General features: G+C 72.7%; 44 protein-coding genes, 2 tRNA genes and 2 pseudogenes (2 of these 48 cut by a window edge). 28 read left to right on the forward strand and 20 right to left on the reverse strand.

Going from position 1 to position 56893, the window contains the following annotated elements; genetic code table 11:
• Window positions 1-1313, reverse strand: partial view of a thiamine pyrophosphate-binding protein gene (locus ACIGWZ_RS06990; RefSeq protein WP_400061615.1) — the 5' portion only. The gene continues 355 nt to the left of window position 1, outside the view; the window shows 1313 of its 1668 coding nt (coding positions 1-1313); its start codon is at window positions 1311-1313; the stop codon falls past the left edge of the window.
• A 95-nt stretch (window positions 1314-1408) separates the two neighbouring features.
• Complete coding sequence (locus ACIGWZ_RS06995) at window positions 1409-2896, reverse strand: sodium:solute symporter (protein ID WP_400061617.1); 1488 nt, start codon at window positions 2894-2896, stop codon at window positions 1409-1411.
• A gap of 185 nt (window positions 2897-3081) precedes the next feature.
• Between ACIGWZ_RS06995 and ACIGWZ_RS07000 the strand changes: the two genes are divergently transcribed.
• The 4 genes from ACIGWZ_RS07000 (at window position 3082) to ACIGWZ_RS07015 (ending at window position 12743) form a co-directional block, all read left to right on the forward strand.
• Window positions 3082-4821, forward strand: coding sequence for a helix-turn-helix domain-containing protein (locus ACIGWZ_RS07000; protein ID WP_400061619.1), 1740 nt, complete (start codon window positions 3082-3084; stop codon window positions 4819-4821).
• 183 nt (window positions 4822-5004) lie between these two features.
• On the forward strand, window positions 5005-5388 hold the full coding sequence (locus ACIGWZ_RS07005; RefSeq protein WP_400061621.1) for a hypothetical protein: 384 nt from the start codon (window positions 5005-5007) through the stop codon (window positions 5386-5388).
• Window positions 5389-5458: 70 nt separating this feature from the next.
• Window positions 5459-10573 (forward strand): toxin glutamine deamidase domain-containing protein, encoded by a 5115-nt coding sequence (locus tag ACIGWZ_RS07010; protein ID WP_400061623.1) that lies wholly within the window; start codon window positions 5459-5461, stop codon window positions 10571-10573.
• Between the two features lie 4 nt (window positions 10574-10577).
• A complete protein-coding gene (locus tag ACIGWZ_RS07015) occupies window positions 10578-12743 on the forward strand; it encodes an SUKH-4 family immunity protein (RefSeq protein ID WP_400061625.1) in 2166 nt (721 codons plus the stop codon).
• Window positions 12744-12903: 160 nt separating this feature from the next.
• On the opposite strand, the gene speB is transcribed toward ACIGWZ_RS07015, so the two are convergent.
• Window positions 12904-13890 (reverse strand): agmatinase, encoded by a 987-nt coding sequence (gene speB / locus ACIGWZ_RS07020; RefSeq protein ID WP_400061626.1) that lies wholly within the window; start codon window positions 13888-13890, stop codon window positions 12904-12906.
• A gap of 161 nt (window positions 13891-14051) precedes the next feature.
• Here speB and ACIGWZ_RS07025 point away from each other — a divergent pair, with 161 nt between their 5' ends.
• Window positions 14052-14849, forward strand: coding sequence for a phosphatase (locus ACIGWZ_RS07025; protein WP_400061628.1), 798 nt, complete (start codon window positions 14052-14054; stop codon window positions 14847-14849).
• 127 nt (window positions 14850-14976) lie between these two features.
• Here ACIGWZ_RS07025 and ACIGWZ_RS07030 read toward each other — a convergent pair whose 3' ends face one another.
• The 3 genes from ACIGWZ_RS07030 to ACIGWZ_RS07040 all read right to left on the reverse strand — a co-directional run bounded on the left by ACIGWZ_RS07030 (window position 14977) and on the right by ACIGWZ_RS07040 (window position 17780).
• Entirely contained in the window at window positions 14977-15867 is an 891-nt protein-coding gene (locus tag ACIGWZ_RS07030) for an acyl-CoA thioesterase (RefSeq protein ID WP_400061630.1), read from the reverse strand.
• A 20-nt stretch (window positions 15868-15887) separates the two neighbouring features.
• Window positions 15888-17045, reverse strand: coding sequence for an acyl-CoA dehydrogenase family protein (locus ACIGWZ_RS07035; protein WP_400061632.1), 1158 nt, complete (start codon window positions 17043-17045; stop codon window positions 15888-15890).
• Between the two features lie 111 nt (window positions 17046-17156).
• Entirely contained in the window at window positions 17157-17780 is a 624-nt protein-coding gene (locus ACIGWZ_RS07040; RefSeq protein WP_400061633.1) for a TetR/AcrR family transcriptional regulator, read from the reverse strand.
• 158 nt (window positions 17781-17938) lie between these two features.
• Between ACIGWZ_RS07040 and ACIGWZ_RS07045 the strand changes: the two genes are divergently transcribed.
• Genes ACIGWZ_RS07045 through ACIGWZ_RS07060 form a run of 4 tightly spaced genes read left to right on the forward strand, consistent with a single transcriptional unit; the run spans window position 17939 to window position 23706 of the window.
• Window positions 17939-19570: a carboxyl transferase domain-containing protein gene (locus tag ACIGWZ_RS07045; RefSeq protein WP_400061635.1), complete on the forward strand. Its 1632-nt coding sequence runs from the start codon at window positions 17939-17941 to the stop codon at window positions 19568-19570.
• Window positions 19571-19587: 17 nt separating this feature from the next.
• Window positions 19588-21573 (forward strand): acetyl/propionyl/methylcrotonyl-CoA carboxylase subunit alpha, encoded by a 1986-nt coding sequence (locus ACIGWZ_RS07050; RefSeq protein ID WP_400061637.1) that lies wholly within the window; start codon window positions 19588-19590, stop codon window positions 21571-21573.
• The gene (locus tag ACIGWZ_RS07055; protein WP_400061639.1) at window positions 21570-22541 is read left to right on the forward strand and encodes a hydroxymethylglutaryl-CoA lyase; all 972 of its coding nucleotides are present in this window, start codon (window positions 21570-21572) and stop codon (window positions 22539-22541) included. The genes ACIGWZ_RS07050 and ACIGWZ_RS07055 overlap by 4 nt, the downstream gene beginning before the upstream one ends.
• 4 nt (window positions 22542-22545) lie before the next feature.
• Window positions 22546-23706 carry an acyl-CoA dehydrogenase family protein gene (locus tag ACIGWZ_RS07060; protein WP_400061641.1) on the forward strand — a complete coding sequence of 387 codons (1161 nt, stop codon included), beginning with the start codon at window positions 22546-22548 and terminating at the stop codon, window positions 23704-23706.
• Window positions 23707-23793: 87 nt separating this feature from the next.
• Here the strand turns inward: ACIGWZ_RS07060 and ACIGWZ_RS07065 are convergent, their stop codons facing one another.
• Window positions 23794-25386, reverse strand: a complete 1593-nt coding sequence (locus tag ACIGWZ_RS07065; RefSeq protein ID WP_400061643.1) for a beta-N-acetylhexosaminidase — start codon at window positions 25384-25386, stop codon at window positions 23794-23796.
• A gap of 217 nt (window positions 25387-25603) precedes the next feature.
• Between ACIGWZ_RS07065 and ACIGWZ_RS07070 the strand changes: the two genes are divergently transcribed.
• Both ACIGWZ_RS07070 and glmS read left to right on the forward strand, forming a co-directional pair.
• A complete protein-coding gene (locus ACIGWZ_RS07070; RefSeq protein ID WP_400061645.1) occupies window positions 25604-25879 on the forward strand; it encodes a hypothetical protein in 276 nt (91 codons plus the stop codon).
• Window positions 25880-25979: 100 nt separating this feature from the next.
• Window positions 25980-27806: a glutamine--fructose-6-phosphate transaminase (isomerizing) gene (glmS, locus tag ACIGWZ_RS07075; RefSeq protein ID WP_400061647.1), complete on the forward strand. Its 1827-nt coding sequence runs from the start codon at window positions 25980-25982 to the stop codon at window positions 27804-27806.
• Window positions 27807-28116: 310 nt separating this feature from the next.
• Here glmS and ACIGWZ_RS07080 read toward each other — a convergent pair whose 3' ends face one another.
• Window positions 28117-28638: a universal stress protein gene (locus tag ACIGWZ_RS07080; RefSeq protein WP_400061649.1), complete on the reverse strand. Its 522-nt coding sequence runs from the start codon at window positions 28636-28638 to the stop codon at window positions 28117-28119.
• Between the two features lie 398 nt (window positions 28639-29036).
• Here ACIGWZ_RS07080 and ACIGWZ_RS07085 point away from each other — a divergent pair, with 398 nt between their 5' ends.
• From ACIGWZ_RS07085 to ACIGWZ_RS07100, 4 genes are all read left to right on the forward strand, one after another.
• Window positions 29037-29309: a hypothetical protein gene (locus ACIGWZ_RS07085; protein WP_400061650.1), complete on the forward strand. Its 273-nt coding sequence runs from the start codon at window positions 29037-29039 to the stop codon at window positions 29307-29309.
• A 349-nt stretch (window positions 29310-29658) separates the two neighbouring features.
• Window positions 29659-30942, forward strand: a complete 1284-nt coding sequence (locus ACIGWZ_RS07090; RefSeq protein ID WP_400061652.1) for a GlxA family transcriptional regulator — start codon at window positions 29659-29661, stop codon at window positions 30940-30942.
• Window positions 30943-30947: 5 nt separating this feature from the next.
• Window positions 30948-31568 carry an oligoribonuclease gene (gene orn, locus ACIGWZ_RS07095; protein ID WP_400061654.1) on the forward strand — a complete coding sequence of 207 codons (621 nt, stop codon included), beginning with the start codon at window positions 30948-30950 and terminating at the stop codon, window positions 31566-31568.
• A 106-nt stretch (window positions 31569-31674) separates the two neighbouring features.
• Window positions 31675-31750: transfer RNA gene (locus tag ACIGWZ_RS07100), tRNA-His, on the forward strand.
• A gap of 63 nt (window positions 31751-31813) precedes the next feature.
• On the opposite strand, the gene ACIGWZ_RS07105 is transcribed toward ACIGWZ_RS07100, so the two are convergent.
• On the reverse strand, window positions 31814-32467 hold the full coding sequence (locus ACIGWZ_RS07105; RefSeq protein WP_400061655.1) for an NAD(P)-dependent oxidoreductase: 654 nt from the start codon (window positions 32465-32467) through the stop codon (window positions 31814-31816).
• A gap of 135 nt (window positions 32468-32602) precedes the next feature.
• On the opposite strand from ACIGWZ_RS07105, the gene ACIGWZ_RS07110 reads away from it, so the two are divergent.
• Entirely contained in the window at window positions 32603-33535 is a 933-nt protein-coding gene (locus tag ACIGWZ_RS07110) for a helix-turn-helix domain-containing protein (RefSeq protein WP_400061657.1), read from the forward strand.
• A gap of 20 nt (window positions 33536-33555) precedes the next feature.
• Here ACIGWZ_RS07110 and ACIGWZ_RS07115 read toward each other — a convergent pair.
• The 4 genes and pseudogenes from ACIGWZ_RS07115 to ACIGWZ_RS07130 all read right to left on the reverse strand — a co-directional run bounded on the left by ACIGWZ_RS07115 (window position 33556) and on the right by ACIGWZ_RS07130 (window position 37562).
• Window positions 33556-34013, reverse strand: a pseudogene (locus ACIGWZ_RS07115) (HAD-IA family hydrolase).
• 201 nt (window positions 34014-34214) lie between these two features.
• Window positions 34215-35176 (reverse strand): annotated as a pseudogene (locus ACIGWZ_RS07120) (chitinase); the annotation flags it as partial.
• 290 nt (window positions 35177-35466) lie between these two features.
• Window positions 35467-36873, reverse strand: coding sequence for a sensor histidine kinase (locus ACIGWZ_RS07125; RefSeq protein WP_400061659.1), 1407 nt, complete (start codon window positions 36871-36873; stop codon window positions 35467-35469).
• A complete protein-coding gene (locus tag ACIGWZ_RS07130) occupies window positions 36870-37562 on the reverse strand; it encodes a response regulator transcription factor (protein ID WP_400061660.1) in 693 nt (230 codons plus the stop codon). Before ACIGWZ_RS07130 ends, ACIGWZ_RS07125 begins: the two co-directional genes overlap by 4 nt.
• 117 nt (window positions 37563-37679) lie before the next feature.
• Between ACIGWZ_RS07130 and ACIGWZ_RS07135 the strand changes: the two genes are divergently transcribed.
• On the forward strand, window positions 37680-38252 hold the full coding sequence (locus ACIGWZ_RS07135) for a hypothetical protein (protein ID WP_400061662.1): 573 nt from the start codon (window positions 37680-37682) through the stop codon (window positions 38250-38252).
• 27 nt (window positions 38253-38279) lie between these two features.
• On the opposite strand, the gene ACIGWZ_RS07140 is transcribed toward ACIGWZ_RS07135, so the two are convergent.
• Window positions 38280-39164, reverse strand: a complete 885-nt coding sequence (locus ACIGWZ_RS07140) for an NAD(P)-dependent oxidoreductase (RefSeq protein ID WP_400061664.1) — start codon at window positions 39162-39164, stop codon at window positions 38280-38282.
• A gap of 49 nt (window positions 39165-39213) precedes the next feature.
• Between ACIGWZ_RS07140 and ACIGWZ_RS07145 the strand changes: the two genes are divergently transcribed.
• On the forward strand, window positions 39214-39621 hold the full coding sequence (locus ACIGWZ_RS07145; RefSeq protein ID WP_400061666.1) for a MerR family transcriptional regulator: 408 nt from the start codon (window positions 39214-39216) through the stop codon (window positions 39619-39621).
• 63 nt (window positions 39622-39684) lie between these two features.
• On the opposite strand, the gene ACIGWZ_RS07150 is transcribed toward ACIGWZ_RS07145, so the two are convergent.
• The gene (locus tag ACIGWZ_RS07150; RefSeq protein ID WP_400061668.1) at window positions 39685-40545 is read right to left on the reverse strand and encodes a spermidine synthase; all 861 of its coding nucleotides are present in this window, start codon (window positions 40543-40545) and stop codon (window positions 39685-39687) included.
• 152 nt (window positions 40546-40697) lie between these two features.
• Window positions 40698-41048: a chaplin gene (locus ACIGWZ_RS07155; RefSeq protein WP_400061670.1), complete on the reverse strand. Its 351-nt coding sequence runs from the start codon at window positions 41046-41048 to the stop codon at window positions 40698-40700.
• Between the two features lie 268 nt (window positions 41049-41316).
• Between ACIGWZ_RS07155 and ACIGWZ_RS07160 the strand changes: the two genes are divergently transcribed.
• Together ACIGWZ_RS07160 and ACIGWZ_RS07165 are read left to right on the forward strand one after the other, a co-directional pair.
• Window positions 41317-42420: a hypothetical protein gene (locus tag ACIGWZ_RS07160; RefSeq protein ID WP_400061672.1), complete on the forward strand. Its 1104-nt coding sequence runs from the start codon at window positions 41317-41319 to the stop codon at window positions 42418-42420.
• A gap of 63 nt (window positions 42421-42483) precedes the next feature.
• A complete protein-coding gene (locus tag ACIGWZ_RS07165; RefSeq protein WP_400062022.1) occupies window positions 42484-43800 on the forward strand; it encodes a glycosyltransferase in 1317 nt (438 codons plus the stop codon).
• 37 nt (window positions 43801-43837) lie between these two features.
• On the opposite strand, the gene ACIGWZ_RS07170 is transcribed toward ACIGWZ_RS07165, so the two are convergent.
• Entirely contained in the window at window positions 43838-44269 is a 432-nt protein-coding gene (locus ACIGWZ_RS07170) for a hypothetical protein (RefSeq protein WP_400061674.1), read from the reverse strand.
• Window positions 44270-44515: 246 nt separating this feature from the next.
• Between ACIGWZ_RS07170 and ACIGWZ_RS07175 the strand changes: the two genes are divergently transcribed.
• On the forward strand, window positions 44516-45925 hold the full coding sequence (locus tag ACIGWZ_RS07175; protein ID WP_400061676.1) for a tetratricopeptide repeat protein: 1410 nt from the start codon (window positions 44516-44518) through the stop codon (window positions 45923-45925).
• Window positions 45926-45994: 69 nt separating this feature from the next.
• Here the strand turns inward: ACIGWZ_RS07175 and ACIGWZ_RS07180 are convergent, their stop codons facing one another.
• Window positions 45995-46588 (reverse strand): histidine phosphatase family protein, encoded by a 594-nt coding sequence (locus ACIGWZ_RS07180; protein WP_400061678.1) that lies wholly within the window; start codon window positions 46586-46588, stop codon window positions 45995-45997.
• A 270-nt stretch (window positions 46589-46858) separates the two neighbouring features.
• On the opposite strand from ACIGWZ_RS07180, the gene ACIGWZ_RS07185 reads away from it, so the two are divergent.
• From ACIGWZ_RS07185 to ACIGWZ_RS07210, 6 genes are all read left to right on the forward strand, one after another.
• Window positions 46859-48124, forward strand: a complete 1266-nt coding sequence (locus tag ACIGWZ_RS07185; protein WP_400061680.1) for a hypothetical protein — start codon at window positions 46859-46861, stop codon at window positions 48122-48124.
• On the forward strand, window positions 48115-49668 hold the full coding sequence (locus ACIGWZ_RS07190) for a hypothetical protein (protein WP_400061682.1): 1554 nt from the start codon (window positions 48115-48117) through the stop codon (window positions 49666-49668). Before ACIGWZ_RS07185 ends, ACIGWZ_RS07190 begins: the two co-directional genes overlap by 10 nt.
• Window positions 49665-51044, forward strand: a complete 1380-nt coding sequence (locus ACIGWZ_RS07195; protein ID WP_400061684.1) for an AAA domain-containing protein — start codon at window positions 49665-49667, stop codon at window positions 51042-51044. The genes ACIGWZ_RS07190 and ACIGWZ_RS07195 overlap by 4 nt, the downstream gene beginning before the upstream one ends.
• Window positions 51045-51152: 108 nt before the next feature.
• Window positions 51153-51536 (forward strand): hypothetical protein, encoded by a 384-nt coding sequence (locus ACIGWZ_RS07200; RefSeq protein WP_400061686.1) that lies wholly within the window; start codon window positions 51153-51155, stop codon window positions 51534-51536.
• Between the two features lie 178 nt (window positions 51537-51714).
• On the forward strand, window positions 51715-52332 hold the full coding sequence (locus ACIGWZ_RS07205) for a bifunctional DNA primase/polymerase (RefSeq protein WP_400061688.1): 618 nt from the start codon (window positions 51715-51717) through the stop codon (window positions 52330-52332).
• A gap of 56 nt (window positions 52333-52388) precedes the next feature.
• Window positions 52389-52462: transfer RNA gene (locus tag ACIGWZ_RS07210), tRNA-Lys, on the forward strand.
• A gap of 68 nt (window positions 52463-52530) precedes the next feature.
• Here ACIGWZ_RS07210 and ACIGWZ_RS07215 read toward each other — a convergent pair.
• Entirely contained in the window at window positions 52531-53775 is a 1245-nt protein-coding gene (locus tag ACIGWZ_RS07215) for a M6 family metalloprotease domain-containing protein (RefSeq protein ID WP_400061690.1), read from the reverse strand.
• A gap of 362 nt (window positions 53776-54137) precedes the next feature.
• Here ACIGWZ_RS07215 and ACIGWZ_RS07220 point away from each other — a divergent pair, with 362 nt between their 5' ends.
• Window positions 54138-55940 (forward strand): putative bifunctional diguanylate cyclase/phosphodiesterase, encoded by a 1803-nt coding sequence (locus tag ACIGWZ_RS07220; RefSeq protein ID WP_400061692.1) that lies wholly within the window; start codon window positions 54138-54140, stop codon window positions 55938-55940.
• 24 nt (window positions 55941-55964) lie between these two features.
• Here the strand turns inward: ACIGWZ_RS07220 and ACIGWZ_RS07225 are convergent, their stop codons facing one another.
• Window positions 55965-56893, reverse strand: partial view of an LLM class flavin-dependent oxidoreductase gene (locus ACIGWZ_RS07225; RefSeq protein WP_400061694.1) — the 3' portion only. 187 nt of this gene lie beyond the right edge of the window; 929 of the gene's 1116 nt are visible here — the last part of the coding sequence; its start codon lies beyond the right edge, outside the window; the stop codon is at window positions 55965-55967.

The following is a 56893-nucleotide window of genomic DNA, read 5'->3' on the forward strand; positions in this document are numbered from 1 at the left end:
GCGGCGGCCACGCCGAGCGCCGCCGGGAAACCGTAGCCCAGGCCGCCGGCGCCCTGGGCGGAGTGCAGCGCGTTCGTCCGCCGGGGGTCGAAGGCGGACCAGGCCCAGTAGGCCAGGATCGTCATGTCCCAGCAGCTGACCGCGTCGTCGGGGAGCGCCTCCCGTACGGCGGCGAGGATCCGCTGCTCGAGGTCGAGGTGCTGGCCGTCGATGCGCTCCCGGACGCGGGCCAGGAGGCCGGCGACCGCGGCTTCGGGGGCCGCGCCCTCGGGTGTCCGCCGCGGCGGCCGCGCCGCCACCGCCGCCGCCAGCGCCCCCAGCGCGAGCCGGGCGTCCGCGTGGATGCCCAGCGCGGCGTGGTTGGACTCCAGCTTGCCGAGGTCCGCCTCGATCTGGACGACCCGGCCGCGCGGCCGGAAGGTGTGGTAGTTCGAGGAGAGTTCGCCGAGCCCGGAGCCGACGACCAGGAGGGTGTCGGCGTCCTCCAGGAAGTCCGTGGTGTGCCGGTCCTCCAGCCAGGACCGCAGGGAGAGCGGGTGCTCCCAGGGGAAGGCGCCCTTGCCGCCGAAGGTGGTGGCCACCGGCGCCCGGAGCCGTTCGGCGAGCGCCCGCAGCTCCGCCTCGGCCCCGGCGCGGACGACCCCGCCGCCGGCCAGGACGACCGGCCGCTCGGCCCGCGTCAGCCGGTCGGCGGCCGCCTCGATCAGCTCGGGACGCGGCGTCAGCTCCCGTGGCCGGACCGGGAGTGCGGTCACCGGCGGTACGTCGACGGCGGCCAGCAGCACGTCCTGCGGGATCTCCAGCCACACCGGCCCGTGCGGGGCGCTCAGCGCCGACTCCCAGGCGGCGGCCACCGCGGACGGGATCTGCGAGGCGGTACGGGCCGTGTGGACGGACTTGACCACACCCCGGAACGAGGCGCTCTGGTCGGTGAGTTCATGCAGATAGCCGTGGCGGCCGCCGCCGATCCCGGCCAGCGGAACCTGGCTGCCGATGGCCAGTACGGCGGCCGAGGCGGCGGCCGCCTCCTGAAGCGCGGCCAGCGTCATCAGCGCACCGGGGCCGGTGGAGACCAGCAGCGGCGCGACCCCGTGCGTGGTCCGGGCGTACGCGTCGGCGGCGAACCCCGCGTTGTTCTCCACCCGCAGCCCGACATAGCGCAGCGGGGAGCGGCGCAGCGCGTCGAAGATGCCGAGCGCGTGCTGCCCCGGCAGCCCGAAGACGGTGCGGGCGCCGAGGGCCGCCAGGGACTCGACGACCAGATCGCCTCCGCTGCGCTGCGGCTGCCCCGGCGACGATTCGGTGGTGCTCATCGGTGGGTGACTCTCCCTCTCGTTGTGCTGGTTCGCGGCCCGGCGGCCGCTCGTCCTCGGTGCGCCGCACGGGTGCGGCGGTGCGGCCGTCGCGCTCAGCCGCCGGAAGGGGCCGATGCGCCGGACAGGCCCGGTGCCGCGGCCGTCGGACCGGCCAGCCGGGCGCGCCAGGCGGCCAGTACCGCCGCGTCCGTGGGCTTGGTGCCCAGGCTGACCAGCACATACGCCACGAGCGAGGCGATCAGCCCGTAGGAGATCGGCTCGTTGGCGAGCACGCCGAGCCAGCCCATCAGGCCGATGACGGTCAGACCTCCGACCGCGACCGAGGCGAGCGCGCCGGCGGCGGTGCCCCGCTTCCACAGCAGCCCGCCCAGGATCGGCACCAGCAGGCCGCCGACCAGCAGGTTGTAGGCGACGGTGAGCGCCTCGACGACGTTGTTGAGCGCGATCGCGATGGCGATGACCGCGAGGCCCATCAGCAGGATGAAGACCCGGTTGCCGCGGACCTCGTCGTGCGGCGCGGACGCCTCGTCGGACGAGGCCCCCCGCTTGGCGGCGCCCTTGATCCGGGCCCAGATGTCGTTGTTGGCGACCGTCGCGCAGGCGATCAGCGCGCCCGAGGACGTGGACATCACCGCGGACAGCGCCGCCGCCAGCACCAGCCCCCGTACGCCCATGGGCAGCGCGTCCTTGACGATCGTCGCGAACGCGTCGTCCGGGCTGCCCAGTCGGGGGTAGAGGACCTTGGCCGCGGTGCCGATGACGGCGCCGGCGAGCGCGTACACCAGACAGTACGTACCGGCCGCGGTGCCGCCGAGGCGCGCCACCTTGTCGTTGCGTGCGGTGAACACCCGCTGCCAGATGTCCTGCCCGATCAGCATGCCGAAGGAGTAGATCAGGACGTAGGTGAAGACCGTCTGGCCGCCGATGCCCAGCGGCGCGAAGTACGTGTGCGGCAGCTGCGCCTTCATCTCCGCGAAGCCGCCCGCCTTGATCACCGCGATGGGCAGCAGGAGCAGCAGCACGCCGATCGTCTTGACGACGAACTGGACCATGTCGGTGAGGGTGATCGACCACATGCCGCCGAGGGTCGAGTACGCCACCACGATCGCCCCGCCCAGGATGATCGACACCGTGCGGTCGAGGCCGAAGAGGACGTCGAAGATGGTCGCGTAGGCGATGGTCGAGGTCACGGCCAGCATCAGGGTGTACGCCCACATGACGACGCCGGAGATGAGGCCGGCGGCGCCGCCGTAGCGCAGGTCGAGCATCTCGGAGACGGTGTAGACCTTCAGCCGCGCGATCCGGGCCGAGAAGAAGATGCTGAGCGCCAGCAGCCCGAGGCCGATGGTGAAGACCATCCAGGCGCCGGACAGTCCGTACTGGTAGCCGAGCCCGACGCCGCCGATGGTGGAGGCGCCGCCCAGCACGATGGCGGCCATCGTTCCCGAGTACATCGCGGGGCCGAGGCGGCGGCCGGCGACCAGGAAGTCGCTCTTGGTTTTTGCGCGCCGCATCCCCCACCAGCCCATGGCGAGCATTCCGGCCAGGTAGAGCACGATCACCGCGTAGTCGACAGCCATGGGCCATCCCTTCCAGCTGCGCCGAGGGGGAGAGGGGGGTGTGGCGTGGGGGGGTGACGGGCGCCCGGCGAGCGGGGGAAGCCGGCCGGGCGCCGCACCTTCGGGGTTGACCCTAGGAGGCGGGAAAGCGACGCTGAAGTGTACGTTTTCGACTGCCGCAGCCCTTCGATGTGGATGGTCCGTACATGCCGCACCCACCGCACCCGATACCCGCGCCCTCCACCCCGCCGGTCCCGCTGGCGGATCTCCTCGCCCGCACGGATCTGGGGCTGCGCCAGATCGCCGGCCCCCGTGAGGGCGTCGCGATCCACTGGGTGCACACCTCCGAGATGGCCGACCCGGTGCCGTACCTCCTGGGCGGCGAGATGCTGCTGACGGCGGGGGTGCATCTGGCCGAGGTGGCCGGGGGCGCGGGCGAGGACCCGGCCACCGCGCTGGAGGCGTACCTCGACGGCTATGCCGCCCGCACGGTGGCGGCCGGAGCCGCCGCGCTCGGCTTCGGGATCGCGCCGGTGCACGATGCGGTCCCGCGCGCCCTGGTGGCGGCCTGCGACCGGCACGGGCTGCCGCTCGTCGAGGTCCCGGCGGGCACGCCGTTCACCGCCGTCGAAAGCGCCGTGTGGCAGGCCGTGACGGAGGCCAGGCATCGCGAGCTGACCCGGCTCAGCGAGGCCCAGCGCGCGCTCGCTGCGGCCGCCGCGCGCCCCGACGCGGCGCCCGCCGTGCTGCGCGCGCTGGCCCGCCACGTCCACGGCTGGACCGCGCTGCTGGCGCCGGACGGCACGGTGCACGGCACCGCCGGACCCGCGCCCACCCCGGCCGTACGGGCCGCGGCGGACCGGCTCGCACAGGTCGTCTGCGGAGCGGCGGGAGCGGGGGCGGTCGGCGGGGCGGGCGCCGGCGGCCGTACGGGCGGCGGGCCCGGAGCCCGCACCGGCTCCGCCGCCACCGGCCCGTCCTCGGCCACCGACACGCTGCCCGGTACCCACCTGTCCGCGTACGCCCTGACCGGCCGCGCCACGGACCGTTCCGCACGTTCCCGGCTCGGCTCGAACAGGGCAGACCCCCTTCCGCTCGCGCTGGTGGTCACCGCGGATCCGCACGACCCGCCCGCGCACACCATCGCCGGGGTCGCCGCCGTCCTCCTGTCGCTGATCACCGGTCCCGCCGCCGGCCCCGACCCGGTCGCGGCCGGGCACTCCGCGGCCCTGGTCCATCTGCTCCTCGGCGCCCGTCCGGCCGAGGTCGCCCCGCTCCTCGACCACCCCCGGTGGACCGTCGTCCACGCCCGGCGCCGCCGCGACACCACGGAGCCGGCGACCGCGCTGGCCGCGGCGCTGGGCGCCTCCCTCGCGGCGCCGGACACGCCGGGAGCGGAAGGTTCGCGGGGCGCGGAGGCGACGGGCCCCGCCGCGCTACGGGCCCTGGTCCCCGAGGGCCGCGAGATCACCGCGCACCCCGGCTGGACGCTCGGCGTCAGCGCACCCGTCCCCGTCGAGGAACTCCCGGCCGCCGACCGGCACGCCGCCACCGCCCTGCGCCGCGCCCTCGCCCAGCGCGCCGCCCTCGTACGCCACCGCGACCCCGGCCCGCACAGCGTCACCTCGCTGATCGCCCCCGATGACGCCCGGCGGCACGCCGAGGCCCTGCTCGCCCCGCTGGCCGACGCCCCCTCCCTCCTCACCACCCTCCACCACTGGATTTCCCTGCACGGCAGTTGGGACCGCACCGCGAGCACCCTGGGCATCCACCGCAACACCGTTCGCCAGCGCATCGCCAGGATCGCCACCCTCCTCGACACCGACCTGGCCGACGCCGACGTCCGGATGGAACTGTGGTTCGCGCTGCGCTGTCTGGACCGGGACGAGGAGCCGGAGGACGGTCACGACAGAGGCGGTCACGGCCCGGCGCAAAACGGCGGCTGACACCCCGGAACCACGGATCCGGCCGGCCGGCCGTAGGCATCGCCCTACGGATGGATCGGCCCTCCGCACAGCGGTAACAGCGTTGTGACAGACCGCCACTTGAGTAAACCGGGTCCTTGAGCGCTAAAATTTACCCAACATTTTGCGCTATGTGTCGACGCACACGGGGAACGGGGAGGCGCAGTGGCCGGAAGCGGACTGCAGGCCGACATACCGTCACTGAAGGCCGGGGGAAAGGACTTCACAGGCGTCGGAGAGCGGTATCAATCCGCGGTCGGGAAGCTGAAGAACGCCCTGACCGGTCTGGAGGGCCAGGACACCCCGCCGTGGGGTGATGACGAGATCGGCGAGAAGTTCGGTGTGGTGTACGAGGGTCTGCGCGACGGCATGTACGAGTCCATGGGGCATCTGGCCGCCAAGCTCCAGGAGATCGGCGGCGCCCTGAACACCATGGCCGAGAACCACCAGGCCGACGAGGACTTCAACGACTCCCTGATGAAGCAGCACGTCGCCAACGCCGAGGCGAACAGCCAGCAGATCATCGCCCTCAAGTCGCCCCACGTCTGAGCGACGACCCGCCTTTCCTTTCCGCGCCACCCGCCCTTCTCGTCGCGTCGCAATCCGGGGGATTTCCGCCATGTCACTCATGCTGCCGGACTGGCTCGAATGGGTCCTCGAGATGCTCGGCTACGACTGGCCGACCGGCGACGAGGACAAGATGATGGAGTCCGCCCAGCACTGGCGGGACTTCGCCGCCACCGTCGAACAGCTGCAGGCGGACGGCGTCCAGGCCGCGGGCAACGTCCTCTCCGCCAACTCCGGCGACAGCATCGACGGCTTCAGCAAGACCTGGGACAAGTTCGCCGACGGCTCGGGCTACTTCAACGATGCCCGTACGGCCGCCGAGTTGATCGCCGTTGCGATGGACGTGGGCGCGGGGATCATCATCGGGATGAAAGTCGCGGTGATCGCCCAATTGGCGATCCTCGCGGCAGAGATCATCGCGGCCCAGGCTGCGGCCCCGTTCACCTTCGGACTCTCCGAGGTCGGCGCGGCGGCCGCCACCCAGGCCACCCGTCTGATCGTGCGCCGGATCCTCAAGGAGGCCCGCGAGGCGCTGGTCGAGGCGATCACGGAGACGCTCAAGGAGCCGGCCGTCTCCGCTCTGGAGGCGATGATCTCCGACGCCATCGCGCAGGGCATGAACATGAACTTCGGGGCCCAGCAGGGCTTCGACGTCAACCGCAGCCTCAAGACCGGCGCCGACGCGGGCGTGGACGCGCTCAAGAACTCCGGCCAGACGTTCGCCGAGTCGCTGCGCGACGGCGCGGGCGCCAGGGCGGGGAACCATGCCCGCAACGGGCTTGACCATGCCGCGGGGCGGGGCGGGGGCGAGGACGGCGGCGGAGACGGCGGCGGCTCGAACGAGAGCAGCGGGTCCAACGAGAGCAGTGGGTCCGGGAGCGGCAGCGGGTCCGGGAGCGGCAGCGGGTCGGGGTCGGGCAGCGGTGAGTCCGGGGCCGGGTCGGGGAGCGGTTCCGGGAGCGATTCCGCGGGCGGCGGTTCCGGCTCCGGAACGGGAACCGGCAGCGGGTCCGGGTCCGGGTCCGGCGCCAACGGCGGTGGCTCGGGGAGCGGTTCCGACGGCGGCGGCTCGGGGTCCGGCAGCGGGTCCGGGGAGTCGAGCGGCGGCTCCGGCGGCGCAGGCACCGGATCGGGCGGCGGCCCCTCGCACACGCCACGCCCGCTGAGCGACACCGGCGCGGGCGGCGGCTCCGGCGGCAGCCCCTCGGCCGGATCCGGTTCCCCCTCCGACGGCGGTTCCACCTCGGACGGCGGCGCCGACTCCGGCCCGGACGGCGACCGCAACGGCCCCCGGGCGCAGCCTCTGCCGCCCCCGGACCAGCGGACCGCCTTCGACGAGGGCTACACGGGCGGCAACAGCCACAACCCGTACGGCGACTCGGGCTCGACGCCGGACTCCGGCCCCGGCTCGTCCCCGGACCCGGGCACAACCCCGGGCTCCGGCTCCACTCCGGACTCGGGCTCCACCCCGGACCCGGGCACAACCCCGGGCTCCGGCTCCACCCCGGACCCGGGCACAACCCCGGACCCGGGCACAACCCCGGGCTCCGGCTCCACCCCGGACCCGGGCTCCACTCCGGACTCGGGCTCGCCCCACGCGGGTGGCCCCACCCCGGACCAGGTCAGCACCCACCCGACGCCGGACACCACGCCGGACGCGGCACGCCCCGACCCCGACCAGGCCACCACCCACCCCACACCCGACACAGCACGCCCCGACCCCGACCAGGCCACCACCCACCCCACACCCGACACCACACCCGACACAGCACGCCCCGACCCCGACCAGGCCACCACCCAGCCGTCCCCGGGTCCGTCCGCGCACCCGGACTCGGCGCCGTCGCCCGCCGCGGGCCCGTCCCCGGCGCCCGACTCCGGCCCCGCCCCGGACCATGCGTCGCCGGACCAGTCGTCCCCGAGCCGGCACACCGCCCCGCCGCCCGACGGCCCGTCCCACGAGGCCGGGGGCCAGCCGCAGCAGTCGTCACCCGGCCCGATAGCCGGCAACCCGCCCAGCAACACGGACAGTTCGTCCTACGGTGACGGCAACGGCTCGCAGCACGGCGACAACACCGGCGCAGGTGGCGGCCGGCCCGCCACACCGCATATGAGCATGCCGTCGCAGGGCGCCCCCGCACCGCACACGTCCGCGGGCCCGCCCGTCGGCCAGCGCGATCCCTCGCCCGGCGACCCCATGCCGCATGTGCCCGATGACGAGCCCACCGTCGCCACCCAGTCCGCGGACACCATGACCGCGCCTCCGCCGACCCAGCACACGGCGGACCCCGGCAGCGGCACGCCGTCCACACCGCAGCAGTCGCCCCAGGGCACCCCGCAGGCCACCGGCCCGGTGATGGGCATGCCCGGCGCCATGCCCCCGCAGGGCGGCCCGGCGACGCCCCCGTCCGGTCCGCCGCGCGGCGGCACCCCGTCGTCCACCGGTCGTCCCGGGACCCCGCCGTCGGGCCGTCCGGACGGTTCGCAGCCGTCCCGCGACAACGGTGGATCGCGTCGCCCGGAGGGCCCGCACAGCCCGCGGAACGACCCCCGAAGCGACCCCCGAAGCGACCGGCCCTTCCAGCAGCGGCCCGCCGCCGCACCGCCACGCTCCGGCAGCACACGCCCGGACACGGCGCGCCCCGATACGACACGCCCCGACGCCACGCGCCCGGATCCCGGCCGCACCACGCCCCGACCGGACGCCCAGCGGCCGGGGACCCCCGGGGACCCGTCACGCCCCACCGGCCGCCCGACCGGCTCGGACCGCCCGAACCCGTCGGACCGACCCACCGGCACGGACCGCCCGAACCCGTCGGACCGACCCACCAACACGGACCGACCCACCCCGTCGGACCGGCCCGGCACCGCGGATCGCCCCACCAGCGACCGGCCGACCGACGACCGGCCCACCGACGACCGCCCCACCACCGACCGGCCCACCGACGACCACCCCACCACCGATCGCCCCACCGACGACCGCCCCACCGACGACCGCCCCACCAACGACCGGCCGACCAACGACCGCCCCACTGGCGACGACCCCACCCCCCAGCACGACAACACCCCGGATCACGCCCCCGAGGGCCACTCCCCCGACGACCAATCCCCCGAGCACCGGCCGGATTCCGAGCCCACCCCCGCCTCGGAGACCCGTAACCGCGAGCGCCCCGGCGGCCTCGAAGGCCCCACCGACGAGCACCAGAACAACGTCGAGAGCAGCGTCCCCAAGGACGAGAACGGCCAGCCGCAGCGCCACCCCGACCCCGACGACGGCAACTGGGTCGGCTCCATCAACGACCCGGGCCCCGACGCCCCCGGCCGCAACAACAACTGCGTCGACACCGCCCTCGCCACCACCGACACCTTCTCCGGCAACCCCACCGCCGCCGCCCACCGCACCCCCGACACCAACCCCGACGGCACCCCCTCCGACCGCGGCGAGAAGAACGGCCGCGACCGCATCGAGAACACCCTCGGCGCCCGCTTCAACGACTACGGCAACGGCAAAGACGCCTTCAACCGCCTCGAAAACACCCTCCGCGACTCCGGCCACGGCTCCCAGGCCGTCATCATCACCCAGGACTCCAACGGCCGCGCCCACGCCTGGAACGCCGTCAACCACAACGGCAAGATCACCTACGTCGACGCGCAGACCGGCCAACGCAGCGACAAACCGCTCCACGACGGCAGCAACGGCGTCCACGCCATCCCCCTCGACCCCGACCGCCGCCCCGTCGACGACGGCACCCCGCAGCACGACCGCAACACCGAAGGCGACCGCCGCCCCGCCGCCGAACCCGCCGGCTCGGACGGATCCTCGGACGTGGACATGGAGGACGCCGACCACGACCCGTCCGACGAATCCTCGGACGTGGAGATGGAGGACGCCGACCACGACGGCTCGAAGGACCCGAACGAGCTCAACCCGGCCGAAGGTTCAAAGGACCATCAGCTCGGCCTGCCTCCGGACTCGGACCAGGAGGCCTTGCGCGACAGCAACCCGGTCCACCGACTCGGGGACGATGCGCTCGGCGACAATTACGGGGACAACGACGGGCTGTCGCACGTCCATGACAGCCTCAGGCAATGGGCCGAGGACGGCAGCCTTGCCTCCGTCCTGGAAACCGCCAATGACCGTTTGAAGGCGCAGCGCGACGCCTTGGCGAACGGAGACACCAACCCACCGCCGACGACCATGACGCGAAAGGAGCTGGAGGACGCTCTCGGAGACCGGTTCCGTGACATGAACGACGGTCAGAAGATGGCTGTGGTCGGCTCCCTGGCCCGTATGAGTGCGGCGTATCACGAGAGCCAGGGCGTCGGAAAGAACCCGGAATACGACTCCCAGCCCTACGCCAATGCCGACGCCCGTGGGGACGGATCGGACGACAAGGCGAAGAACAAAGATCGAGCCGTCAGTTCACAGGCCCGCGACGAAGCAAAACCCAATTTCCCCTCGGACCATCGCCAAGGCGACGGAACGAAGGATGACCTCAAGCAACTCCACGAACAGGTCTCCGGGAAAAAGGCGGGCAAAAGAGGGCCGACCCTCAAGCAGATCGACGACATCATCAACGCCACGGGCGGCCACAAACCAGACTTCTCCGGGAAGAACTACGCGGTCATCGAGGCGGTGGACAGCGACGGCAACTCCACTTACGTCGTGGACTCCTCCGTACCGGCGGAGAACTCAGGTGTGTCGCCCCGTCACTCCGAGAAGCACCTGCTGCAATGGATCGATCGGCAGAACAGCAAGCCCGGCGGGAAGCAGTACACGATCGCAGGCCTCTACACGGAGCGTGAGCCCTGCGGTAAGGGGCAAGGACACGCCCACTGCTCGAACCGGCTCCGCGAGCATCCCTTGATGACCGGTGTACCCGTCCACTACGCGACCACGTACCGGACGGACCAGGAAGGACTCGACCTGCGGTCCGCGAAACGCGAAGAACTGAAGGCGAAGTACGATTCCGAACTCAAGGCGGCGGCGGCGATCTCCGACGTGGACAAGAGGAGGAAGGCCCAGGCCGCAATCAACCAGAAGATCACCAACGAAGTGCTCAAGCAGCGGTCGGAAAAAGAGCAGTTGATGCAGCAAGAAATGGATGACCATTTGGACGTGATCGGCGAGGTGTGGGCCAGGACCATGCGTGACGTCATCCCGGGGTAATTCCGTGAATCAACCCAGTTCTCCCGACGACCGCCACCTCTCGCCCGACGAAGCCGTCGCGCGCGTTCTCCAGTGGTGGAACGAGGAACACCGCACCGCGCGCCGCGGCGACGTCGTGGGCGGACGCGACGCGGACGACGTGCTGCAGGAAGTGCACCGGCGTGCGCCTCGAAGCCTGCTCCTCGACGCCACCGGGCGCACGGCCGACGAGGTCGTGACGGAGGTGCTGGACTTCGTCGGCGTCCCGGACACCGCCCGGACCGGCACGCCCTGGCGCCACTTGCGCAAATACTTCACGGCCGACACGCTCATCCTGCTCAAGAACGTGCACCGAGCGGGCCGTACCCGGCACTCGGCACGCCCCGCCCAGGTACGGGGCCGACTCGCACAGCGGCTCAGCCACCAGCGCCGGACGGGTGTGGTCGTGGCGGCTCCGTCGGAGGCCGGTCCGCCGGCTCCCGAGTTCGTCCTCCACCTCAAGGACGCCGACGGCTCCCTCCCGCACGCCGACCCACCTCACGTACCGGCCCCCGTCCGGGCTCTGGCGCTGGCGGAGCCGCGCCGGGTCCCGCTTCCGGTGTGGCAGGAACTCGCCGCGGCCGACGGCCTCGACGGTGTCGACGCGGCCGCACTGGAAGACCTCGCGGTCCGGTTCCCCGGCCTCGTGACGGTGAGCGCCGGTTGCGCCGCGTTCGTCGATGAGGGGCTGGCCGAGTCCCTCCGAAAGGCCACCGATCCGGAGGCGGCACGCCGGGTCAGCCGGCACCTGGTCGAGTGGCTCAGAGGGCTGGCCCCCCAGCTGCGCCACCCCGAAGGCTGGGGCGCGTCGGGCGACCTGGGGCGCTACGCCGCGGAAGGGCTGGCCGCACACGCCGTTCGTGCGGGGCGGTTCGAGGAGTTGCTGACCGACGGCGAAGCCCTCGCCAACCTGACCCAGGAGGCGCTGCTGGACGCGGCGCACTGCGCTTACGGCGGATCGGTCCCGGGGAACAGTCCCGCGGCGGACGCCGTGCACCTCTGGAGCTACGGAGTGGCCCCACGCACCCAGCCCGAGTGGGCCGCGTGGCTGCACCTGATGGCCACCGCCCGCGAGGACTCCGTCCTGGCTGCGGCCCTCGCGGACTCCGGCGTGCGGCTGCCGTGGACGACGTCCTGGGCCCACTGGCGGCCCCCGGGCGGGTACCACCCCCGGTATCTCAGGCCCGGTCCCGTCGACGACCTGTACGGAGTGCACTGGCGGGGTCGCCCCGCCGTGGCCGTCGAAGCCGCAGAGGCAGCACACGTCCATGTGCGGGACGTCGCCACCGGCGCACTGCTCGGCGGTCCGTGGCACGAGGACGACCTGCCGGAGGACGCCCGGCAAGCGCTCACCTGGACGGACCCCGACGCGCACGACACCCACGGCCCGGCCGCCCTCGGCGATTTCGAGGACGCCGACCGGGCGGACGACGGCCCCGACGAGGAACTGCTCCACCTCGCGCTCACCGTGGGCGACCGTGTCGTCGTGGCGGGCGTGGGCGGCCTGTTCGCCGTGGAGCCCGCCGAACCAGCCGCCTTCCCAGGGCTCGAAGCACCGCGCGGCCTGCCCCTCTCCGGCTGCCCGACAGTGGCCGGCCCGACCCGCCCGCGGCACGCCCCCGATCCCGCTCCGACGGACCTGGCGGAACTGTTCGACGAGCCGGTGATCGTCCGGACCCCGGAGGACTCGCTGCCGGCCGGGCTCACCGACGAAGCCGCCCGGCGAGCGCTGTCCGGGTGCGGGCTCCCCGTCATGGACGCGAGGGGACTCGCCCTCGAACCGGATCGTCCCGATTTCCTGTCGGAGATCGCCTGGGCGGACGCTCTGGAAACCCCGACGACCTCGGGTCCCTATTTCAGGATCGGCCGCTGGATGGGCGGACCGCTGGTCGTCGACGGGCCCACCGGCCTCGTCCTGCGCATGCCCGCCGGCCCTGGCGAGGACGGCCTGGAAGGCACCTCGGTAGCCAGCGGCCTGGAGCCCTTCCTCACCAAGGCGGCCCACTGGATCGCCGGCCGGCAGATCCTGGACTTCACGGAGAACGAAATCGAGGCACATCTGCTCCGGCAGCACATCGAGGACGCGTTGTGGACCATCGACCGGCACGGCTCCACCGCCGGCGCGTGGATCTACCCCCTCCACAACGACTGAGCCCCCGCGGCCCCGCACCGCGTGGCGGACGGCACGTGGCCGTGCCGTCGGGGGAGAACGGACCGGCCACCGCTGTGACCCCGGCGGGGACGGCGGCCGCGGCCGGCGCGCCGGGCCGGTGGCCGGGCGCTGCCGCCGGCCGGCTCGGCCGCCGGATCCGCTACTGGCCCTGCCGCGCCGCCGCGATCTGGCGCGACATGATCGTCGTCAGCTCGTAGGCGGTGTGCGAGGCGGCGACGGCGGTGATCTCCGCGTGGTCGTAGGCCGGGGCGACCTCGACGACGTCGGCGGAGACCAGGTTGCAGGAGGCCAGCCCGCGCAGGATCTCCAGCAGCTCGCGGGAGGTCATACCGCCGGCCTCGGGGGTGCCGGTGCCGGGCGCGTGGGCCGGGTCCAGGACGTCGATGTCGATGGAGATGTACAGCGGGCGGTCGCCGATGCGCTGGCGCAGCTGGTCGGCGACCTCGTCGGCGCCGCGGCGGTAGACGTCCGCGGAGGTGACGATGCCGAAGCCCATCTTCTCGTCGTCGGTGAGGTCCTGCTTGCCGTAGAGCGGGCCGCGGGTGCCGACGTGGGAGAGGGCGGAGGTGTCGAGGATGCCCTCCTCGACGGCGCGGCGGAACGGGGTGCCGTGGGTGTACTCGGCGCCGAAGTAGGTGTCCCAGGTGTCCAGGTGGGCGTCGAAGTGGAGCAGCGCCACCGGGCCGTGCTTCTTGGCGACCGAGCGCAGGAGGGGAAGGGCGATGGTGTGGTCGCCGCCGAGGGTCATCAGACGGGCGCCGGTGCCCAGCAGGTCGTCGGCCGCGGCCTCGACCGTCTCGACGGCCTCGTTGATGTTGAAGGGGTTGGCGGCGATGTCGCCGGCGTCCGCGACCTGGGCGAGCGCGAAGGGGGAGGCGTCCTGGGCCGGGTTGTACGGGCGCAGCAGGCGGGAGGCCTCGCGGATGGCGTTGCCGCCGAAGCGGGCGCCGGGGCGGTAGGAGACGCCGCTGTCGAAGGGGACGCCGACGACGGCCACATCGGCCCGGCCGCCGACCTCATCGAGGCGGGGCAGGCGGGCGAAGGTCGCCGGACCGGCGTAACGCGGGATGCGGGAGGAGTCGACGGGGCCCACGGGCTCGTTCGATGCGCTGGCTGCGGTGGTCATGAGGGTGAGGGTAGGGACCCGCACGGGCGCGGCCCATGGACATTTGCGGAGGGCGGGCGGGGAGCGTTGGACGTTTTGGCCAGGGGCCGCCGGGCGCGGGGCCGTTGTCCGGCCTACGGAACTCCCCGGCCCCGCGCGGTCCGTACGGGCACAATGGCGCTATGCCGATATCCGCAGAAGCCTCCGCCCCCTCGCGCGCCGAGCTCGTCGATCATCTGGTGCGCACCCGGATCGCCGGTGATGTCGCCACCCCTCGCGAGAACAACCTCGACCACTACCGCAAGCTCGCCAACGGTGACCGCCACTACTGGCTCGGGCTGGAGCTCGGCGAACGGTGGACGGACGAGCAGGACGTGCTCGCCGTGATGGCGGAGCGCTGCGGGGTGAGCGACGATCCCCACCACCGGCAGGGCCAGGACACCATCGACCCCGAGCTGACGGTGGACGCGCTGGAGCGGGCGGCGGCGCTCCTGCGCAAGGCGGCGGCCGGCCGGCACCGGGTGCTGTTCGCGACCGGCCACCCGGGCGGGCTGCTGGATGTGCACCGGGCGACGGCGCAGGCGCTGCGCGCCAAGGGCTGCGAGATCATGACGGTGCCGGGCATCGTGGCCGTGGCGGACGGCCTGGTGGTGCAGTTCGCGGACGTGGCGGTGCTGGAGCGCGGTGCGAGCCTGTGGCACACCCACTCCCCCGCGCCGATGTCGGCGATCCTGGACCAGCTGGAGCGGGACGGCAGCCCGCGCCCGGACCTGGTCATGGCGGACCACGGCTGGGCGGGCTGCGCCGCCCAGCGCGGCATCGACACCATCGGCTTCGCGGACTGCAACGACCCGGCGCTGTTCCTGGGCGAGGCCGAGGGCACGCTCCAGGTGACCGTCCCGCTGGACGACCACGTCATCAGCCCCCGCTACTACGACCCGCTGACCGCCTACCTGCTGGACGCGGCCGGGGTGGCCTGAGCCGGGAGGCCCCTGGGGCACGCACGGATCCCCCAGGGCACGGGCGAACAGATCCCCTAAGGGATGCGAGCGCCCCCTGCGGGGCCACAACGTGGCGGGTCGGGGCGGTGTTCCCGCCCCGGCAGGCCTATCCCCGCGGCACCCGGATGACGCCCTCCTGGATCACCGACACCGCCAGCTGTCCGTCCTCGGTGAAGATGCGGCCCTTGCCCAGGCCGCGGCCGCCCTGGGCGGTGGGGGACTCCTGGTCGTACAGCAGCCATTCATCGGCGCGCAGCGGCCGGTGGAACCACATCGCGTGATCCAGGCTCGCGCCGACCACGTCGCCGACCGCCCAGCCGCCCCTGCCGTGCGCCAGCAGGATCGAGTCCAGGAGTGTCATGTCGGAGACGTAGGTGACGAGGCAGATGTCCAGCAGCGGGCGGGGGATCTCGCCGTCGTCGTCGAGCTTGCCCTGGGTGCGGAACCAGACCTGGGAGCGCGGCTCGCGCGGCTCGCCGACGGTGACGTAGGGCGGCTCGTCCACGTACCGCAGATCGATCGCGGCCCGGGCCTCCAGCAGCCGCTCGGCGACCTCCGGAGTCAGGAAGCGTTCGGCGTGGCGGGGCAGCATCTCGGCCGCCGTGGGCAGGGACAGCGGGTCCGGCGCCTCCGGCATCGGCTCCTGGTGCTCCAGCCCCTCCTCGTGCACCTGGAACGAGGCGGAGAGGTGGAAGATCGGCTGACCGTGCTGGACGGCGACGACGCGGCGGGTGGTGAAGGACCGGCCGTCGCGGATCCGGTCGACGGTGTAGACGATGGGCGCGCCGGGATCGCCGGGGCGCAGGAAGTACGCGTGCAGGGAGTGCGGGAGAACGTCGGCGGGGACGGTGCGCCCGGCCGCGACGAGGGCCTGGGCGGCCACCTGGCCGCCGAAGACCCGGGGGACGACCGAGGCGCGGCTCCGGCCGCGGAAGATGTCCTGCTCGATCCGCTCCAGGGCGAGCAGATCGAGCAGGGAGTGCAGGGCGTCGTTCACGTGTGCAGTGCCCCGGCGGCCTAGAGGCCCATGGACTTGGCGATGATGGACTTCATGACCTCGCTGGTGCCGCCGTAGATGCGGTTGACGCGGTTGTCGGCGTACAGGCGGGCGATGGGGTACTCGTTCATGTAGCCGTAGCCGCCGTGCAGCTGGAGGCAGCGGTCGATCACGCGGTGCGCGACCTCGGTGCAGAACAGCTTGGCGGAGGCGGCCTCGGCCGGGGTCAGCTCGCCGGCGTCCAGGGCCTCGAGCGAGCGGTCGGCGACGGCCTCGGCGGCGTCCACCTCGGCCTGGCAGGCGGCCAGTTCGAACTTGGTGTTCTGGAAGGAGGCGACGGTCTTGCCGAAGACGGTGCGGTCCTGCACGTACTCCTTGGCGAACCGGACGGCGGCCTTGGCCTGCGCGTAGGCGCCGAAGGCGATGCCCCAGCGCTCGGAGGCGAGGTTGTGGCCCAGGTAGGCGAAGCCCTTGTTCTCCTCGCCGAGCAGGTCCTCGACGGGGACCTTGACGTCGACGAAGGCCAGCTCGGCGGTGTCGGAGACCCTCAGGCCGAGCTTGTCCAGCTTGCGGCCGATGGAGTAGCCCTCGGACTTGGTGTCCACGGCGAAGAGCGAGATGCCGAAGCGGCGGTCGTCCTCGCGCGGGGCGGCGGTGCGGGCGCAGACGATGACGCGGTCGGCGTGCACGCCGCCGGTGATGAAGGTCTTGGCGCCGTTGAGGACGTAGTGGGTGCCGTCGTCGGAGAGCTTCGCGGTGGTCTTCATGCCCGCGACGTCGGAGCCGGTGCCCGGCTCGGTCATGGCGAGCGCCCACATCTCCTCGCCGCTGACGAAGTTCGGCAGGTAGCGCTTCTTCTGCTCGTCGGTGGCGAGCATCTGGATGTACGGCAGGCCGAGCAGCACATGCACGCCGGAGCCGCCGAAGGTGACGCCCGCGCGGGCGGTCTCCTCGTACATGACGGCCTCGAACTTGTGCGACTCGATGCCGGCGCCGCCGTACTCCTCGGGGACGCGGATGCCGAAGACGCCCAGTTCGGCGAGCTTGTAGTAGAAGTCGCGCGGTGCCTGACCGACGGCGCACCACTCGTCGTAGACGGGGACGACCTCGGCCTCGATGAAGGCGCGTATGGTCTCGCGGAACGCCTCATGATCTTCGTTGAACACCGTACGGCGCATTGCTACGTCGCCTCCTTGACCGCCGCCACTGGCTAAGCGCTTGCTCAGCTTCTGTACCCGGCGAAAGCTACCGGCCGGTCACCGGAACTGTCCAGAGGTGTTCGATGAGAGCTACGACGCTGCCGCGGGCTCCGCAGGTTCCACCGCGGCCACCGCGCCGAAGGCCCCCAGCGCCAGCCGGTGCAGCAGCTGCGCCATCTCCGTACGGCCCGGGAGCGCGCCCGGACGGCCGAGGTGCGGGGTGGAGTTGAGCAGGCCGAAGACGGCGTGCACCGCGGCGCGGGCCTGGGACTCGGAGGGGCCGGGGTGGACCTGGCGGACGACCGCCACCCACAGTTCGACGTACTGCCGCTGGAGCTGGCGCACCCGCTTGCGGTCGGCCTCGCGCAGCCGGTCCAGCTCGCGGTCGTGCACGGTGATCAGCGGCCGGTCGTCCAGCGCGAAGTCGATATGGCCGTCGATCAGTGCGTCGAGCACCGCCTCGGGGCTCTCGCCGCCCTCCGCGATCCGCATCCGGCCGCCCTCCAGCAGCCGCTCGCTGATGCCGACCAGCAGCTCGGCCAGCATCGCGTCCTTGCCGGCGAAGTGGCGGTAGAGGCCGGGGCCGGAGATGCCCACGGCGGCCCCTATCTCGTCCACGCCGACGCCGTGGAACCCGCGCTCGGCGAAGAGCCGGGCCGCCTCCTTGAGGATCTGCTCGCGGCGGCTGGTGGCGGGCGCATGCGCATTACTCATGCGGCCAATTGTAGACAGCCGGGTTAGTGCTCGTTAACCTGGGAGAAACGAAGTTAACGGTCACTAACCGCGGCCGCTCGCCTCGGCCGCCGACCGCGGCCCTGCGTCACGGCCACTGCACAGTCACTGACCACCGTCGGGCAAGGGGGCTCGTAGAGATGGAGCAGGCACCGGTGCTGGGGAGTGTCGCCGATCCGGCGTCCGACTCCTGGCGGGCCAACGAGGCCGCGCACCGCGAACTGGCCGACCGGCTGCGCGAGAAGCTCGCGGCGGCCCGGCTGGGCGGCGGCGAGAAGGCCAGGGCGCGGCACACCGCGCGCGGCAAGCTGCTGCCCCGCGACCGGGTGGACGCCCTGCTGGACCCGGGATCGCCGTTCCTGGAGCTGGCGCCGCTGGCCGCCGACGGCATGTACGGCGGGGCCGCGCCGGCCGCCGGGGTGATCGCCGGGATCGGCCGGGTCTCCGGGCGCGAGACGGTGATCGTGGCCAACGACGCCACGGTCAAGGGCGGCACGTACTACCCGATGACGGTCAAGAAGCATCTGCGGGCCCAGGAGATCGCCCTGGAGAACCGCCTGCCCTGTCTGTATCTCGTGGACTCCGGCGGCGCCTTCCTGCCCATGCAGGACGAGGTCTTCCCCGACCGCGAGCACTTCGGACGGATCTTCTACAACCAGGCGCGGATGTCCGGCTCCGGCATCCCGCAGATCGCCGCCGTACTGGGCTCGTGCACGGCCGGTGGGGCCTACGTCCCCGCCATGAGCGACGAGGCCGTGATCGTCCGCAACCAGGGCACGATCTTCCTGGGCGGGCCGCCGCTGGTGAAGGCCGCCACCGGCGAGGTCGTCACCGCCGAGGAGCTGGGCGGCGGCGAGGTGCACGCGAGGACCTCCGGCGTCACCGACCACCTCGCCGAGGACGACGCCCATGCGCTGCGCATCGTCCGCACCATCGTCTCCACCCTGGGCGACCGCACCCCCCTCCCCTGGACGGTGCGGACCGTCGAGGAGCCCAAGCACGACCCGGCCGGCCTCTACGGCGTGGTGCCCGCGGATTCCCGTACGCCCTATGACGTGCGGGAGGTGATCGCCCGGCTCGTCGACGGCTCCCGCTTCGCGGAGTTCAAGGCGGAGTACGGCACGACGCTGGTCACCGGCTTCGCGCATCTGCACGGCCACCCGGTCGGGATCGTCGCCAACAACGGCATCCTGTTCTCCGAATCCGCCCAGAAGGGCGCGCACTTCATCGAGCTGTGCGACCAGCGCGGCATCCCCCTGCTGTTCCTCCAGAACATCTCCGGCTTCATGGTGGGCCGCGACTACGAGGCGGGCGGGATCGCCAAGCACGGCGCGAAGATGGTGACGGCCGTGGCGTGCACAAGGGTCCCCAAGCTCACCGTCGTCATCGGCGGCTCCTACGGCGCGGGCAACTACTCCATGTGCGGCCGGGCCTACTCCCCCCGCTTCCTGTGGATGTGGCCGAACGCCAAGATCTCGGTGATGGGCGGCGAGCAGGCCGCGTCCGTCCTGGCGACCGTCAAGCGCGACCAGCTGGAGGCGCGCGGCGAGGAGTGGAGCGCCGAGGACGAGGACGCCTTCAAGGCGCCGGTCCGCGAGCAGTACGAGACGCAGGGCAACGCCTACTACGCGACCGCGCGGCTGTGGGACGACGGCGTCATCGACCCCATGGAGACCCGCCAGGTACTGGGGCTCGCCCTGACCGCCTGCGCCAACGCCCCGCTTCCCTCGCGGGACGCCGCGGCGACCGGCTACGGCGTCTTCCGGATGTGAAAGGGATGGCCAAGAGAATGTTCGACACGGTTCTGGTCGCCAACCGCGGCGAGATCGCCGTCCGCGTCATCCGCACGCTGCGCGCCCTCGGCATCCGCTCGGTCGCCGTCTTCAGCGATGCGGACGCCGACGCCCGGCACGTCCACGAGGCCGATACGGCGGTCCGGATCGGCCCCGCACCGGCCGCCGAGAGCTATCTGTCCATCGACCGCCTCCTGGAGGCGGCCGCCCGGACCGGCGCGCAGGCCGTCCACCCCGGCTACGGCTTTCTCGCCGAGAACGCCCGCTTCGCCCGCGCCTGCGCGGACGCGGGGCTGGTCTTCATCGGCCCGTCCGCCGAGGCCATCGACCTGATGGGCGACAAGATCCGGGCCAAGGAGACGGTACGGGCGGCCGGCGTGCCGGTCGTGCCCGGCTCCTCCGGCAGCGGGCTGGACGACGCCCAACTGGCCGCCGCCGCCCGGGAGATCGGGATGCCGGTGCTGCTCAAGCCGTCCGCGGGCGGCGGCGGCAAGGGCATGCGGCTGATCCGCGAGGAGGCGCTGCTCGGCGAGGGGATCGCCGGCGCCCGGCGCGAGGCCCGCAACTCCTTCGGCGACGACACACTGCTGGTCGAGCGCTGGATCGACCGGCCCCGGCACATCGAGATCCAGGTGCTGGCGGACGGCCACGGCAGCGTCGTCCACCTCGGCGAGCGCGAATGCTCCCTCCAGCGGCGCCACCAGAAGGTCATCGAGGAGGCCCCCTCGGTCCTGCTGGACGAGGCGACCCGCGCCGCCATGGGCGAGGCGGCCGTCCAGGCGGCCCGCTCCTGCGGCTACCGGGGCGCGGGCACCGTCGAGTTCATCGTCCCCGGCAAGGACCCCGCCTCGTACTTCTTCATGGAGATGAACACCCGCCTCCAGGTCGAGCACCCGGTCACCGAACTCGTCACCGGCTACGACCTGGTGGAGTGGCAGCTGCGGATCGCGGCCGGCGAGCGGCTCCCCTTCGCCCAGGAGGACATCGCGCTCACCGGGCACGCCGTCGAGGCCCGCATCTGCGCCGAGGACCCCACCCGCGACTTCCTGCCCACCGGCGGCACGGTCCTCGCGCTGCACGAGCCGCAGGGCGCATGGGGAGGCGGCCGGGAGCGCGGGGAGGTGCGGACCGACTCCGGCCTGTCCCGGGGCGCGGAGGTCGGCAGCCTCTACGACCCGATGCTCTCCAAGGTCATCGCCTACGGGCCGGACCGCGCGGCGGCGCTGCGCACCCTGCGCGCGGCCCTGGCGCAGACGGTCACCCTCGGCGTGACGACCAACGCCGGCTTCCTGCGCCGGCTGCTCGCCCACCCCGATGTGGTCTCCGGCGAGCTGGACACCGGGCTGGTGGAGCGGGAGGCGTCGGCCCTGGTGGACGGCGCGGTGCCCGACGAGGTGTATGCGGCGGCCGCGGCGGTGCGGCAGGCGGCACTGGAGCCGGCGGTGCCCGCGGGGGGCTGGCGCGACCCGTTCGCCGCCCCGAACGGCTTCCGGCTGGGCGGCGAGCCCGCCCCGGTCCGCCACTGGCTGCGCGTCGCGGGCCACGACCCGGTCCCCTACGACATCCTCCCCGGCGCTCCCGCGGACGTGGCGCCGGACCGCGTACGGGTCACCGTCGACGGCGTGGTGCACACCTTCCACCGCGGCGGCGACTGGCTCGGCCGGGACGGCGACTCCTGGCACGTCCAGGACCACGACCCGGTGGCGGCGACGCTGAGCGGGGCGGCCCGGGGGCACGGCGTGGACACCCTCGCCGCCCCGATGCCCGGCACCGTCACCGTCGTCAAGGTCGCCGTCGGCGACGAGGTCACCGCCGGGCAGGGCCTGCTGGTGGTGGAGGCGATGAAGATGGAACACGTCATCGCCGCGCCGCACGCCGGGACCGTCACCGAACTGGACGTCATCGCGGGCACGACGGTCGCCATGGACCAGATCCTGGCAGTCGTCGCCCCGCACGAGCCCGCCGAGGAGCCCGCGCCATGACCACCGACGACACCCCTGCCGCCGCACTCCCCGTACCCGGCCTCCCGATGACGGTCCAGGCGGAGGGGCTGCCCACCCGCGTGACGATCCACGAGGTCGGCGCCCGCGACGGCCTGCAGAACGAAAAGGCGGTCGTCCCCACGGGGATCAAGGCGGAGTTCATCCGCCGCCTCGCCGACGCGGGCCTGCCCCTGGTCGAGGCCACCAGCTTCGTCCACCCCAAGTGGGTCCCCCAACTCGCCGACGCCGAGGCCCTGTTCCCGCTCCTGGGCGATCTCGACCCGCACCGCCTGCCGGTCCTGGTGCCCAACGAACGCGGCCTGGACCGGGCGCTCGCCCTGGGCGCCCGCCGGATCGCGGTCTTCGGCAGCGCCACCGAGTCGTTCGCCAAGGCCAACCTCAACCGCACGGTCGACGAGGCGCTGGCGATGTTCGCGCCGGTCGTCGCGCGGGCCCGGGACGCCAAGGTGCACGTCCGCGGCTACCTCTCGATGTGCTTCGGCGACCCCTGGGAGGGCCCGGTCCCGCTCGCCCAGGTGGTCCGCGTCTGCCGCGCCCTGCTCGAGATGGGCTGCGACGAACTGAGCCTGGGCGACACCATCGGCGTCGCCACCCCCGGCCATGTCCAGCATCTGCTCGCCGCCCTGAACGAGGCGGGCGTGCCCACCTCCCGCCTGGGCGTCCACTTCCACGACACCTACGGGCAGGCCCTGGCCAACACCTTCGCCGCGCTCCAGCACGGCATCACCACCGTCGACGCCTCGGCGGGCGGCCTGGGCGGCTGCCCGTACGCCAAGAGCGCCACCGGCAACCTCGCCACCGAAGACCTCGTGTGGATGCTGCACGGCCTCGGCATCGAGACCGGCGTCGACCTCGGCCGGCTGACCGCCACCAGCGTCTGGCTGGCCGACGTCCTGGGCCGTCCCAGCCCCTCCCGCACCGTTCGCGCCCTCTCCCACAAGGAGTGACCCCATGCCCCTGGATCACCGTCTGACCGCCGAGCTGGAAGAACTCCGGCGCACGGTCGAGGCGTTCGCACACGACGTCGTCGCCCCCAAGATCGGCGACTACTACGAGCGGCACGCGTTCCCCTACGAAATCGTCCGCCAGATGGGCGAGATGGGCCTGTTCGGCCTGCCGTTCCCGGAGGAGTACGGCGGGATGGGCGGCGACTATCTCGCGCTCGGCATCGCCTTGGAGGAGCTGGCCCGGGTCGACTCGTCGGTGGCGATCACCCTGGAGGCGGGCGTCTCGCTCGGCGCCATGCCGGTCTACCGCTTCGGCACGGAGGAGCAGAAGCGGGAGTGGCTGCCCAAGCTGTGCAGCGGCGAGGTGCTCGGCGCGTTCGGCCTGACCGAGCCGGACGGCGGCTCGGACGCGGGCGCGACCCGGACCACGGCGGTGCGCGACGGCGACCACTGGGTGATCAACGGCAGCAAGTGCTTCATCACCAACTCCGGCACGGACATCACCGGCCTGGTCACCGTCACCGCCGTCACCGGCCGCAAGGACGACGGCGCCCCGCTGATCTCCGCGATCATCGTGCCGTCCGGCACCCCCGGCTTCACCGTCGGCGCCCCGTACTCCAAGGTCGGCTGGAACGCCTCCGACACCCGCGAGCTGTCCTTCTCCGACGTCCGGGTGCCGGCCGCCAACCTGCTCGGCGAGGAAGGCCGCGGCTACGCCCAGTTCCTGCGCATCCTCGACGAGGGCCGGATCGCCATCGCGGCGCTGGCCACGGGCCTGGCGCAGGGCTGTGTGGACGAGTCGGTGACCTATGCCAAGGAGCGCCGGGCCTTCGGCCGCCCGATCGGCGCCAACCAGGCCATCCAGTTCAAGCTCGCCGACATGGAGATGCGCGCCCACACCTCCCGGCTGGCCTGGCGCGACGCCGCCTCCCGCCTCGTCCTCGGCGAGCCCTTCAAGAAGGAGGCCGCGCTCGCCAAGCTCTACTCCTCCGAGATCGCGGTGGACAACGCCCGCGAGGCGACCCAGATCCACGGCGGCTACGGCTTCATGAACGAGTACCCGGTCGCCCGGATGTGGCGGGACGCGAAGATCCTGGAGATCGGCGAGGGCACGAGCGAGGTCCAGCGGATGCTGATCGCGCGGGAGCTGGGGATCGGGGCGTAGGACCGCCCTCGGATCCACGGATTCCCCGCTCCGGATTGCCCGGCCGGCGGGCGGGACGGCCCGTCCCGCCCGCCCGCGCCGGGTGACTCACCGGCCCGGCCAGGGCACCTCCGGTGAGCGGTAGTAGTCGATCCCCATGGCGTCCCAGCGGGGCCCCTGCGCGGCCAGCCGTTCGCGGTAGGCGGACCAGTCGTGGGTGTCCGCCGGGGACCAGCCCAGCTCCGCGATCCCCGGCAGCCGCGGGAAGGCCATGTACTCGATGTGCGCGGAGGTGGAGAGGGTCTCGGACCACAGGGGCGCCTCGACGCCCAGTACCGCGTCCTCGGGGGCGCCGTTCAGGTACGTCCCCGGGTCCCAGTCGTAGGACCGCTGCACGCCCACGTAGCCCGCCCAGTTCAGCCCGAGCGGCGTGTCCTTGTCGTACTTCATGTCGAGGTAGGCGCGGTCGGCGGGCGAGAGGATCAGCCCGGTGCCGTTGCGGGCCGCGTCGGCGACCTGCTGCCGCTCCGCCGCGCTCGTCTTGTCGTAGCCCCAGTACTGGGCGACGGCGCCCTCGGCCGGGTGGGCGCCGGTCAGCTGGTGCCAGCCGATCGCCGTCTTGCCGTATTTGGCGACCACCGGCTGCACCTTGTCCATGAAGGCCACATAGTCGTCATGGCTGGTGGAGTGCGCCTCGTCGCCGCCGATGTGGAGGTAGCGGCCGGGGGTGAGCGCCGCGATCTCGCGGATGACGTCGTCGATGAAGTCGTACGTCACCTTCTTGGGCACGCACAGCGAGCTGAAGCCGACGTTGGTGCCGGTGTAGAGCGGCGGCGCCTGGCCGTTGCAGTTGAGCTCGGCGTAGGAGGCCAGCGCGGCGTTGGTGTGGCCCGGCATGTCGATCTCGGGGACCACGGTCAGATAGCGGCTCTCGGCGTACCGCAGGATCTCGCGGTAGTCGTCCTTGGTGTAGTAGCCGCCCTTGCCGCCGCCGACCTGGGTGGAGCCGCCGTACGTGGCCAGCTTCGGCCAGGAGTCGATGGCGATCCGCCAGCCCTGGTCGTCCGAGAGGTGCAGATGCAGCTTGTTGATCTTGTACATCGACAGCTGGTCGATATAGCGCTTGACCTGGTCGACGGTGAAGAAGTGCCGGGAGACGTCGAGCATCGCGCCGCGGTAGGCGTAGCGCGGGGAGTCGGCGACGGTGCCGCCGGCGATGCGCCACGGGCCGGGCTGCTCGGTGCGCTTCTCCAGGGCCCCGGGGAGCAGCTGGCGCAGCGTCTGGACGCCGTGGAAGAGGCCGGCGGGCCGGCCGGCGCTGATGGTCACCGCGCGGCCGCTGGAGGTGAGCCGGTAGCCCTCCGCCCCCAGCCCCTTGGCCCCGGCGCCGCCGAGCCGCAGCACGATGCCGTCCCGGCCGTCCTCGGTGGTGACCGGCAGGCGGAATCCGGTGGCCGGGCGCAGCATGTCCGCCAGGTAGCCGGCGATCCGCCGGGCCTCGTCCGATCCGCCGGGGACCCGGATCCGGGTGCCCTGGCCGAGCGCGTAGGCATCCTGGCCGGGCCGTACGGAGGCGGGCGCGGGAACGACCCGGTCGAGCGGTGTGGGGGCGGTGGCGGACGGCTGGGGCGGCGCGGCGGCGGTTCCCAGGCCCGCCGCCGCGATCAGCAGCAGCGAAAAGAGGAGTCTGCGTCGTCTCATCGACGCTCCCTTCCCGAACATCGTGCACGGCAGGTGTGATCGACATGGTGTGCCTGGCATGTCCTGCATGGCATGGAGCGACCGAACGGTGACCATGCGTACCGTGAGCCTCGTACGCGGTCAAGGTTTAGACCAGTTTCCGGACGCCATCTCAGGGACTTGCCCGATAGCGGGCAGATTTCTTGCGATTCCCGACGCCGCCCCGCAGTATCAACGGGTGCTCGATCGCCGCCCGTCCCACGAGGACCTCGTCGACCACCTGGTACGCAGCACGCCGCTACAGCGCGGCGAGGCAGCCCGGGTGGTCCTGGACGTGCTCGCGTACTTCGACGAGACCACCGAGGGGTTCGTCCGCCGCAGACACCGCGAGCTGCAGTCCCGGGGACTGCGGAACGAAGCGATCTTCGAGCAGATCGCGCAGGAGCTGCCGCACCGCGCCGTGACCCCGCCGCCGCTCTCGATACGCCAGCTGCGCCGCCTCGTCTACGGCTGACGCGCCCGGCACGGCGCCGAACACACCCGGAGCGGATCGCTCCGGAACAGATCAAGAACGTAAGAACGTCCGTCACCACGATTGACTCGGAGGTCGCTGTATGTGCGGGATCGTCGGATATATCGGCAAGCGCGATGTTGCTCCGCTGCTCCTTGAGGGCCTGCAGCGGTTGGAGTACCGCGGCTACGACTCGGCGGGCATCGCCATCCACGCGGGCGGCAGCGGCAAGACCGCGGGCCTGAAGACCGCCAAGGCCAAGGGCCGGGTGCGGGAGCTGGAGTCCCGGCTGCCCAAGCGGTTCGCGGGCACCACCGGCATCGCGCACACCCGCTGGGCCACCCACGGCGCGCCCACCGACGACAACGCCCACCCGCACCACGACGCCGAGGGCAAGGTCGCGGTCGTCCACAACGGCATCATCGACAACGCCTCCGACCTGCGCGCCCGGCTGACCGCCGACGGCGTCGACTTCGCCTCCGAGACCGACACCGAGGTGCTGGCCCACCTCATCGGCCGCTCCCAGGCCCCGACGCTGGAGGAGAAGGTCCGCGAGGCGCTGCGGCACATCGAGGGCACCTACGGCATCGCCGTCCTGCACGCCGACTTCACCGACCGCATCGTCGTCGCCCGCAACGGCTCCCCGGTCGTGCTGGGCATCGGCGAGCACGAGATGTTCGTCTCCTCCGACGTCGCCGCCCTGGTCTCGCACACCCGCCAGGTCGTCACCCTGGACGACGGCGAGATGGCCACCCTGAAGGCCGACGACTACCGCACGTACACCACCGAGGGCTCGCGGACCACGTCCGCTCCGGAGACCGTGGAGTACGCGGCCGAGTCGTACGACATGGGCGCCCACGACACGTACATGCACAAGGAGATCTCCGAACAGGCGGAGGCGGTGGACCGCGCGCTGCGCGGCCGGATCGACGAGCGTTTCTCCACCGTCCACCTGGGCGGCCTGAACCTGGACGCCCGCGAGGCGCGCGGGGTGCGCCGGGTCAAGATCCTCGGCTGCGGCACCTCGTACCACGCCGGTCAGATCGGCGCCCAGATGATCGAGGAGCTGGCCCGCATCCCCTCGGACGCCGAGCCGGCCTCCGAGTTCCGCTACCGCAACCCGGTCGTGGACCCCGACACCCTGTACGTGGCGGTCTCCCAGTCCGGTGAGACCTACGACGTGCTGGCGGCCGTCCAGGAGCTCAAGCGCAAGGGTGCGCGGGTGCTGGGCCTGGTGAACGTGGTCGGTTCGGCGATCGCCCGGGAGACCGACGGCGGCATCTACGTGCACGCCGGCCCCGAGGTCTGCGTGGTCTCCACCAAGTGCTTCACCAACATGGTGGTCTCCTTCGCGCTGCTCGCCCTGCACCTCGGCCGCATCCGCGACCTGTCCGTCGCGGACGGCAAGCGGATCATCGAGGGCCTGCACAGGCTGCCCGGCCAGATCGACGAGATCCTCAAGGGCGAGGACGAGATCAAGAAGCTGGCGGTCAAGTACGCGGACGCCAAGTCGATGATGTTCATCGGCCGGGTGCGCGGCTACCCGGTGGCCCGCGAGGCCTCCCTGAAGCTCAAGGAGGTCTCCTACATCCACGCCGAGGCCTACCCGGCCTCCGAGCTCAAGCACGGTCCGCTGGCGCTCATCGAGCCCGCGATGCCGACGGTCGCGATCGTCCCGGACGACGACCTGCTGGAGAAGAACCGCGCCGCGCTGGAGGAGATCAAGGCCCGCAGCGGCCGCATCCTGGCCGTCGCCCACCAGGAGCAGGAGAAGGCCGACCACACCATCGTCGTGCCCAAGAACGAGCCCGAGCTGGACCCGATCCTGATGGGCATCCCGCTCCAACTGCTCGCCTACCACACGGCGTTGGCCCTGGGCCGGGACATCGACAAGCCGCGCAACCTGGCCAAGTCGGTCACCGTGGAGTAATCACCCGTCAGCCCCCGGGCGGGCGGCCGGTCCGCGCGTGCCACCATACGCGCGGACCGGTCGCCTCCCCTGTGCCGGCGTCGCCCATACGCCGGCGGGATGCCGCCACCCCGGAGACCGTCACCTCCCGGTGGGCAGCACGTCGGTGCCGCGAAACAGGTGACGGTCTTTTACCCCTCGCGGGGGCGCGTTGCACTTCTACGCGCCGGTAGCCGACGGGCTGCCCACAATCCCCATGACGCCCCCTCAACTATGCGCAAACCGAGGAGAACCGGTCGCACACCGCGGACGGCGTCCCTCCGACGGGGGCTCAGGGGATGACGATCACCGGGCGCTGCGCGCGCCGCGCCAACCGCCCCGCCACCGACCCGAAGATCCGGCCGACGAGGCCATGGGTGGACCCGACCACGATGGCGTCGGCCTCGTACTCCCGGCCGACCTCCTCCAGCTCATGGCAGATGTCCCCGCCGCGCTCGACGAGGATCCAGGGGACCTCGGTGAGGTGGTCGGCGCAGGCGAGCTCCAGGCCCAGCACTTCGGTGCGGTGATCGGGGACATCCACGAAGACCGGGGGTTCACAGCCCGCCCAGACGGTCGTCGGCAGCCGGTTGGCCACATGGACGATGATCAGCCCGGAGCCGAAGCGCCGGGCCATACCGATTGCATACGCCAATGCGCGTTCGCTCGACATGGAGCCGTCGAAGCCGACCACCACGCCGTGCTGGAAGGCGGGGTCGCAGGAATGGCGTTTCTCTTCCGCCGCTTCCAGGTCCGCCAGGGGATCGGCGACCTGCTTGCGGTCCGCGGGTTCGGGGAATTCGTGACCGGCCATTGGTGTCTCGGCGAGGACGTCCTCTTGCGGAGGGGCGAACGGGGAACGGCGATTGACTTGATCCGGCAGTTGACTGAGCTGGCTCGATGGCGGAGCGGGAGCCATAGTTCAAAGAGGAACGATACGACTGGGAATCATCTTCCCAACCCGATACCCCAAGAGTACGGCGCCACTCCTCCGCTGCCCAGATCCCGCCGTGGACGCGGGGCGCCCTTCGAGGGGGGTCGGGGCCTCGAACGTTCCCCGGAGCATGCCGGAGCGTAGCCCGGATGGCAATGCCCCGGCCTGCCCCCGTACGTACCCATCGCGGTGACCCATGATCGCCGGCGGCGTTGTAGTAGCTGCCCGCCGGAAGGGAGCCCGCGATGCCCGCGCCGTCCAAGAGATCACCCGACTCAGTGAGCGATGTTGTGCGCTGGGGAGCATTCAGCTGCGCCCTGGTGCCCTTCGTACTGATCATGAGCGGCACCCCGGTCGGCGGCGCGGCCGGCGCCACCGCCGGTCTCGCGGCGGTGACCTGCGCCTGCCGCGCACTGCTGCGGCAATCCGAACGGACCGCGGCCAGGGTCCGGGTCCGCGAGGCCGGGCAGCACCGGGGCAGAATGGGGCATATCAGGGCGGGAGCGCGCGGGGGCGACCTGCACTATCACCGGCGTACGCCGGTCGATTAGGACGTCCGCAAGTCTGCGCGCGACCGTTTTCAGCCAACTTCTAGCCAAGATCCGCCCCTTGCCCCCACCCCCCCTCAACCTGGGTGTGAGCTGGGCGGAAAGGACCGCTGGGCATGGTTGTGTCCTACTGCGAACGGGCAGAGCCGAGACGCGTACTTCCCATGCAGGGCCGACGAGTGGAACGCTTCGTGATCGAATGCTTCGCGCCAAGTTGCCATATCGACATACCAGCGGGTGGTGAACTTGGCACTCCATCCTCACGGGACACAGTAGATTCGATCTTGGTAGTAACGGCGGGGGAACTGTGCAGGACCGAGAGGGCGAGACGACCGAGGGGGGCTTAAGTGCCATGAGCCAGGACTCCGCTGCCGTACCAGATGCCGCACGCAAGCTCGCCGCCCGACGACGCCGCGAAATAGTCGCGGTGCTCCTCTTCAGCGGCGGCCCCATTTTCGAGAGCTCCATTCCGCTCTCGGTCTTCGGCATCGACCGCCAAGACGCAGGCGTTCCGAGGTACCGGCTACTTGTGTGCGCGGGCGAAGATGCGCCTTTGCGCACGACCGGGGGGCTCGAACTTTCCGCCCCCTACGGGCTGGAGGCGATCTCCCGTGCCGGGACGGTCGTCGTACCGGCCTGGCGTTCCATCACCCAGGCCCCGCCGCCCGCCGCGCTCGATGCGCTGCGCCGCGCGCACGAAGAAGGGGCCAGAATCGTCGGGTTGTGCACGGGGGCGTTCGTCCTCGCCGCGGCCGGACTGCTCGACGGCCGTCCGGCCACCACCCATTGGATGTACGCGCCGACGCTCGCCAAGCGTTATCCGTCCGTCCATGTCGACCCCCGCGAGCTCTTCGTCGACGACGGCGATGTGCTCACCTCCGCGGGGACGGCGGCCGGCATCGACCTGTGTCTGCACATCGTGCGGACCGACCACGGCGCGGACGCGGCCAATGCGCTGGCCCGCCGGCTGGTCGTACCGCCGCGCCGTACCGCCTCCGACATGGGGCACCAGCGCTACCTCGACCGCTCTTTACCAGAGGAGATCGGCGCCGACCCGCTGGCCGAGGTCGTCGCCTGGGCGCTGGAGCACCTCCACGAGCAGTTCGACGTGGAGACGCTCGCCGCGCGCGCCTATATGAGCCGTCGCACCTTCGACCGGAGGTTCCGCTCCCTCACGGGGAGCGCCCCGCTGCAGTGGCTGATCACCCAGCGGGTCCTGCAGGCCCAGCGGCTGCTGGAGACCTCCGACTATTCGGTGGACGAGGTCGCCGGGCGCTGCGGATTCCGCTCGCCGGTCGCGCTGCGCGGCCACTTCCGGCGGCAGCTGGGCGCCTCGCCCGCGGCCTACCGCGCGGCCTACCGCGCGCGCCGGCCGCAGAGCGGCGCGCCCGAGCCCGCGCTGCGGCCGGAACGGGCCGAGCGGCCGGAGCGGGGGCCGATGGGTCCCGGGGGCGCGGAGCGGTTCTCCGCCGCGGTGGCCGGTCACGGCCCGACGGCCGCACTGGCCGCCGCGGAGGCGGGCGAGGCCGGGAAACCGACCTCGGACGCATTCGCCGCCCGGATCCCGGAGGCACCCGTCCCGCGCGGCGCGGGCCGCCCCGTGCTGCCCAGCCAGCGGGAACGCCCCGTAGGGTGAGACGCATGAACGATCGCATGGTGTGGATCGACTGCGAGATGACCGGTCTCTCGCTGGCGAATGACGCGCTCATCGAGGTGGCCGCGCTGGTCACCGACTCGGAGCTGAATGTGCTGGGCGACGGGGTGGACGTGGTGATCCGCCCCCCGGCGGAGGCGCTGACCACCATGCCGGAGGTGGTGCGCACCATGCACACCGCTTCCGGGCTGCTGGAGGAGCTGGACCGCGGTACGACACTGGAGGACGCCGAGGCGCAGGTGCTCGCGTACATCAAGCAGCATGTCCCGGAGCCGGGGAAGGCCCCGCTGTGCGGGAACTCCGTCGGCACCGACCGGGGCTTTCTGCTGCGCGACATGCCGACGCTGGAAAGCTATCTCCACTACCGGATCGTCGATGTGTCGTCCGTGAAGGAGCTGGCCCGGCGCTGGTATCCGCGGGCCTACTTCAACAGTCCCGACAAGAGCGGCAATCACCGGGCGCTGGCCGACATCCGCGAATCCATCGCGGAATTGCGGTACTACCGGGAGGCGGTCTTCGTGCCGCAGCCGGGCCCGGACTCCGACACCGCCAAGGCGATCGCGGCGAAGCACGTCCTGCCCGCCGAACCGCAGGCCACACCGGAGTGACGCAGCTCGCTCCCGGGCACGCGAAACCCGGGAGCGAGCACCCCTCAAGACCCTGTACACTTTTTCTCAGCCGGTGGGGAAAAAGAACCACACAGCACCGGTCATGGTGGGTATAGCTCAGCTGGTAGAGCACCTGGTTGTGGTCCAGGATGTCGCGGGTTCAAGTCCCGTTACTCACCCCACTGTCAAGGCCCCCGACCTCAGGTCGGGGGCCTTGAGTGTTTTCCGCGGCGCTGCCGCGGCACTCAGTAGCCGACGGTGAAGCGCTCGCCGATGTGGCGCGGCCGCTCGATCTCGTCGAGGACGGCGACGGCGTAGTCCTCGGTGGAGATCCGGCTGTTGCCCTCGCCGTCGGTGACCAGGTCCTCGGAGGCGGTGCGGTAGTCGCCGGTGCGCTCGCCGGGCTCGATGGTGGCGGCCGGGCTGAGGTTGGTCCAGCGGACGTCGGTGACGGTGCGGTAGTAGTCCAGCGCGTCGCCGTGCGCGTGCATGATCTGGAGGAGGAAGTCGGGGATGCCCTCGGCGTCCCAGACCTGCTTGCCGTCGGGGGTGCGCAGCGAGCCGGCGCCGCCGACGGAGATCAGGCGGGGTGCCGCGTCGCCGAGCGTGCGCAGACCGGCGACGAGGGACTTCGCGGCGGGCGCGATGGTGGCGAGGTGGCCCTCGGCGCCCCCACCGCCGACCGCGCTGATCACCACGTCGTGCCCCTTGGCCACCGCGGCGACCGACGCCGGGTCGAGGACGTCGCCGGTGGCCACGGTCAGGTTCGGGTGGCTCGTGGTGATCTTCGCGGGGTCGCGGACCACCGCGGTGACCTGGTGACCGCGGTTCAGGGCCTCCTCAAGGGTGCGGCTGCCGATGGTGCCGTTGGCCCCGAAGAGAGCGATCGTGGTGGACATGGGGGTCTCCCAGCTGTGGTTGCGTCCGACGCTGCGGACTTCGCTACGAACTTCCGTTTTCCGTCAGCGGTTGTGCCGACGTCTTCTACGCTAGGGGCAGGATCGGCACATTTCGGGGTAGCAAGGGGACCGGGCATGGTCAAAAAGCGACAGGATCGGGAGGAGCGACGGGAGGGCCGGGCGGCCGCCACGGAGATCCGGGAGGTGGCGTTCTCCGCGCCGGCCGGGCGGCCCGCGGGAGTGGAGGTGCTGACCCTGGCCGAGCTGCGCGAGCGCGCGGACGCCTGTCAGCTGTCGACGCCGCACCGCCCCGGGTTCCACCATCTGCTGCTCCTGGACGGCGGCCGGCTGGTGCACAGCGTCGACTTCCGCGAGCACCTCCTGGCCCCCGGCGATCTGCTGTGGTCGCGCCCGGGGCAGGTACAGCACTTCGGCGATCTGAACGGGGCCGAGGGGCGGCTGGTGCTCTTCGAGGCCGGCTTCCTGGATCCGGCGACCGCGGCGGCCGCCCGGGTCGAGGACTGGTACGGGCCCGCCGTACGGCATCCGGACGGCGCGGCGGCGCGGGGCCTGGACACCGCGCTGCGCGCGCTGGGCGCGGAATTCGACGGGCTGGGCGGGCTGCCGCTGGAGGTGCATGTCGAGGTGCTGCGGCATCTGCTGGCCGTTCTGGTGCTGCGGGCCGCGCACCCGGGCGGGCCGGCGGGCGACGACGGGACCTGCGAGGCGAGCGAGACCTATCTGCGCTTCCGGGACGCGGTGGAGCGGGACTTCACCCGCAGCCGCCGGGTCGCCGACTACGCCCGGTCGCTCGGCTACGCGCCCCGTACCCTCTCCCGGGCCACCGAGGTCGGGGCCGGGGTGGGAGCCAAGGAGTTCATCGACCGCCGGGTGGTGCTGGAGGCCAAGCGGCTGCTGGCGCACGGCGATCAGCCGGCGGCCCGGATCGCGGACCGGCTGGGCTTCGCCGACGCCACCAACTTCACCAAGTTCTTCCAGCGGCGGGCCGGCACGACGCCGATCGCGTTCCGGGCGGCCGTACGGGGCGCGGCGGACGCCGGCGCGTAACGGGAACCGCGCCGGCTCCCCTACCGCAGGACCGGGGCGAGGGCGGCCCGCAGATCCTGTGCACCGCGATGGCGCACCCCGGTCATGCCCAGCGCGACCGCGGCGTCGACGTTCTCCTGCCGGTCGTCCACGAAGAGGCACCGGTCGCTGCGTACGCCGGCCCGCCGTACCGCGATCTCGTAGATGCGGCGGTCCGGCTTGGCGACGCCCACGACAGAGCTGTTGACGACGTCGTCGGCGAGGTCCGCGAGTCCCAGCGCGGCCAGGTCCGCGTCCAGCCACACCGGTGCGTTGGTGACCAGGACGAGCACACAGCGCTCCCGGGCCTGCCGCAGGAGCTCCACGACCGGCCCGTCGACTGTTCCCGGGTGATCTGCCCGAGCAGCAGCGGGAGATCGTTCTCCGGCGCGAAGCCGACGGCGGCGGTGGTGCCCTGCGGCAGCCCCGCCGCCCGCTCCAGACGCGTCACTTCGCTCATGTCGGAGAAACGGATCACACCGTCGAGGTCGCAGAGGACGGCATCGAACGACGGCTCACGGCTGCCTGACAGGGGCTTCGTCACACCCGCAGGGATACCGGTACGGCCGGTCGCGGTGGCCACCGGGACCGGCCGGGGGGGGAAGAGGCGGCGGGGCGCAGCAGGTGGGGGGAAGGTCCGCCGCGCCCCGCCTCGGGGTGGTCAGCCGGTGTAGGCGCCGAAGGCCTTGGTGAAGTCCAGCGGGGCCTGGTCGATGGAACTGCAGGTGGGCTGCGCGGAGTTGCCGCCGCCCGGGCAGGCCTTGTCGCGGGTCGAGGACCACATCGACAGCCAGCCCAGGTGCTTCTCCTGGGCGAACTTCACCAGCTCCGTGGCGTCGTCGACCTTGAAGACCTCGTTCTGGACGTCGTTGACGCCGATCATCGGGGTGACGGCGACGGTCTTCCAGGCGTCCGCGTCGCCCAGCCCGAGGGCCTTCTTGAGCTGGCCCTGGGTGGCGGTGGCGGCCTTGGTGGCGTAGGTGCCCATGTCGCCGTCGTAGGAGGGCCCGTAGTCCATCGCCATGATGTTGACGGCGGAGATCTTGACGCCGTTCTTCTTGGCGTCGGCGAGGAGGTTCACGCCGTCCTGGGTCAGCCCTTCGGGCATGACGGGGAGGGTGAAGGAGACGTCGAGGTCCGGGTGCTTCTTCTGGAGCTGGGCGATGGCCTGGGCGCGACGGGTGTTGGCCTCCGTGTTGGGCAGCGCACCGCCCTCGATGTCGAAGTCGGCCTTGGTGAGCGTGAACTGGTCGATGACCTTGCCGTACGCGGTGGCCAGCTCCGCCGCGGAGTTGCAGGCCAGGCCGAGCTCGGAGCCGTTGGCGCCGCCGAAGGAGACCCGGACGTCGCCGCCGGCCTTGCGCAGGTCGGGTATCTGCTCGGCCACCGGGTCGTTGCCCAGCTCGCCGGAGCCGCCCCACTTGGGGTCGCAGCCGCCGCCGGAGGTGACGAAGGCGAGGTTGAAGGTCTTCACCCCGGTCTTCTTCGCAGTGTCCACCAGGTCGTAGGCGGGGGTGAGAGAGGTGTCGACGTACGGGGAGAAGCCCGCGCCGGCGGTGGCGCGGGCACCGGTCCGGGGGGCCTTGTCCGCCATGGCGGATCCGGCGACGGCGAAGGCGCCGCCGGCCGCGACCGCGGCGGCCGCGCCGGTCACGATCAGCTTGGTGGTGCGGCTCTTGCGGCGGCGGTGTGCCGAGGGGGTCATGGGTGCCTGCCTGTCGTCACGTGGGGGGCTGGGTGCGCCGGGGGTGCGCCGGTCGTGCACGGGGGTGCATCCGGGTACGCCCCGCACGTTAGCGGCCGGGAAACGGACAAATGTCGGGATCGGGGCGGCAGTTGGCGGAATTATGGGTGCCTTAAGGAAGGGGAAGGGGGTGGTTAAGAGCCCCCGCACCCGAGCGGCACCGCGCCGTTCAGGAGCCGGTGCGGGCGGCCGCCCGACGGCCCCGGGCGCGGAGGCTGCGCCGCAGCCGGTGGCCGCGCCGGACGCCGCGCTCGGCCCGCCCGCCGTCCAGTGCCAGCCAGACCCGTACCTCCGTGCCGCCCAGGACCGAGCGGCCGATCCGGACGTCGCCGCCGGTGGATTCGGCCAGCCTGCGCACGATGTCCAGGCCGAGACCGGTGGAGCCGTCCCCGCCGCCGCCGTGGCCGCGCCGCAGCGCCGCGTCCGGGTCGGCGATGCCCGGTCCGGCGTCCGAGACCAGCACGATCACCGCCTCCTCGGCGTTGTGGACATCGACGGCGAAGGCGGTGCCCTCGGGGGTGTGGCGGAAGACGTTGCCGAGCATCGCGTCCAGGGCCGCGGCGAGTTCGGGCCGGGCGACGGGGATGCGTACGGGGCGGTCGGCGCCCGCGACGCGCACCGTACGGCCCTCGTCCTCGGCGAGCGCCGACCAGAAGTCCATCCGCTCGCGGATCACCTCGGCGGCGTCGCAACCCGCCGCGGCGGCCGCCTGCTGGGCGTGCGCCTTCTGCTCGCGGGCGGTGCGGATGATCTGGTCGACCTCGCGCTCCAGCTGGGCGACGGCGGCGCGGGTCTGTTCCGCGGCGGGGGTGTCGCCGAGCGAGGCGGCGTTGAGGCGGAGGACGGTCAGCGGGGTGCGCAGCCGGTGCGAGAGGTCGGCGGCCAGTTCGCGTTCGTTGGCCAGCAGCTGGACGACCTGGTCGGCCATGGAGTTGAAGGCGGCGGCCGCGGAGCGCAGTTCCGTGGGGCCGTCCTCGGGCACCCGTACGCCGAGCTTGCCCTTGCCCAGGTCGTGCGCGGCGCCCGCGAGCCGCTCGGCGGGCCGCACCATCCGGGTGCCGAGCCGGTCGGCGACGGCGACCGAGCCGATGATGAGCGCGAGGCCGACGCCGGCAAGCACCACCCAGGAGGTGGTGACCCCGTTGGTGAGCGCATCGTCGGGGACGAACACCTCGACGACGGCGATACCGGACGCGACGGCCGTCGGCTGGAGCAGCGAGGAACCGCCGGGGACCGGCGAGATGGAGGCCCGGCCCAGTTTGACGGCGGCCGCCACATCCTCCGGCGCGGCCCGCCGGGAGCCGATCTCGGCGGGGTGGCCCCGCTCGCCGCTCGCCGGGACATGGACGCCGATCCGGCCGCCCGGGCCGGTCTCGGCGCTGGCGACGGCGCGCTCGAGCTGGGTGCGGTCGGTGGTGATGGCCAGGACCGGGCCGATGGTGGCGGCCTGCCGTTCGGCGTTGGAGAACGCCCGGTCGCGGGCCATCTCCTTGACGACGAGGCCCAGCGGTATCGCGAAGGCGACCACGACCATCACGGTGACCGCGAGCGCCACTTTGACCAGCGCCCATCTCACTGCGGCGGCTCCAGCTTCACACCGACGCCGCGCAGGGTGTGCAGATACCGGGGCTTCGCCGCGGTTTCCCCCAGTTTGCGGCGGAGCCAGGAGAGATGGACGTCGATGGTCTGGTCGTCCCCGTACGACTGCTGCCAGACCTCGGCGAGCAGTTCCTTGCGGGCCACGACGACGCCCGGCCGCTCCGCGAGGAAGGCCAGCAGGTCGAATTCCCGGCGGGTCAGATCGAGCGCGGCGCCGTCCAGTTCGGCCTGGCGGCGCAGCGGGTCGATGGACAGGCCGCCCACCCGCATCACCCGGGAGGGGGGTTCCGCCCCGGGGGCGGTGGCGCGGGAGCGGCGCAGTACGGCCGACATCCGGGCCGAGAGGTGTTCCACGGAGAACGGCTTGGTGAGGTAGTCGTCGGCGCCGTCGTTGAGCAACCGTACGATTTCGGCCTCGTCGTCCCGGGCCGTGGCGATGATCACCGGAACATCGGTGATACCGCGCAGCATCTTCAGCGCCTCGGACCCGTCCAGATCCGGCAGCCCCAGGTCGAGGATGACCACGTCGAAGCCGACGTGCGCCACCTCGCGCAGCGCCTCCAGAGCGGTGCCGACGCTGCGCACCGTGTGGGAGGCGTCGGTCAGATGCCGGATGAGGGCCGAGCGTACGAACTGATCGTCCTCGACGACGAGCACACGTGCCATGGGCGGCACCGTACGCCATTCGGGCCGGTGCCCTTGCCCGAGGTTGACGCCGGGCGGGAGTGGCGGACGTCACGCGCGGGCTGCAACGGGGCGGGCCGGTGGTGCAGTATGAGCCAAATGCAACGAGGACTGGTTCACGCACTGGCCTGGACGCTGGCGACCGGCGCCGCGGTCACCTTGTCGTGGTTCGGCGTGCACACGGTGCTGTCCGGTACGGCCTACGACGCCCCGCGCGCGCTGCCGCTCTCCGACCAAGTGGCCGCATCCGGGGCCCGGACGGACGGCGGGGCGACGCCCCGCGCCTCCTCCACGCACCGCCCCAGACCGTCCGGGCCCACCGGCCGCCCGTCCCCCTCCGACGGCACGCCGTCGCATCCCTCCGCGCCCTCCCGCTCCGGCGCGGACGACTCGTCCCGCCACCCCTCCCCCACCCCGCCGACCGGCTCCTCGCCCGGCTCCGACGGCCAGGTCAAGAGCTATGCCACAACCGGTGGCCGGGTCGTCTTCGACATGGGCGCGCAGTCCGCCGAGCTGGTCTCGGCGACCCCCAACGCGGGCTGGGAGATGCAGGTGTGGAAGCAGGACCAGTGGATCCGGGTGGACTTCACCGGCGGCGGCGCCCATACGTCGGTGATCTGCACCTGGAACGGGCACTCGCCGACGGTGGAGACGAGCAACAACGCCACCTAGGCGGCAGGATCCCGGCGCCGGGACCGGTCAGTCGACGTGGGGTCTGGTGAATTCCTCGATCAGCACGGGGTACTGCTCCCCGCCGTGTCCGGCGGCGATCGAGCGGTCGGCCATCGCCTTGATCAACCTCGGCAGTTCGGCGTTGACTCCCGCCGCCTCGCTCTCCTCGATCAGGTGATCCATCGACCGGGCGTGGGTCTCCAGGGACGCCACCTTTGCCGGGAAGGAGCCGCTGTCGATCTGCTCGGCATGCCCAGGCAGCCATTCGGCCACACCGGCAGCGATCTGCTGCGCGAACGGCGCATACGTCGCGGCGTCGACACCGGCCGTCCTGAGCAGGGCGGTGCCCTGGAGCAAGGCGTTCAGGACGCTCCACATCATGGCCAGGCCGGCCACGTCGTACAGGGACGCCAGACCATGGTCCGCGCCGAGGTAGGTGACGGTTCCGAGCGCGTCGAGTGTTGACTTGTGTGCCTCGAAGTCCGACTGCGGCCCGCTGTGCAGAATCACCGCCCCGGCGGTTCCGATCGCCGGCGGGATGGCCATGACGGCGCCGTCCAGGTAGCGGGCGCCGCGCCGCTCGGCCCATTGGGCGGCTTCCCGGGCCTGGGCCGAGTCGCCCGAGGTCAGGTTGATCAGCATCGTGCCGTCCAGCTCGGCATCGCTCGCGCCGAGCAGCTCGTACATGGCTTGGTAGTCGGTGACACAGATGATCGTCAGGGAGTCGGCCGTGAGCGCGTCGGCAACCGTCGGCGCCAGCCGCGCGCCCTCGGCCACCAACTGGTCGGCCTTGGAGGCCGTACGGTTCCACACGGTGGTGGGATGCCCGGCTTTCAGGAACGCGCCGGCGAGCGCCTGGCCCATCAGCCCAAGTCCGATGACTGTCACGGGTGTAGCGGTTTCGTGATTCATGGCAGCATCGTCAACGTTGATACCGATGTGAAGGTCAAGCGAGGTTTCGATGCGGATCGGGGAACTGGGTCGTCGGACGGGCGTCAACGCCCACCAGTTGCGCTACTACGAGGCCCAGGGCCTGCTGGAGGCGGACCGCGGCACCAACGGCTACCGCGAGTACGACGAGAACGCCGTGCTGCGGGTGAAGCAGATCCGGCACCTGCTGGGCGCCGGTCTGTCCTCCGAGGACATCGCGTACCTGCTGCCCTGTGCGCGCGGCGAAACCCCGGAACTGCCCGGGTGCCCCGAGTTGCTGGCCTCGATGCGGTCACGGCTGCGGCGGCTGGACGAGCAGATGGACAGGATCGCTCGATCCCGTGACGCTCTTGCCCACTACATCGATGCGGCCGAGCAAACGGGCGGCGAAAGCTATCCGCCCTTCGACGGTGCCGACCTGGAGCCCGTCGTCGCCTGAGCGGCCGGGGCCCTGACCAGGGGCACCAGCAAAATCATGCCCAGCAGCGCCGGTTGCCCCCCGTCAGTCGAAGGCCTCCGCCGGCGGGGCCGGTGAGGCGACCGCCGTGGCGTCGGTGACCGGTGTCGCGCCGCCGGTGAAGTCCAGCAGGGCCCGGCCGTGTTCGACCCGTCCCGCGTGCGGATCGCCCGCCGCCCGGCGGGTGAGCTCGGCGACCGGCAGCGCGCGGTCGGAGGCCAGCAGTACGGCGTTGCCGAAGCGCTTGCCCCGCAGGACGGCCGGGTCGGCGGTCAGGCACAGCTCGGGGAGGACCGTACGGACGGTGGCGATCTGGCCGCGCAGAAAGCGCAGCGGCGGCCCGTCGGCGAGGTTGGCCGCGTAGCAGCCGCCGGGCCGCAGCGCCCGGCGCACCTCCCCCACGAATTCGGCGCTGGTCAGATGCGCGGGCGTACGGGCCCCGCCGAAGACGTCCGCGATGATCAGGTCGGCCCAGCCGTCCGGGATCTTCGCCAGCCCCGCGCGGGCGTCGCCGCCGCGCACCCGGATGCGCCAGCCGCTCTCCAACGGGAGTCGGCTGCGGACGAGTTGGGTGAGCGGGGCATCGATCTCGACGACCTGCTGGGTGGAGCGCGGGCGGGTCGCGGCGATGTAGCGGGCCATGGTCAGCGCGCCGCCGCCGAGATGGACCACCTGGAGCGGTTTGCCGGGCGGCGCGGCCAGATCGGCGACGTGGCCGAGGCGGCGCTGGTAGGAGAACTCCAGATACGCGGGGTCGTCGAGGTCGACATGCGACTGCGGGGCGCCGTCGATCAGCAGCGTCCAGCCGCGCGGCCGGTCGCGGTCGGGCCGTAGCTCCGCAACCCCGCCGTCCACCGTCTCCGTGACGGACTCCGGGCCGCCCCTCCCGCGCCTGCTCTTCGCCATGCCACAAGTATCGGGCGGGCGGCCCGCCACCGGGCGGCCCGGCCCCCGCGCGCAGCGGAGCGGCGGGCCGCCCGCAACCGATGTTCCGGGTAACCCGCCGCAGCACACCACGACCCGGACCGGCCCGATGCCCTTCCGGGCCGGCGCTCAGGTCACTTGTTAACGCAGATGTTCCCGAAGGCAGGGCTCAGCAGCGCGAAGGGGATGCCGATGGTGTTTCCGCACACATTGATCGGAATGTCGATCGGCACCTGGACGACGTTGCCGCTGAGGACACCCGGGGAACCCTTGGCGAAGCCGACGGCCTTCGCACCGCGGTGACCGCGGTGGTGGCCGCTCTTACCGTAGTGGTTGCCCATACGGCTGCTCTGGTAGCCATAGCTTCCGTGATGACCCTTGCGACCGTGGCCGCCATCGCAGTGCGCAGCGGAGATTCCCGCACTGCCCAGCACCATGGCACAGCTGACCGCGGCCATGGCGGCGGACTTGACGAACCGCTTCATCACCTTTCTCCTTTCAGTTCGCTAATGGGGCATCGGTCCCAACGAGCGAATTGGGTCAGGGATGCGGCCGTTCCCCCTTCCGGGAGAATGTTCGCCCGTCCGGGCCTTTTCTTACGGCTCCGACGCGTCACGGTATTCCGCTGATCGGCACAGCCGGGCCGGTACCCGGCGTGCCTGCCGCGATTTCCAACATGATTTCTGTCAGAGTGCTCTCCTGTTTGACTGATTGATGGCCGGTGCGAGACGGCTCGAATCGGGAGAGGACGGCATGCGGAAGTCGATGGACCGCAGCGGGCGCGGCGCCGTATGCGCTCTGGCGGCTTTGCTATTGCCGGCCGCACTGTCCTCGGTGTTGTCGTCGGCGGTGGCCGCGCCGACCCCCGGGGAATCCGCCCGAATTCCGTTCGCCGAGCGCTATCACGCGACGCAGCACGGCGGTATCGCGCGCGCCGCCAACTCCTCGGTCACCTGTGGTGCGCCGAACGCCCCCGCGTCCGGGCAGTGCGCGGCGGTCCAGCAGGGCGGCTCCGGCGCCAACGGCCGCTACCGGATGGCCTATATCGACATCGACGCCGACGCCCGCACCGACAACTCCAGCCGCGCGGAGCTCCGGCTGCCGCTCGGCTCCCAGGTCAGCTACGCCCGGCTGTACTGGGGCGGCAATCTGCGGGCCGGCGAGCGGCGGCAGGCCGCGGAGAGCGGCCGGGTGCTGCTCGCCGCGCCCGGCGGCCCGTACCAGGAGGTGCACGCCGACACCCTGACCGGCCACCGCACCACCACCAGGACGGACGGATTCCAGGCGTCGGCGGACGTCACCACGGCGGTGCGGGACGGCGGCCCCGGCGCGTACACGGTGGGCCAGGTGAATGCGGCGCAGGGGAATTCCGCGGCCGGCGCATGGGGCGGCTGGACGCTGGTCGTCGCGTACGAGAATGCCCGGGAACCGCTGCGCCGGCTCGCACTGTGGGACGGATTCCAGCCGCTGAATGCAAACCGCCGCGCCCTTTCGGTGAACCTGAAGGGGCTACGGATTCCGCCGAATGCACGCGGCAGTGCGGGTGTGCTGGCATACAACGGTGACCGCGGCACCGGAAATGACTCGCTCTCCGCCGCGGCCGATGAAAAGACCCCGATTGCGCTCTGGGACGGCGCCAATCCGGCTAATGATGTGATGAATTCCACCATCACCGATTTCGGCCGGGACATCCCTCGGCGGCCCGCTTATCGCAATACCCTGGGATTTGATTCCGACGTATTCGACCTCAGGCCCGCGCTGCGGTCCGGCGGGGACCGTCTGGCTTTCCGGTTCACCACCCAGGGCGCGGGATATCTGCTCGGCGCGCTCTTCGTCCAGGCCGACACCGGGCGCTGATCGCCGCCTCGGAAATTCCCGCGGAGATTTCTGTCAGCTCGGTTATCAGGGGAGCAGTACGTGATGAAGGTCCTGCATGTCATCACCGGCCTGGAGACGGGCGGCGCCGAACAGCAGCTGCGGCTGATGCTGCGGCGGCTGCCGGCCCGCTGCGAGGTCGTCACGCTCACCGGGCCCGGCCCGGTCGCCGACGGCATCCGGGCCGACGGCACCCCCGTCACCCATCTGGGCATGACCGGCAACCGCGATCTGCGGGCGCTGCCCCGCCTCACCCGCCTCATCCGCGACGGCGGCTACGACCTGGTGCACACCCACCTCTACCGCGCCTGTGTCTACGGCCGGATCGCCGCCCGGCTGGCCGGCGTGCGGGCCGTGGTCGCCACCGAGCACTCCCTGGGTGACGCGGTGATCGAGGGCCGCCGGCTGACCCGCGGCGTGCGCACCCTCTACCGGGCCACCGAGCGGCTCGGCTCGACCACCGTCGCCGTCTCGGACACCGTCGCCGCCCGGCTGCGCCGCTGGGGCGTACCGGAGCCGCGGATCCATGTGGTGCCCAACGGCATCGAGGCGCACCGCTTCCGGCACGACCCGATCGTCCGCTCCGCCGTCCGCACCCGGCTCGGCATCCCCGTCGATGCCTTCGTGGTCGGCGGCGTGGGCCGCCTCGTGCCCGCCAAGCGGTTCGACGTCCTGGTCCGGGCGGTCACCCAGCTCTCCGGTGTGCACCTGCTGCTGGCGGGTGAGGGGCCGGAGCGCGAGACGCTGCGGAAGACGGCCGAGCAGTTCGGGTCGGGCGACCGGATCCACCTGCTGGGCGCGGTGGAGCGGGCGGAGCGCGCCCGGGCGGCGGCCGAGGGGCCGGGCAGGGAGCCGGACCGGGGGCCGGACATTCCCGGGCTGCTGGCGGCGATGGACGTCTTCGTGTCGCCGTCCCAGGACGAGGCGTTCGGACTGGCCGTCCTGGAGGCGCTCGCCGCCGGGCTGCACGTCCTGTACGGCAGCTGTCCGGCGGTCGACGAACTGCCCGCCGGCCAGATCCCGGGCGCCCGCCGCATCAGCCCCGTCGTGTACGAACTGGCCACCGCGCTGCGCGAGTTGAGGCGCAGCGGACCGGACCGGCTGCCGGTCCCGGCGGTGGTGCGGCGCTACGACATCGCGCGCAGCGCCGAGTCGCTGATGTCGGTGTACGAGGCGGCGGTCGCCGCCGCACCGGGCCGCCGGACGGCCCGGCCGCCGGCCCCCGGGGCGCAGTCGCCGGTAGCGGAAGCCCCCGCGCCGCGCGCGCCCGAACCGGAGCCCGCCCCGCCGCAGGTCTCCCTGCCCGAGCCGTCCCGGTCGCCCGCGCCGTCCCCGGGGGGCCACTCCTTGTCGAAGCGGTGAGGTCGAAGCGGCGTGGCCGGAGCATGTCCGGCCGGGCTCACTGACAGCGGTCGACGGCCTCGATCGTGCGGGCCGCCTCGCCGAGCGCGGCGCGCAGTACGACCGGGTCGGTGGCGTCGGCGTACGCGCCTTCCGGCGGGACCAGCCAGCCGGTGCCCGAGACCGGCGTCTCCGTGACGGCGTCCTCGCCGGGCGCCGCTCCCGGCGCGAGCCCGCGTCCGTAGGTCTGGGTGCAGGCGCTGCCCGGTACGTCCCAGCCGGCGGCGGTGCCCGGCGGCACCAGGAAGCCGAGGGTGTGGCAGGCGCCGTCGTGCAGGACCGGGCCGACGCCGTCCCGCAGCCGCAGGATGTCGACGGCCTCCAGTCCCTGCCGGGCGGGCACCGTGACGAGGTCACAGGGCTGCACGGCTCCCCGCGGCGCGCTCCGTCCGGATCCGCCCACGCCTCTGCTCACGCCGGTTTCCCACATGGAGAACCCCTCCTCATGCACGCGCCGCGCCCTTTACACCGAGTTCAACGGCTTCGTATGTCAACAGCTACGGCGGCGTAACGCTGCAAAGGATGGCACTTCATGGCGGATCACGGGCGAGATGGGTGGTTTGTTGCCAAACGCTGGGTATCGCACCCCTCGCAGCCGGTACGGTCATCCCCGCCGCACCGCCAGGAAGCGGCACCGCCACAAGATGGCACGGAAAGGCCACGGAGAGGGTCCGCCATGGCGTCGCCACCAGCAAAATCAGCGTCGTCCCGCACCGTACCCGCCCGCCCGAACACCGCCTTCCGACAGCTGCGCGGCCGGCTGTCCCCGGGCGAGTTCGCGGCGGCGGTCCGACGGTCCGCCCGTGAGATCGGAGAGCAGGTCTCGTGCGACGCCCGCTATGTGGGCCGCGTCGAGTCCGGGGAGATCCGCTGCCCGAACTACGCCTATGAGCGCGTGTTCCGGCACATGTTTCCCGGGCTGGCGCTGCCGGACATGGGCTTCGCGCCACGCGAGACGGTACGCGGACGGGGGGCGCGTACGGCGGTCAGCGCCGCGCCCCTGGCACCCGACCCCGACCACCGCGATACCTGTATCCAGATCCCCGAGGAGAGCGACGTGCTGCGTCGCGCGTTCATCACCGGCGGCCCGGCGGCCGCCCTGAGCATCACCGCCCTGCACCCCACCGAAGCCGCCGCCGCCGTGCCCGCCCAGCGGGCGCCCGCCGGCCGGGCCGGTGCGGCCGAGGCCACCGCCGTCGAGGAGGCCGTCCGCCGGATCCGGCTGCTGGACGACCGGCACGGCGCGGAGGACATCTACCGCCGCGCCACCCAGCCGCTGCGGGCCGCCTACGAACTGCTGGACTCCGACGTGCAGCGCCGCTCGGTCGCCGACCGGCTGCACTCCGGGGCGGGCGAACTGGCCATCACCGTGGGCTGGTTGGCGCACGACTCCGGCCGCTTCGACGATGCCCGCTCGCACTACGCCGAGGCGCTCGCCACCGCCCGGGTCTGCGGCGACGCGGCCCTGGAGGCGCACGCCTTCTGCAACACCGCCTTCCTGGCCCGCGACGCCGGCCGCCCCCGGGAGGCGGTGCGCGCCGCGCAGGCCGCGCAGCAGGCCGCCAGGCATCTCGCCTCGCCCCGGCTGCTCTCGCTGCTCGCGCTGCGGGAGGCGGGCGGCTGGGCGGTGCTGGGGGACCGTACGGGCTGCGAGCGGGCCCTGGCGCGGGCCGACCGGCTGTTCGCGGCCGGGCCGCGGGACAACGACCCCGAATGGATGACGTTCTACGGCGAGGCCGAGCTGGCGGGCCTGGAGGCGCAGTGCTGGGCGGCGCTGGGCGAGGGGGAGCGGGCGGCGGAGCTGGCGCGCCGTGCGGTGAGCATGCAGGATCCTCACTTCACCCGCAATATCGCGCTGTTCACCGCGGAGTTGGCGGGCGATCTGGCGGACAGCGGGGCGCCCGAGGAGGCCGCGACGGCCGGCAGCCGGGTCCTGGCCCTGCTGGACCAGGTCCGCTCGGCCCGCATCCGCACCATGCTCGACCGCACCGCGCGGAAGCTGCACGGACACCGGGACATCGGCGCGGTCGCGGACTTCCTGGGTCGGCATGCGGCATCGGCGGGGGCCGCGGCGGGCGCTCGCTGAGCGGGCGCCACCCCGTACGGGGCCTGGGCCGCCGACCCGGGCCGTCCGCAGCGCAGTTCGGCGGGCAGGTCAGCCCAGGTGCCCCGTGTCGTTCCACCGCTCGATGGCCGGTTCCCCGTAGGCCCAGCCGAGCACGGACAGGGAGGTGGGCTCCAGGCGGATGCGGGCGCCGAAGGAGATGTCCAGGCCCAGCCAGCGGGCGCCGAGGGCGCGCAGGATGTGGCCGTGGGCGAAGAGCAGGACGTCGCGGTCGGCGGAGCGGGCCCAGCCGATGACCTCGTCGGCCCGTGCGGTGACGTCGGCGAGGGTCTCACCTTCGGGGACGCCGTCGCGCCAGATGAGCCAGTCCGGCCGGGTGGCCTTGATCTCGGCCGGCGTCAGGCCCTCGTACGCGCCGTAGTCGAACTCCATCAGCGCGTCCCAGTCCCGGGCCCGGCCGCCGAAGCCGGCCAGTTCGCAGGTTTCCCTGGCGCGGACGAGGGGGCTGGTGCGGACCTCGACGTCGGGCAGGCCGTTCCAGGGGGTGCGGTGCAGGCGTTCGCCCAGCAGCTTGGCGCCGCGGCGGCCCTCGTCCAGGAGCGGGATGTCCGTGCGTCCGGTGTGCTTGCCCGACAGGGACCACTCCGTCTGTCCGTGTCTGGCCAGGAATATGCGCGCTGCCATGGTCGTACCTCTCGCCTCTCGCCGGATTTCTCGGTCGTTCGTGCTGCGTCGTTCGTTGGGCGTTGAGCGTTGTTCGTTGATCGCTGGGAGTGCTCGGCGCGGGCGGCGTTGACCGCGGGAGGTGATTCCATCATCGCCCACGGGGTGGATTTGTCCGTAACCGGGGACGGCGCCGGCACCGGGGCAGGAACCGTCGCCGGTTACGGTCCGGAGCACGGATCTTTCGGGTGGTTGCCCCGCATGTCAGTGGCGGATGCGAGACTTTCGCGGGTGAACGTTTCCCGCGACAGTCGACCCGCGGCGTCCGCACCGCCGGCAGGGCAGCAGACGCCGACGCCGAGCCTGCGCAGGGGGGCGCCTCCCGGTGGCGGCCGGGGGCGGCTCGCCGAACTGCGCGGCCCCGGTGTACGCCCCCGTCCGCTCGACGCCCGTGCGCTCGCCGCGCTGGCCGCCAACCCCGGCTGCCGGCGCCGCGCGCTGCTGGACGGCGCGGGGATCGACAAGGGCGCGCTGGCGCAGGCGCTGGGGTCGCCGGCGACCTACGGCCAGTCCCAGTTCGCGATCATGCGCGGCATCACCTTCGAGTCACGGGTGAAGGCCGACGGCGGCGCGGCCCTGATGCGGCTGCTGCACGAGCGGCTGCGGACGGGCACCCCGCCACCGGAGGGCGCGGAGGTCGCCGTCCCCGATCTGTCCGCCGCCGGTCCCGAGGGCCGGGCGGCCCGTACGGCGCTGGCACTGCGCGAGGCGACCGCGGCCGGGGGCTGGGCGCTGCTCGATCATCCGATGCTCGCCGTCGAGGTGGCCGGCTCGCCGGTCTATGTGGAGCCGGATGCGGTGGTGGTGCATCCGGACGGCAGCTGGACGGTCGTGGAGATCAAGTCCTTCCCGATGATCGACGGCGCGGCGGACGCCTCCAAGGTGGGCGAGGCGGCCCGCCAGGCGGCGGTGTACGTCCTCGCCCTCGAGAACGTCGCCGGGCATGTCGCCGCGCGGACCGGGCGCGAGGTGCGGGTGCGCGACCGGGTGCTGCTGGTGTGCCCGAAGGACTTCTCCAACCTGCCGACCGCCGCGGCCGTCGACGTCCGCAAGCAGCTGGCGACGACCCGGCGGCAGCTGACCCGGCTCACCCGCGTCGAGGAGATCGCCGCCGCGCTGCCCCCGGGGACCACGTTCGATCTGCGGCTCGCGGAGGACGGACGGACCGCGACGCGGCCGGCCGAGGAGCTGTCCGAGGCCGTCGAGGCGGTCGGCGCGGCCTACTCCCCGGAGTGCCTGGCCTCCTGCGAGCTGGCGTTCCACTGCCGTAAGCGGACCCGTCAGCAGGGGGCGGTGGAGGCGCTGGGGCGCGGGGTGCGCGGCGAGCTGGGCGGGCTGGGCACCATCGAGGCGGTGCTCGAGGCGGCCGCCCCCGGTGACGCGGAGACCGCCGAGGGCCCCGACGACCCGGCCGTGCTCGCCCTGCGCCGGGCGGCGGCGCTGCGCGCCGAGGCGCTGGCCGCGGCGGACCGGGCGGAGGAGGGGGCATGTCGCTGATCCAGACGCTGGCCCGGATGGAGGCGGTGGCCTCGGGGCGCGCCGCGCCGCTTGCCACGGTGCGCCACCGCCATCTGTCCGAACGACCGCTGGTTCTCGTCCCGTTGACGACCGCGGGTGAGGCCGGCGCCCCGCTGGGCATGCTGATCGGCACGGACCGCGAGAAGCCGCAGCTGCTGGCCGTACCGCAGCCGCGCGACCGCGATCTGCGGTTCACGTTCCTGGCGGAGCTGGCCGAGTCGGTGCTGCCGTACGTGGACGGCTTCGCGGACGCCGTCGAGTGGGAGGAGCGCAAGGAGACCGACCCGGAGACCGGCAAGCGGGTCCCGGTGCAGGTGGAACTGTGCGCGGACGCCCCGCAGTTGATCGTGCCGAGCGCCGCGGGCATCGACTTCGTACGGCTGCTGGGGCGCTCGATGCGCTTTCGGCGGACGGCCGAGCAGGAGCCGGAGACGCCGTATCCCGCGCCGCCCCATGTGCCGCTGCTGGGCCGCTGGTTCACTCATTTCGGCGAGCGGGCCCGGGTGCCCGGCGCCAGTCTGCTGCTGGCCATGACGGGGCTGCTCGGCCGCCACTGGGCCACCGGTCAGAGCATGCTGGAGGACCAGCACCTGGGCGCGCTGCTCGCCTGGATCGACCCGCCGTCCGGCGCGTCGGGCCAGGAGGCGGCCGAACGCGCCGAGACGGGGCGCGACGCCGAGGGCCAGCTGCTGTGCCCGCCGGCCGGACCGGCCACGGACCCGGCGTTCGACAACCGGCTGCTCTCCCCCGCGATGGCCCGCTACGACGCCGGTCTGTCCGGCGCCGAAGAGGAGATCCGCACCCTGGTGGAGGGCCAGTTGCGGCCGACCTGGGACGCCGTCTGGCAGGGCATCGAGCTGCTGCGCGGGCTGCCGCCGGGCGGGCGGGTCGCCGACCGCTGGAAGCGCGACCGCTGGTCCTACACCGCGCACCGCGACCGGGTGCGCGCCGGGGAGCCGCCGCAGCCGAGGCGGGACGACGCCGTCACCGCCGCCCAGAAGCTGGCCTCCCGGGAGACCGCGCAGGCTCAGCTGGACGCCCAGGAGGCGCTGGACGACCCGCTGGTGATGGCGGGGCGGCGGCTGTCCGGCGAGGCGCTGTGCGGCACGGTCGTCCATGTCGCGACGGCGTACTCCGAGGGCCGGCGGCCGATGCCGCGCCCGCTGGTCACGCTGCGCACCGAGGACCGGCCCCAGCTGTCCGAGAACGCCAAGCTCTACCGCCCGCTGCCCGACGGGAGGACGCAGCCGGCCGAGTTCGTCTCCTACGTGGCCGGGGAGCACGGCGCGCTGGTGGTCCGCCTGACAGGGGGTATGGGACGCGGCAAGGAACCGGAGCCCGGTTCGGTGCCGGAGGTGGACGAGCGGGTGCTCTGGACGCTGTTCGAGCATTCCCCGCGCGGCGGCCCGGAGTTGCCGGACCCCGAGGACATCCCCTGGACGCACGGCGGCCCACCGCAGGCCGCCGCCGCGGGCGCGCCCGCGGACGCCCCCGACCCCGTGACCGCGGAGGACTTCCTGTGACCCGGCCCGACGGGGGTGCCGCCCTGTCCCGCAACAGGTTCGGGGAGCGCCCCTTCGACCCCGCGGCCGCGGCCGCCGCCGCGACGGACGCGATCCTGCACGACACGCTGCACGGCACCCGGCGCGGGGTGGTCGTCGACTCCCCGCCCGGCGCGGGCAAGTCCACCCTGGTGGTCCGCGCGGCCCGCGAACTGGCCGCCGCGGGGCGCCCGTTGATGATGGTGGCGCAGACCAACGCCCAGGTGGACGACCTCGTCCTGCGGCTGGCCGACAAGGACCCCGGGCTGCCCGTCGGGCGCCTGCACAGCAGCGACCCGAACGCCTTCGACCCGGCGCTGTCCGAGCTCCCCTCGGTCCGTACGTCCGCGAAGGTCGCCGACCTGGCGGGCATGGACATCGTCGTCTCGACGGCCGCCAAGTGGGCCTACACCAAGGTCGAGTCGCCCTGGCGGCACGCCATCGTGGACGAGGCGTACCAGATGCGCTCCGATGCGCTGCTGAGCGTCGCCGGGCTCTTCGAACGGGCGTTGTTCGTGGGCGATCCGGGGCAGCTGGACCCGTTCAGCGTGGTGGGCGCCGAGCAGTGGGCGGGGCTGGCGTACGACCCGTCCTCCAGCGCCGTCGCCACGCTCCTGGCCCACAACCCCGATCTGCCGCAGCACCGCCTGCCGGTGTCCTGGCGCCTGCCCGCGTCCGCCGCGCCCCTGGTCTCCGACGCGTTCTATCCGTACACCCCCTTCCGCAGCGGGACGGACCACGGCGACCGCCGCCTGGCCTTCGGGGTGGCCGGGGACGGCTCGGGCGTGGACCGGGTGCTGGACGAGGCCGCCGGGTCCGGCTGGGGGCTGCTCGAGCTGCCCGCCCGCCGTACGCCCCGTACGGACCCGGAGGCGGTGCGCGCGGTGGCCCTGGTGGCGCGTCGGCTGCTCGACCGCGGCGGCGCCGCCACCAGCGAGAACTCCCCCGGTCCGGTGCCGCTGACGGCCGAGCGGATCGCGGTCGGCACGGCCCACCGCGACCAGGCGGCGGCGGTCCGTGCCGCGCTCGCCGACCTGGGCGTGAGCGGCGTCACGGTCGACACCGCAAACCGCCTCCAGGGCCGCGAGTTCGACGTCACGGTCGTGCTGCATCCGCTCTCCGGCCGCCCCGACGCCACCGCCTTCCATCTGGAGACCGGCCGGCTGTGCGTGCTCGCCTCCCGCCACCGCCACGCCTGCATCGTGGTGTGCCGGGAGGGCGTCGCCGAGCTGCTGGACGAGCATCCCTCGACCGAGCCGGTGCAGCTGGGCGTCACGGTCAAGTTCCCGGACGGCTGGGAGGCCAACCACGCCGTGCTGGCGCATCTGTCGGAGCACCGGGTGCGGTGGAGACCGTAGGAGGCGGCGGGGCGGACCGCCCCGGCGGCCGGTGGCCGCTCCGGCCCTGTGGCGTACTTGCGCGGGGCGGGACAATGGAATGCGGCACACGATCCTGGAGGTACGTACATGTCCCAGCCGCGTCCGGCTTCCGACCGCCGCGCCGAGGCGCCGGCACCCCGGCGCAGGAGGCCCGCGTCGCTGATCTTCGAGCCGCCCGAGGCCGTCGCCGACCCGGAGCACTTCTTCGACCTGGAGTCGATGGAGGACCCGCACGAGCTGCTGCGCCGCTCCACGGAGCTGGCGCTGGCCTTCCGCGTGGCGGCCGACCGCGCCACGGAATACCAGGCGATGGCGGCCGCCCAGCTGACCGATCCCCGGCGTTTCGACCGGCTGCCGCTGTCCGCGCTCGCCGAGCAGGCGGACTGGTCCGAGGACTATGCGCAGAAGATGATCGAGTTCGGCCGCGGTCTGCTGCGGGACGGCGGCACGCACACCGGGGACACCGACTGAGCGCCGGCCGGTACGTCCCGCAGGCATCACTCGTCACACGCGCCCCGGAAGGGCTCATGGTTCGCGATCATGAGCCCCTGGCATATGCAAAACGGGCAAGATACTCGTCCGGCGGCGCCCTGTCCCGGATTCCCGCAATCCGCGTAGCCGGAACGCGGGGAATGGGTAGACCTGCCCCATGAGCGACTGGCTGCCCGACACTCCCCGGACCCTCACGTTCCCCACAGCGGCGTACGTCACCCTCGCCGGCGCCGACTGGCTCGCCTCCGCCAGCCCTCATCCGGACACCGTCCAGGCCCTGTGGGCCACCCGGCCCGCCGCCCCCAGCGTGCTGCCGTGCGGCTCCGTCTTCGACGTGATCAACGCCCCCGCGCTGTTCGGCCGCCGCATGGTGGACCGGTTATGGTCCGCGGGCCCCGGCTCGGGGCCGGTGGCGGCCCATCGCGGCCGCATCCTGCTGTTCGCCGCCCCCGGCACCGCCCAGCGGCTGCCGTCGCTGCTGGGCTGGGAGGAGTGGGCGCGCGCCGTGCCGCCGCTGCTGTGCCACGGCAGCGGGGACGCGGTGACGGTCCCGCCGCTGCACCCCTGTCACGCCTCGGGCGCCGACGCGGAGGGCGCCGGCGAGGCGGTCACCCCGGCCGTTTCGCGGTGGCTGGTCGCCCCGGACGTCCGCAGCCCCTGGCTGCCCGGCCCCGACGTGCTGCTGTGGGCCTGCGTCCGCGCGGCCCGCTGGGCGGCCGACGAGGAGCGCGAAGCCGCACCTCAGGGCCCCCTTCCGGCGCTGACCCCGGGCTGAGGGAAACCGATTTTTGCCCTCCCCGGACCGGGTGCTAATGTTTCCTCCGTCAGCAGGCGCCGCTAGCTCAGTTGGTTAGAGCAGCTGACTCTTAATCAGCGGGTCCGGGGTTCGAGTCCCTGGCGGCGCACAGACGGTCGAAGGCCCCCACCTCGGTGGGGGCCTTCGTCGTGCCCGGACCGCGCGGGCGGGCGCCGTTCAGTCGCGGGCCACCTTGACGGTCCAGTCGCCCTCCTCGCCGCGCCCCTCGACCTGGATCCGTACGCCGTCGTTCGCGTCGTCCAGGCTCTCCCCCACGCCCAGCGGTGCGTCCGCGAGCGGCGGGTAGACGGAGGTGCCCCAGCAGGCCGCGGTGCCGGGATGCCCGTCCAGTACGTGCACCGGCCCCGTCCCGGAGGCCGTGTCGCCGTGCACGCGGTAGACCAGGACGCCCTGCTTGCACACGGAGCGGTCGTTGCCGACGGCGTCGCGGGCCTCGACGGCGAGCGCGCTCTCCGGGCCGGTGCGGATCACCAGCAGCCGCGGGCGGCGGTCGTCGCCCGGCTCCACGGGGGCGGACAGCGGCCGCAGCGAGTGCAGCGAGGGGGCACGGGTCAGCGGCGTGCAGTCGACCTGGTCGTCGCCGAGCCAGCCGAGCTTCCACTTGTGCCAGGCGAAGGGGTCGGGCGCCAGGCCGAACTGGCTGCCCATGAGGTCCCAGTCACCCACGTAGGTGTCCCAGTCACCCTTGCCGTTGCCCGGCCGGTGGTAGAGGTCCGGCAGGTCGAAGACATGGCCGGTCTCATGGGCGAGGACATTGCGGTCCGGCGGGCTCTTTTCGAAGACGGTCACGAAGCGGCGCAGATCGGTGTGGTCGGCGTGCATCGGCTCATCCAGATTGACGACCTTGGTGGCGTCCGAGTCGACGCCCGGGGCGTCCGGGTCAGCGACGAAATAGACCAGGTCGTAGCGGCTGAAGTCCACCGAGGAGTCCGCGGCGGCGACCGCGTCGCGCAGGTACGCCGAACGACGGCCGGCGTCCCAGTCGCGCTGTATTCCGTACGCCCCGGACGGGTGCGGCATCTGCACCCACTTGCCGTGGAGGTGCGAGCGCAGCCGGAATTTGCCGTACGAGGCGCGGTCGAAGAAGTGGGAAGTGGCCGGGAAGTAGTCCTTGGACAGCTCGCCCGGTCGGGCTATGGGCCGCGAGTCCGGGAAGGACAGGAAGATCATCACGGCGTCGAGGGCGCCGGTGGGGCGGGGGTAGGTGTCGTTCCAGCTGTCCAGGCCCTCGGAGTGGTGGGCGTCGGTGCGTCCCAGCGCGCAGGAGAGGGCGGCCTCGGAGGCGGTGGCGGGCCCCGCGACGATGGAGGTCGCGATCAGCGCGCTCAGCGAGGTGGCGACGGCTGCGAGGCGCCGAAGGCGACGGCGCTCCACCCCGTCGGGTGTCCGGTCGCGCGGCACATCGACCTCCAGGGACGGAATCGGAAGACGCCACCCACCCTGTGCCGCTTTCTCGTCGTTCGTCCTGTTCGGGGGCCCAGACGAGTGACCAGACGAGATTCCGCCACCCTGTAACGGAAAGTAACAAACGGCCAACCATGTAAGTGGTGCGAACAGAGTCGTGCAGAAATGGCTGAAGTTCCGTCATGCGTGCCGATGATCACGGCTGCGTCGCTGGATCGGCCGTTGCACCAGCCTCTATGATCGCCACACTTTCCAGCGCGAGGTCCACCCTCCATCACGAGACAAGCGCCATGCGGGAGCGAGCAGTGAGCGGACACCCCGACAGCACGGGCCGCACGCCCGGAGCGACGCTGCCATCCGTGACGGAACGTGACGGTCGGACCAAAGGATCCGACGGTGCGCACCACGGCCCCCTCGGCCACTGTGACGACACCGCCGCCACGCTCCCCGACTACCGCGCCGCCTTCCACGCCGCCCGCCTCCCCATGGCCGTCCTCAACCGCGACGGTCTGGTCCTCGCCGCCAACCCCGCCTTCGGCGAACTGGTCGGCGCCGACCCCGACGAGCTGGTCGCCGCCACCGCCGCGGACCTGACCGACCTCGGCGCGGACCCGCGGGTGTGGACCGCCTACCGCGAGGTGCTGTGCGGCCGCAGCGACCGGCTGCGCTGCACCCGCCGCCTCAAGCACCGCGACGGGCACTCCGTCTGGGTGGAGGTCACCGTCGAGCCGCAGGTGGGTGAGGACCGGGTGCTGCTGTCGGTGGCCGACATCAGCGACCGGCACGATCTGCTCGCCCGCCTGCGGCATCTGCAGATGCACGACCCGGTGACCCGGCTGCCCAACCGCGCGCTCTTCTTCGAACGGCTCTCCGGCGCCCTGGAGGCGGCCGCCTTTGAACCGGCCGGCACCGGCCGGATCGGGCTGTGCTACCTCGACCTGGACGGCTTCAAGGCCGTCAACGACACCCTCGGGCACCGGGTCGGGGACCGGCTGCTGAGCGCCGTCGCCCAGCGGCTGACCCGCTGCGCGGAAATCGTCGGCGACCGCGGTCCGGGCCACGGCGGCCATCTGGTGGCCCGGCTGGGCGGCGATGAATTCGCTCTTCTGGTGGAGGACTCCACGGGCACCGACCAGCTGGCCGAGCTGGCCCGGTGCGTGCTGGACGCACTCCAGCGGCCGTTCGACCTGGCCGGGCAGCGGCTGTCGGTCTCGGCGAGCATCGGCGTCGTCGAGCGGGCCGCCGCCGGCACCACCGCCACGGGGCTGATGCAGGCCGCGGACACCACGCTGTTCTGGGCCAAGGAGGACGGCAAGGCCCGCTGGACCCTGTTCGACCCCGAGCGCAACGCCCACCGCATGACCCGCCAGGCGCTGTCCAGCACGCTCCGCCCGGCCGTCGACCGCGGCGAGTTCACCCTGGAGTACCAGCCGCTGGTCGGTCTGGGTGACGGCCGGGCGCAGGGCGTCGAGGCGCTGGTGCGCTGGCGGCATCCGCAGTTCGGGATGCTGTCGCCGAATCGGTTCATCGCACTGGCGGAGGAGAACGGCGCCATCGTCGAACTGGGCCGCTGGGTCCTGGAGCGGGCCTGCCACCAGGCCCGCGCCTGGCAGCTGGCGCACCCCGGGGGCCAGCCACTGTTCGTCAGCGTCAATGTGGCCGTGCGTCAGGTGTGGGACTCCGACCTGGTCGCGGACGTGGCCGGGATCCTGGCCGAGACCGGCCTGCCGCCGCGCCTGCTCCAGCTGGAGCTGACCGAGTCCGCGGTGATGGGCTCGGCGGGGCGGCCCCTGCAGGCCCTGCAGGCGCTCAGCGACATGGGCGTACGGATCGCCATCGACGACTTCGGCACCGGCTACTCCAACCTCGCCTACCTCAGCCGCCTCCCGGTGTCCGTCCTCAAACTGGACGGCTCCTTCGTCCACGGCTTCCGCTCGCAGGAGCACCCCAACCCGGCCGACGAGATGATCGTCGAGGCCCTGGTCGCCCTCGCCCACCGCCTCGGCCTCACCGTCACCGCCGAATGCGTGGAGAGCGCCGAACAGGCGGAGCGGCTGCGACGGATCGGCTGCGACACGGGGCAGGGCTGGCTCTACTCCCGGCCGGTCGCCCCGGACCGGGTGGAGGCGCTGCTGGACGCGGGGCGGCGGCCGGGCGGCTGAGCCCGGGGAGCCACCGCCGCCGGCTCACCCCTGCGGCAGTCCGTACGCATCGGCTATCAGCTCGTACGACCTCAGCCTGGCCGCGCCGCCGTGCGCATTGGCGGTGATCATCAGCTCGTCCGCGCCGGTGCGCTTGGCGAGGTCGTCGAGGCCCTGGCGGACCGTGTCGGGGGTGCCGTGGACGACGTTGCCGAGCCAGCTGTCGACGAAGTCGCGTTCGCGGTCGGTGAAGTCGTAGGCCTCGGCCTCCTCCGGGGTGGGGACCAGGCCCGGCCGCCCGGAGCGCAGCCGGAGCATCGACAGGGCGCCGGTCATGACCTGGCGGCGGGCCTCCCGCTCGTCCTCGGTCGCCAGCGCCGCGACGCCGATCAGGGCGTACGGCTCGGCGAGCACCTCGGAGGGGCGGAACGAGGAGCGGTAGAGGTCGAGGGCGGGGACGGTGTTGGCGGCGGAGAAGTGGTGCGCGAAGGCGAACGGCAGGCCGAGCGCCCCGGCGAGCTGGGCGCTGAAGCCGGAGGAGCCGAGCAGCCACAGCGGCGGGCGGTGCGGGGACTGCACGCCGCCGGGCGAGGTGGCCTGCACCGGGCCGGGGACGGCGTGGATCTTGGCGTACGGATGGCCGTCGGGGAAGGAGCCGTCCAGGAAGCGGGTCAACTCCAGGAGCTGCTGGGGGAAATCATCGGCACCCTCGTGCAGCCGCTCGGTCCGCCGGAGCGCGGCCGCGGTGGCGCCGTCCGTGCCCGGCGCGCGGCCCAGGCCCAGGTCGATGCGGCCGGGGGCCATCGCCTCCAGGGTGCCGAACTGCTCGGCGATGACCAGCGGCGCATGGTTGGGGAGCATGACGCCGCCGGAGCCGAGCCGGATGGCGGAGGTGTGCGCGGCGAGGTGGGCGAGCAGCACGGCGGGCGAGGAGGAGGCGACGCCGGGCATGGAGTGGTGCTCGGCGACCCAGT

The sequence above is a fragment of the Streptomyces sp. NPDC053427 genome, assembly GCF_044544985.1.
In the GTDB taxonomy this organism is placed as follows: domain Bacteria; phylum Actinomycetota; class Actinomycetes; order Streptomycetales; family Streptomycetaceae; genus Streptomyces.

Excerpts from the sequence above, each read along its gene's own strand:
- ACIGWZ_RS06995 (WP_400061617.1), bottom strand. The coding sequence starts at position 2,896 with ATGGCTGTCGACTACGCGGTGATCGTGCTCTACCTGGCCGGAATGCTC.
- ACIGWZ_RS07000 (WP_400061619.1), top strand. The coding sequence starts at position 3,082 with ATGCCGCACCCACCGCACCCGATACCCGCGCCCTCCACCCCGCCGGTC.
- ACIGWZ_RS07010 (WP_400061623.1), top strand. The coding sequence starts at position 5,459 with ATGTCACTCATGCTGCCGGACTGGCTCGAATGGGTCCTCGAGATGCTC.
- speB (WP_400061626.1), bottom strand. The coding sequence starts at position 13,890 with ATGACCACCGCAGCCAGCGCATCGAACGAGCCCGTGGGCCCCGTCGAC.
- ACIGWZ_RS07025 (WP_400061628.1), top strand. The coding sequence starts at position 14,052 with ATGCCGATATCCGCAGAAGCCTCCGCCCCCTCGCGCGCCGAGCTCGTC.
- ACIGWZ_RS07035 (WP_400061632.1), bottom strand. The coding sequence starts at position 17,045 with ATGCGCCGTACGGTGTTCAACGAAGATCATGAGGCGTTCCGCGAGACC.
- ACIGWZ_RS07040 (WP_400061633.1), bottom strand. The coding sequence starts at position 17,780 with ATGAGTAATGCGCATGCGCCCGCCACCAGCCGCCGCGAGCAGATCCTC.
- ACIGWZ_RS07045 (WP_400061635.1), top strand. The coding sequence starts at position 17,939 with ATGGAGCAGGCACCGGTGCTGGGGAGTGTCGCCGATCCGGCGTCCGAC.
- ACIGWZ_RS07050 (WP_400061637.1), top strand. The coding sequence starts at position 19,588 with ATGTTCGACACGGTTCTGGTCGCCAACCGCGGCGAGATCGCCGTCCGC.
- ACIGWZ_RS07055 (WP_400061639.1), top strand. The coding sequence starts at position 21,570 with ATGACCACCGACGACACCCCTGCCGCCGCACTCCCCGTACCCGGCCTC.
- ACIGWZ_RS07060 (WP_400061641.1), top strand. The coding sequence starts at position 22,546 with ATGCCCCTGGATCACCGTCTGACCGCCGAGCTGGAAGAACTCCGGCGC.
- ACIGWZ_RS07065 (WP_400061643.1), bottom strand. The coding sequence starts at position 25,386 with ATGAGACGACGCAGACTCCTCTTTTCGCTGCTGCTGATCGCGGCGGCG.
- glmS (WP_400061647.1), top strand. The coding sequence starts at position 25,980 with ATGTGCGGGATCGTCGGATATATCGGCAAGCGCGATGTTGCTCCGCTG.
- ACIGWZ_RS07080 (WP_400061649.1), bottom strand. The coding sequence starts at position 28,638 with ATGGCCGGTCACGAATTCCCCGAACCCGCGGACCGCAAGCAGGTCGCC.
- ACIGWZ_RS07090 (WP_400061652.1), top strand. The coding sequence starts at position 29,659 with ATGAGCCAGGACTCCGCTGCCGTACCAGATGCCGCACGCAAGCTCGCC.
- orn (WP_400061654.1), top strand. The coding sequence starts at position 30,948 with ATGAACGATCGCATGGTGTGGATCGACTGCGAGATGACCGGTCTCTCG.
- ACIGWZ_RS07105 (WP_400061655.1), bottom strand. The coding sequence starts at position 32,467 with ATGTCCACCACGATCGCTCTCTTCGGGGCCAACGGCACCATCGGCAGC.
- ACIGWZ_RS07110 (WP_400061657.1), top strand. The coding sequence starts at position 32,603 with ATGGTCAAAAAGCGACAGGATCGGGAGGAGCGACGGGAGGGCCGGGCG.
- ACIGWZ_RS07130 (WP_400061660.1), bottom strand. The coding sequence starts at position 37,562 with ATGGCACGTGTGCTCGTCGTCGAGGACGATCAGTTCGTACGCTCGGCC.
- ACIGWZ_RS07135 (WP_400061662.1), top strand. The coding sequence starts at position 37,680 with ATGCAACGAGGACTGGTTCACGCACTGGCCTGGACGCTGGCGACCGGC.
- ACIGWZ_RS07140 (WP_400061664.1), bottom strand. The coding sequence starts at position 39,164 with ATGAATCACGAAACCGCTACACCCGTGACAGTCATCGGACTTGGGCTG.
- ACIGWZ_RS07145 (WP_400061666.1), top strand. The coding sequence starts at position 39,214 with ATGCGGATCGGGGAACTGGGTCGTCGGACGGGCGTCAACGCCCACCAG.
- ACIGWZ_RS07150 (WP_400061668.1), bottom strand. The coding sequence starts at position 40,545 with ATGGCGAAGAGCAGGCGCGGGAGGGGCGGCCCGGAGTCCGTCACGGAG.
- ACIGWZ_RS07155 (WP_400061670.1), bottom strand. The coding sequence starts at position 41,048 with ATGAAGCGGTTCGTCAAGTCCGCCGCCATGGCCGCGGTCAGCTGTGCC.
- ACIGWZ_RS07160 (WP_400061672.1), top strand. The coding sequence starts at position 41,317 with ATGCGGAAGTCGATGGACCGCAGCGGGCGCGGCGCCGTATGCGCTCTG.
- ACIGWZ_RS07165 (WP_400062022.1), top strand. The coding sequence starts at position 42,484 with ATGAAGGTCCTGCATGTCATCACCGGCCTGGAGACGGGCGGCGCCGAA.
- ACIGWZ_RS07170 (WP_400061674.1), bottom strand. The coding sequence starts at position 44,269 with ATGTGGGAAACCGGCGTGAGCAGAGGCGTGGGCGGATCCGGACGGAGC.
- ACIGWZ_RS07175 (WP_400061676.1), top strand. The coding sequence starts at position 44,516 with ATGGCGTCGCCACCAGCAAAATCAGCGTCGTCCCGCACCGTACCCGCC.
- ACIGWZ_RS07180 (WP_400061678.1), bottom strand. The coding sequence starts at position 46,588 with ATGGCAGCGCGCATATTCCTGGCCAGACACGGACAGACGGAGTGGTCC.
- ACIGWZ_RS07190 (WP_400061682.1), top strand. The coding sequence starts at position 48,115 with ATGTCGCTGATCCAGACGCTGGCCCGGATGGAGGCGGTGGCCTCGGGG.
- ACIGWZ_RS07200 (WP_400061686.1), top strand. The coding sequence starts at position 51,153 with ATGTCCCAGCCGCGTCCGGCTTCCGACCGCCGCGCCGAGGCGCCGGCA.
- ACIGWZ_RS07205 (WP_400061688.1), top strand. The coding sequence starts at position 51,715 with ATGAGCGACTGGCTGCCCGACACTCCCCGGACCCTCACGTTCCCCACA.